Genomic DNA, 57,671 nt, shown 5'->3' with positions numbered 1-57,671 from the left:
ATGTTTTTTTGGGTTTTGTATATGTACTTATTGCCAAAACAACATTTTTTATATGAAGATTCTTAATTTCGAACACTGCAGGATAAGAAGGTTAGCATTCTTGCAATGTACTCAGGTACTCACAGCCATACCAAGGTTTTTGGGGGCACTTGATGAGATTTTTGAGATCTTAGTGTACAAACAGAAGGATCCGTATCAAGATTGTAATATTGTTTTGAGGGGTTCAATTTTTTGGCTTGAGGTCTCAGAGTATCCTAGTTCTTTCGTTGGGCGTCAATTTCTTTTGTCGTAGGCTTCCATGTTATTTGTTGTTGGCTCTTGGAATGATCTTCATGGACTACTGTTAGCAAGGGGTTTCTTTTGAAAAAAGTGTCACTCCACGTTCGTGCTTGTACCTTAGCTACTGGCATATTGTGGTTTATTAGGGGATTTTATGTTTGGAAAGTATTCAATAATTTTTGGTTGAGTGCCTCTGTTTTCTTTTGCTTTTTTTTCTTTTTCATATCTATTACCCCTATAATAGGTCCGTTTTTGATTTTGTTTCTCCAGCCTTTTTATGCCATTTTGTTTATCATTTCATACGCACGCATGACATCTCCCAAGCCGTTTACGGTGAATTTAAGCTTATTTATTCAGTACTTCAAGTCTTCTGGTGATAAAATGAGCTATCTGGGCCTCATTCATACCTTGATAGCCAGTTCCTGGGCGTGGTTAGTGTTTTATGGTATCGCAAGAACCATAGAAAATCATTCTGACGGTGTAACGCTTTATCAGTTTCTATTGCTTTTCGCCAAAGTATCATTGTTTTTTGGAGTCAGTTATTTTTATCAGCAGGTACTCGTTCTCACAACATGCCTTTTAACTAACGTAAATATTTCACCATCACACGGCCATCTACTCAAGGCTATTTTCTTTGCCTGCTACGCCGTATTTAAAAACATTAAACCCCTTGCTCTGCAAGCCATGATATCTATCGTTCTGGCGTTAATGCCGGTACCACTTTTAGTACTCATTTCTCTAGTTGCTCAAGTATCTACACGATTTTTACAGTTACTTTATCTGATTTATTGCGCGTACTTCTTCTTTCCCGTGTATTTTGGTTCATTGTACGAAGCCTATGTAACTATATTTTACCATCAAGAGATAGAGTTATCTGATACTAACCCAACAGAGACAGAACATAAATCAGACGATAATTCCTCTAAATAATTCATTATGGTTGGTTTTATAGAGCCAGAATGGACCTTGTTTCAGATGATGCTATATCTAAGTGTAAACCTTACAATTTAAGATAAGGTTTTGTTATATTGGTTATGATGACATAATACTAGTTTTCTCGTCAATTTTATCGATGCAATTGGAAATACCCCGCCTACATGGAACAACTACCAAAGCTTGATTTTGACATACATGAAAATATGATAAGAAGCGCCACGAACAAACATGGTGCCATAACAATATACATAGTAATAGCTACTAATACATAACTATTGATATTAGTGCAAAATCTTTTATATATGCCAGTTTACTAGCCTCGTTGATTAATAGTTTATTGCTTTCAATCATTACTTTAGTTATTACTTTGCTTGTTACAGCATACATTGGTACTACCTCCTGTTATGGCAATAGTATATATTTCATATATGGCTTATATTTGATTGTACTTACTACATATACATATAATTTCCTATAATAATTACTACCTATAATGTATAAACGGCACTTCTACTGCTTATAAAGAAAGGCCTAGTAGTATTTCATAATTTACCGTCGTTACCGTAGTAGTTATTAATCAATCTGCGTAAGACATGGTTGAGTATCTAGATACACAAATTGTTTTTGTCGCTGTGTTTTTGTTTTCATTTCTATTATGGAGGCATCGTTTATGCGTACGACGTTGCATTTATTATAATATACAAGATAACAAGGTATTTATATTAACTAGAACTGGAATCAGAGATGATGATAGTTATTAAATTTTCTATTCTACTACCTACTGCCACAATTGCTGGTATTAGAGCAGTTAGTGTAGGTAGCGGCAAAAAACACTGGAATACATGACACATAAACTGTGCAGTATTTTTGGGAATTGTCCGACAATATAGACGTACCAACTTCATAAACTATGAGGAATAGTATGAATGTACATAGCAAAATCAGTAAAGTTGTTAAAATAGGATAAGGTGTAGTATTACTTTGTCGCAGAAATAGAACGCATTTTATGTGATTGATGGTACTCCAACACATTTGTCCTAACTACCACTGGTTAATATTTAACATTAGTTGAGCAACTAAAAAATACATTCAGTAGACTAGTAACAAACTAGATGTTCTTTTCTTAATTATTAAACAAATACAGACTAGTGTACCTTTCAGTACACTAATAAGTGCGTACTATTCTGATAATAAATCAACAAACGTGCTCATCCAAATAGTAGAGATTCCGCAGCTTCAAAAAGCTTATCTGAGCCAGGCAAAAAAATTGACAATATCGTAAGTGCAAAAAATGACGCCCCGACAGACATTAAAGCAATACCACACGTAGCTACAGAGCTTGATTGTTCCAAACCAATCTCCTGTGCCAAAAAGGATATAACGAACAGCGCTATAGCAGTAAGGAAAATTACTAGACTAAAATTTAGGCATGATGACAGTACTTTCGATCCGTCACCACTAGCTTTGTCTACCTGGCTTGTAAACGATTCCCTCATCACACACGGATTTTTGATTTTGTAAATAACCTCGGAAAGAGATGATAATGCGTGTGAGCTGATATCCTCTTCGGTGGAAACAGATTCGGTGGAAACAGACAACATTATTGGCTGGTCATCATCATACTCGCTACCATAACAAACTTCATCCCAATTAAATATAACCTCTTCTTTTGATACCGTATTCATGCAATCCAATCAGTTGTACATACATAGGACTCACTACACATAATACACAAATTTAGTATGTCATGTAAAAACATAGGATGCACAATACCACCAACCATACACATTTTACAATCTAGTAATTACAATACTAAAAAATTTAACTGTGAAATTACAATATGTAAGATTAGTATTAGTATATGAAATAAGTTGGGCAAGTAATTCATAGAAGGAAATATTACCAATAGCATGTATGACACATATATTAAGCAACTTTACCGATTATTGGACATAATCACCTCTATTTAGATTATTTGTATTTAATATAATTTAATCGGGAATGCTTGTTTGTAGGATCAATAACATTGATGCTACTATCATCGCAGGAACAGCATTAATGATAGCATCTATGTAGTTACACTTATGTCAAGTGATATGGTGGTTTTTTTTTATTGCCTATGTTATATAGCTCTACCACTAGTGTGCATACATCACTCACCTACAAGACACTACCAATGATACCAGAGGTATTTACATGTTCGTCATTATTAGTACTTGTTAGCAGTGTTTGTGCATAATATTCACTGTGGTGTACCAAATATTTTAGCTTGATTATGGGAATTATCTATAACTATCATCATGTAATGGTCTTAGCAAATAGTAAAGTTAGGTCGAATCTTGTTATTGGCATTACCAATCGTTATATGAAAATGGAGTAGATATGACTGAGTGCAAGTTGCAATAATGATATAAACATACAGGTAGAATTTTTAGCACCAGAAGATTATTATAGCTACCATTCAATCGATGTTTATATGACATAAAGTGGTGACCAGGGCAGTTAATTTTTCTTGTATTGACTTGTTTGGATATTTATGTTGGCGCTTTTGGCTAAAATTACCAACACAAAGCAATGTCTATAACGGCAGATATAACATTTAATGTCAATATTGTCATGTTTATTAAATTATTTTGTATAATAAACCATTGGCGGTTTCTTGTTCAAAAACAAGCTCCCATGATTAATATATATTACTCATAAGACTAGCATCAACTGCAAATGCCACTAACACTAAAAGCAACCATGAATAGGGATATCAGAAATAATAAAAACGGCCATAGCCAAAAACCATCCTACATATGGCTATGAGTAAATATCAAAATAGGAGGAGCACAAAATAATAAAATTAATGTTAATGTTATGTCTATGCTAAATGTAGATATCACAAAAAAGACTATCCATACTCAATGCAAACATCATCAATATTAGTATCATCGAATGCTAATATTTAGATGGTTGATCAACTAAACAGAGTGCAAAGTCTATCACTTGATCAAATTTAACTATCCATTGACAACGTAAACCCAAACCATAATTACTAATTAATAAACATACAATACAACATTTAAGTAGCCACACAAATACGAAACACAAGGAGAGGGATAGCAAATTACGGAACTTGATCTTAAACAAAATGCTCATTAGATTACGGGTAAAATCATTCGGTCTTAGATACAAATACTAAAGCAGGGTTGGGTAAAAATAAATTGATTTGCCATAGCATATCAACGCATAATTCTATCTTTGGGCAGTGATTTTGCAAACAAAGTGTCATTAACGGTCTAACAAGAAGTTTCAGTGAACAAATACCAAATAAATTACAGTCTAGCATTTTATTTTACTTAGTCTGCCTGCATCTAAACAATTAAGGAAACTACGCTAAGCTATAAAAAACTAATCTGACATACAAACAAAGTATGTAGTTGTAATTATAGAAACTGAACATGTATTTGGTTAGAGATATTTCTAGTTGAAGAAGATCTTTTGCTAGATCAGCACGATAGCCGCTGTGCACAGATATGGATGGTTAGGTAGCTGTGCACGTACTGGTAAATACTATCTACTCACTTGATCCTTCGTAGTTAGAGCAAATTGCGTGTTTGCGTGCATATCATTGACAAGAACAAAAAAACAGGGGATCTGTAAATTATGAAACGTAGATTGAGTAGCTCAAGTAGCGGGCCGAGTAGCCCCAAAGATAGCATTGAACAGGGTAGTGTGGGCGAGTATGAATCTTCAAGCGAACTAGAACAGAGCTCGGAAGTGGGGTTCATATTAGAACCACATCTAGCACAAATACTTGGAATGGGTCCTGGTGAATCACTAGTGCGAGGTATGTTTTTCGGCTCCGAACGAACTGGTGATGTGTTGTGTTTAATAAATCAAATTTTGGAAGTTCATGAAGATATGGTTCATGGGGAATCAGAAGAAGGAGCTAGCGGTGGATATGATCCTTGTCTTGCGGAGTCTAACCAATTACTACTGGAAGCTCTGATGTCAAGTATAGAGGGGCCGGCAGAAGTAGAAGATAATGTAGATATTCAGAGCGGGGGACTGTCATCAAGCAACGCATCGAAACATGGAGAAGAAGAGAGAGCAGAAGGATTCGTACCGGATCCAAGTTTAGCGCAGATTCTTGGTATGAATCCTGGTGAATTGCTGGTACGAGGAATGTTTTTTGGCACTGAAAAGGCCAGTTTCGTATCAAATTTGGTAGATCAAATTTTAGACAATATGATTCGCCGTGAACTAGGAGAAGGAACTAGTTCTGCACGCCTGGAAACTGCCGGAGATCTCGAAAATGCTGTTGCTCTTGAAGTATCCAATTCACTGTTGGTACAAGCTCTTATGGATAGTATAGAAGCGCCAGGAGCAATAGCACCGAAACAGAAGTCGGTAATAGTAATAGAAGACTCAGAAGAATCAGGAGAGTCATCAGTAGTAGTAATAGGAGATTCAGAAGGATCAGGAGAATCATCCGTACTAGTAGTAGGAGATTCGGAAGAATCAGAAGGGTCAGTAGTAATAATAGAAGAGGATGTGGAACAGGCCAGAGCAAGAAGAATAGCAAAACATGAAGCAAGAATGAAAAGACAAGCTAGAGAGAGAGAGGAGGAGAAGAAAAAGAAAGAGGAGGAAAAAAAAGCAACAATAGAAGCTAAAGCGGAAGCGCGCATGCGCTCGATAGAGAGGGAGCATGCAGAGAGACTTGAAAAAGCTAGGAGAAAGAAGGAAGCGTTGGAAGAAACAAGAAGGATATTTGGAGAACACTCAAAGACAACAGAAAAGGTGGTAGAGTCGGCAGTTGATGTGGGAATAAAAGAAGTACTGGAAGAAATAGTAGAAGAGGTAGTATCAAGTGAATCAGCGGTAGTAGTAAGGGAAGTAGACGAGGAAATGAGAGAAACATTAGAAGGAGTAATAGTAGAAGCTGTAGAATTGATGGTTAGAGAAGAAGTGGTGGAAGAAGTTATGGAAGAAGTGGTAGCAGTAGTAGCAGCGGAAAAAACAACTACAGACTCACAATAAGTCTGTAGCGTTCTTGATAAAGGAGAGAAGAAATTTTAGGGTATGAAATGGAGAAACTAGAGATATTGCGTTTAATCGACCTTAGAAAAATAAATATTTCTGCACTAATGGGACGAAAGTCAAAAGCAATGCAAATATAAACCAGATAGTCCACAATAAAATAATAATAGAGATTGATGTAGGTATGCAAGGGGCAATCATCTCAGAATACGCTAAAGTGCTTAACACTGGAGCTCGGGTGCGTAGTCCACTATTGATTACGTGGGTGTTGAGTGCATGTTTATCACTGCTTCTGGAATAGACTTTGGTGAGATGAGAAACTGATAGAATGGATATTAATTATGGAAGAGTAGGTGCGTAAATTTTGATTCAATTCTTAAAAAAGATCGTACAAAAAAATAAGAATAATTTTCCATGTTTGCATGGACCTCTTTATTAGACAAATAATTGTTCTTTCTAAGAAATTAATGTTATTTATCAAACTAACTCCATTAAAAGATTTCATTTCGTACACATTGTAAATACCAAATAAATTATCATATTTTTCAATATTTAATAATTTAATAATTATATGTGGATTGGCATGAGGGTGGAGATATAAGAAGAATAATAAACGGTAAGGGGGCTGGATACATAAACTGCAGAAGCGTTACAATGAGCAATAGTAGAAGGAGTAGTAGCATCACAAAAATTCATACAGAACCATAATGGGTCACATTTGATGATAGTATGAAAAAATTGTGGAATGAATACCCAATCACTGTGTTGTATCAGCCGTAAAAAATAAATATTCCGCACTAATGTGACTAAAGTCAAAAAATGTAAGTGAGCCAAATTACCTGCAGTAAAATAATAATATAGATTAGGATCAGCATAGGTATATAATGGGGGCAATCATATTTATGCGCTGAAATGCCTGATGCTGGTTCGTGGTGTAGTGTGTACGGTATTTGGTGTGCATTTATATCACTGCTGCCGGAAATACTCCTTGATGAGAGATAGATATAGCAGGTATTAATTATAGAAGAGTGGGTGCATACATTTCGTATCAGTTCTTGAAAAAGAGCATGCAAAAATAAAACTGGTTTTCTACGGATATCTTATTCTTAAGTAAGTAATTGTTTTTACGAGAAATTCATATTTTATCAGAATAACCACATTAAAAAATTTCATCTCATACGTAACATAAATACCAAATAAATTACAATTTTCCTAATATTTAATAAGCAAACTTAAAAAATTATCTATAAACTTATAAAGTGCGGTGATTGATAGAGAATACCCAATTTGGCTATCATTAAGCCTACAACCGTAATTGCAATAACTAAACCTAATGTATGTAGATAAATGTTAGTTGAAATTGAGCTTCTACTAGCTCAGCATACTAAGTGTGTTCGCCTCGCTTGTATGTTGGTCAAGCGTAACCCATATGCTATGCCTCTATAGTTGATGAAACTATTTTTTTATATGTGCGTGTATTCTAAAAGGCATATTAAATTAAAAAAACAAGTTTAGTACCAACTGTAGGAAGCAAAGATGTTTGTCTACAGAATGTGTTATCAATAGAAAAAGCAATAAAATAAGGACTCTATACTGATGAAACGGAAATTAAGTAGCACAAGTAGTGAAGCGAGTAGTCCTGAGGGTAACTATTATAGGCAAGGTAGTGCAAATGAACAGATGCAAACATCAAGTGTACTAGATCTAGCACAAAATACAGAATCCGCTGATGCGGAAGGGTTTGTATTAGACCAGCATTTAGCACAAGCGTTGGGGATGCACCCTGGTGAAATGATATTTAGAAGTATGTTTTATGGCACCCCTCAGTCTTCTCGTATATCAAGTTTGGCAGCTCAACTTATAGATAAACATGAAGAACTAGTTCGTAGAGAAATAGGAGAGGGGACTAGTTCTACAGTCCGACCTAGCGATGGCGGTTATAATCTTGCTCTTATGGCCTCTAACGAGGCGACAATACGAGCGCTTCTGGATAGCATAGAAGCACCTCAACTTGCAGTAGTACCGTCAGTAGTAATAGAAGGTGAGGATACTATGCATGGGCAGCCAAGTGCATCAGAGATGGTGGTAATGGGAGATGCATATACTATGCATGGGCAGCCAAGTGCATCAGAGATGGTGGTAATGGAAGATGCGTATACTATGCATGGGCAAGTAACAAGTACAACGGGGCAGAGTACTAGGAGCTCTTATGAAGGGTTCATGTTGACACCAGATTTAGCAATAGAGCTGGGAATGCAACCTGGTGCAAGGCTATTTAGAAGCATGTTTTATGGTACTCCTCAATCTGATGTAGTTTTAGAACTAGTAAGCCAACTTTCAGAAATGCGAGAAAATTTATTGATAAGTCAAACACTAGAAATAGCTAGTGCAACCCAAAAAGGAATTAGCGTCGATTACGAAAATACGGCTGCTCTTATAGCTGCTAACGAAGAATTAATGCAGGCTCTGATGGGTAGCATAGAATCACCTTCGTTTACAGTATTACCGGGAGTAGCAGTAGAGGTTGTGGATACTACGCTTAGGCAAGTACCAAGTGCACCTGGACAAAGTACTATAGACCATGATGAAGGGTTCATGTTAACACCAGATTTAGCAATAGAGCTAGGAATGCAACCTGGTCAAGTGCTGCGTAGAAGTATGTTTTATGGCACTTCACAATCTAACATCGTTTTAAAAATAGTAAGTCAACTTTCAGCAATTAGAGAAGACTTATTGCACAATCAAGAACTAGAAATATCTGGTGCAATCCAAGATGAAACTAGTATTGGCTGCGAAAATATTGCTGCTCTTATGGCAACCAACGAGGAATTAATACGAGCTCTGGTGGGTAGCATAGAAGCACCTTCAGTTGTAGTACCTACAATAGCAGTGGGGGAGCAAAAAACAGAATCGAATAAAAAGTTGCTAACGAAATTTGAAGAAGAGAAAAATAAGCGATTAGAAAAATCTAGGATCAGACTGGAGATGGAAGCACAAGAAAAAAGAGAAAAACTGAAAAAGAGATATGATGCGGAAGAAGCGAAGAGGAGAGAAAAAGAAATAGAGGTAGATCTAGGTATAGCTAGACATAGAGAGGCAGAGCTAAAGAGAGTAAAAGAAAAGGTAAAAAAAATCATTGAAGGGATAGAGATAACAGGATCACTAAGCTCGAGAAAACAAGCGCTGGAGAAAGAGCTACGGGCGATAAAAACAACCGAAAGAGAACTAAGGAGAGTGTTGGTAAAACCGATATCAGAAAATCAGCAGGAAATGGAGAAAAAACTAGAGAAATCAAGAGCACGATATAAAGAACTAAAGGAAGCGGGAGCAGGAAAGATTGCAATGGAGATAGATTACTTAAAATCCAGAAAAATAACAGTAGAGAGAGAACTGGGAAAAGTAATAGAGAGCAAAATAAAAGTGAAAGAGCTAGAGCAGTATCTAAAGATACTAGTAAGTAACGAATTAGATCTGGAGAAAAGAGGGGCAAGAGAGGAAGAGATAGATAGAGTAACAATGAGAGAGATGAGGATAGAGACACGTTTAGCTGAATTAAGAGCAATAGTAGTAAATGAGAAAAATCTAGAGCTAGAGCTAAATGATCTGATAGCTAAAATAACAAATATAGAGCAATCAATAGACATGGGGAAAAGAAAAATAGAGATAGATAGATTAAAAAATGAATCAGGAGCGGAAGCAGGCGAGAGAGAGCTAGAACTAAAGCTGAGACTAGAGGGGGTGAACACAAAAGTGAGAGTCCTAGAGCTAAAGCTGTGGCTACGGCTAGGGAAACTGATAGCGAAAAAGATAGAGATAGAGAGGAAGATAACATATCTAGCTCTGGAAATCACAGAGATAATAAGAAAAGCCAGGGAAGAGGAAATAACGAGAGTAGCAAATCTAACTCTAGGGGAATCAGAAGGAGCAAAAGCAAAGAGAAAGTCGGACAAGGTAGTAGCATTTGAGGTATCAACAGAAGTGGTAGCAATGCAAGAATCGGAAGAAGAAGAGGGAACAAACGATAACAATACTGAAAACAAAAACGATAAAAAATAGGGGGCAAGAAATTATTTGTGGAATTCACAAAACTGGAGGTACATAAAAGAGAAAGAGAACGCTGCGGACAAAATCAAAAGTAATGGAGCATTAAACATAGTTGAAAAAGAGCTTTTGCTAACTCAGTATGCTAGGTGTATTCGCTTCTTATGTATGTTGATTAGGCATAAAGCATAGATGCTATGCATCTATCTCTGCAGTTGACGAAGTTATTTTTTGTATGTGCATTGGCATGTATGTTTTTGTTAAGAGTATTTTTTGTTAGCATAGATATACATGTGTTCTAGGAGGTGTATTGAGATAGTAGGAAGTATTACCTACAATATGTGGTATCAATAGAAAAAGCAAGAAAATAAGTATTCTAACTAATGAAACGAAAATTGAGTAGCTCAAGTAGTAATAACGGTGATTATGGAGAGAATAATGTAGATAAGTAGGTACGACAATAGAATTAGGAACAAAGTACAGGATCTGCCAAGTAAGGATGGTTCTTGTTAGCACCACGTTTGGCATAATCGTCGGAGATACAACCTAATGAAAGGACATTTAGAATTATGGCACCCCTCACGGCTTCTCACATACCATATTTGGCAGCTCAACTTTTAGATGAACAGTAAAATATGCTTCGCCGTAAGTTAGGAAAGATAACTAGTTCTGCAGCCCAATCCAGCGGCAGCGTTGATATTTTTTCTCTTGTTAAATCTAATGCAGCAACAATACAAGCTCTGCTGTATAACTAAGAAGCACCTCCATTTGCAGTGATACCGGGAGACGTGGATGCTATGTGTGGTCAAGGGCAAAATGCACCAGAGGTGATAGTAGTAGGTGGTATAGGTATTGCATTCGAGCAAGTGCCAAATGCACCAGAACAGAGTACAAGAAATTATGATGGAGAGTGGCACCAAATTTGGCGCAATAGCTGGTAATGCAATCTGGTCAGGCACTACATAGAAGTATGTTTTACGGTACTCCTAAATCTGATATTGTTTTAAACATAGTAAGTCAACTTTTATAAATTCGAGAAGATTTATTGCGCAATCAAGAATTAGAAATATTTAGTACAATCCAAAAGGAAATTAGTAGTGGTTGCGAAGATAATGTGCGACTGCACCAGAGCAACTAATTAAAAATTAATGCGAGCTCTGAGAAGCATCATAGAAGCACCGTAAGTAGCAGTACCTACAATGGCAGTAGGATAATACGAAACATAATTGAAAAAATTGCCAACGAAAATGGAGTAAGAGAAAAATGAAAGGCTGATGAGATTGGAAAAATCTAAGTCCATACTGAACGTGAGAAAGCAAGAAAAAAGGAAGAGAAGGGGCAGCAGCAAAGGAGTAGAAGTCAGTAAAGAAGGGTCGAGGAAAAGAGATGGAAACAAATAGATGAAATTAAGAGCAACAAACGGAAGAAGTCTAGAGCCAGGTAAATTTGTAACAAAAAAAGAAAGAGGTATAGGCAATGATGGATAGAGGGAAAAGGGAAATAGAGCTAAATGGATTAAAAAAGGAAGCAAAAGCGAAATTAGGGGAGGGAGAACTAAAAGTTAATGCTTATTTATACTAGAGTAGAGGAGATAAACGTGAGAGTAAGAGCGCTAGAACTGGGGCTAGGGGGGACTATGGTTAGGGAAAACTGATAGCGAAAAAGATAGAGAAAAGAATAGCCAAACTAGAGTTAGAGCGGAGGCTGGTTGCAGTAAGAGAACGTGAGAACCAGATCTAGGAATAGAGTTAAATAGAGTGAAAACACACACGGCAAGTCTGGATAGAGAAATATTTGACAGGTAGAATGATATCGGGAGTAGCAGCGTCAGAGATAGAGGAGAAAAAAATAAACTGAAAGAACTAAGTAGGAATAGATCTCTAGAAAGAATGAAGGCTCTAAAACTGAAGATAGAGTTATCAAAAACAAGATTAAGAGCTAGGATACTAGTTCTAGAGTTAGAAGTACTGTGGGGCAGAAAGCAGGGCCAGGATTGGAAGTAGTAGAGGAGATAGGAAGATTGGTGATAAAAATGATAGATACAGTAGTAGGAACAGTAATAGAAGAAAGAAGAAGTATTAAATTTGTAGTGAGAGTGAGGTTAGGTATAGTCTTTACTGTATTAGGCCATATAAATGATAAGGACGCTACTATCGCGATACGAATATTAAGTCACTTATGTAAGTTAGGTATCCAATTGTAAAACAACGACATGAGAGTGGTTACATCCAGGGATAATGTACTCTCCGACGGCACCCGAATGAGCTACGTAACCCTGGGGTGAGGTTGTAATTGAGTGCAGATCTAGCCCTAATAGAACAAATTCGGCATTGTAAATGACACTATCTCGTAGATTATAAACTAACAGTTGGTCTTTTACCCCTCGTGATCTAGATGCTACTCCGTTTTCATTAACAAGAGTCAAAGCTGTACTAATAAGAAATATGCCATCAACTCAATCTGATCAAAATACCAGACCTGGATAGCTACAGGTCGGGATTTATATATTAGAAGCAGTACAAAAATTCTCAGTAAAGTAAAAACATACAACTGTTAGTTGGGCGTAGTTTATCTGGTATAGAATGGTATACTGACCGTTATTTTTTTCTTGTATTAACCTGAGGTACGGAAAGCTGGGAGTAACCACGTACATTTGCTGTAAAGAAGCAGAAAGATATCACAGGAGCAAGACAATTAATAATCAATAGAGTTTAATTATTAACCTACATACTGACAATCGCATACACTAATAAAACTGTATTGGTAGTTAGTGGTGTTCGACTAGCCAACAGTTGCATTATGGGAGCAATAAACCAGAGTATAAAGCCATATGTATTAAAGTGTAGATACAGTAATTCTGCTTTAGATACTGAAATAAGATTAGTTAAAAGTTAACTAATTTGCTGCTGATGCTGTTAAATGTAGATATATTTAAACAACAACTATTCTTTTAGTATTGATGATAATTACATGAAAAATCTTTATAAGTACACATAGAAATATCAAATAAATTACAGTCCTTATATCGCGTTTTTCTTTTATAAATTAGATTCAAAAAATTGAGAAAACTACACTAATTAATAAAGACTCATAATTTCTTCGTAGGTAATCCTGCAAAGATAGTTGCAATGACTGAATCTAATGTATGCGGGGCAATACTAGTTGAAAAATAGCTTTCACTAACTCAGCATGGCAGGTCTGTGCTTCTTAGATGTAGTTAAATCTAATTTATGGTTACTGGTCTCTGTTAGTTTGATAAAGTTGTTTCTTATCTCATATATGCGCGAGTCTGTGTTGTTGGGGGTATTTCATTAATGTGGTCGAGTATGTTCTAAGGGGCATATTAAATAAAAAAAACAAATTCGGTATTACATGTCATGTGGACGGTCTGCTTACAGCGAGTAACGTAGGCATCAATAGAAGAAGGAAAAAAACAAGAAAATAAGGGCTATATTAATGAAAAGAAAGTTAACTAGTAGTGAAGCGAATAACCCTGAGGGTGGTTACGGGCAAAGTAGTGTGGATAAGCAAGCACAACCATCAGGTTCGTTGGAATTAGAACAAAGTGCAGTGTCTGTTGATGCTGGAGGATTTATATTAGATTCACATTTAGCACAATCATTGGGAATGCGTCCTGGTGACAGGATATTTCGAAGTATGTTTTATGGTACATCGCAAGCCCCTCTTGTATCGGGTTTGGCAGCTCAACTTTTAGAAGAACATGAAGCACTGATTAGTCGTGCATCAGGAGAGGGAACTAGTTCTGCCGTCCAGCTTAGCGATCGTGATTCTGCTCTTATGGCCTCTAACGAGATGACGATACGAGCGCTTCTGGATAGCGTAGAAGCATCTCGATTTAGTGGTATAGAAGCACCTCTTCAAGTAGTACCGGCAGAGGTGGTAGAAGAAAATACTGCGTGTTGGCAAGCACCAGGAACAGTAGAAACTGCAGGTGCTAGTACGTATTGGCAAGCACCGGGAGCAGTAGAAACTGCAGGTGCTAGTACGCATTGGCAAGCACCGGGAGCAGTAGAAACTGCAGGTGCTAGTACGTATTGGCAAGCACCGGGAGCAGTAGAAACTGCAGGTGCTAGTACGCATTGGCAAGCACCGGGAGCAGTAGAAACTGCAGGTGCTAGTACGTATTGGCAAGCACCGGGAGCAGTAGAAACTGCAGGTGCTAATACATATTGGCAAGCACCGGGAGCAGTAGAAACTGCAGGTGCTAGTACGTATTGGCAAGCACCGGGAGCAGTAGAAACTGCAGGTGCTAGTACGCATTGGCAAGCACCGGGAGCAGTAGAAACTGCAGGTGCTAGTACGTATTGGCAAGCACCGGGAGCAGTAGAAACTGCAGGTGCTAATGCATATTGGCAAGCACCGGGAGCAGTAGAGACTGCAGGTGCTAATGCATATTGGCAAGCACCGGGAGCAGTAGAGACTGCAGGTGCTAGTGCGTATTGGCAAGCACCGGGAGCAGTAGAGACTGCAGGTGCTAGTGCGCAGAGTGCTAGAGGCCATGAGAAGGGGGTCATATCGGCAAAAGATGTAGCATTAGAGCTAGGAATGCGCCCCGGTCAAGCACTACGTCGAAGCATGTTTTACAATACTCCACAGTATGATACCGTTTTAAACATAATAAATCGACTTTCTGTAATTAGAGAAGGTTTATTACGCAATCTAGAACTAGAAAGAGCCGGTTTAATTCAGGAAGAAATTAGAGAAGAAGTTGGTTACAAAGATACTACTGTCCTTATAAGATCCAATGCAGCATTAATGCAGTCTCTGATAGGTAGCATAGAAACACCAACAGCGGTCATAAAAGAACAAGAAAAAAAAGAAAAACAGAGAAAGAGGGAAGAGGAAGCTGTTAAGAGAAGAGAAAATCTGCTAGCTAAAGAGCGAGAAAGAGAAGAAAAGCTGCTTGCTAAAGAGCAAGAAAAAAAGGAAAGATTGATAAAAAAAGAGGAAGAGGCAGCTGCTAAGAGAAGAGAAAAAATGCTCGCCAAAGAGCAAGAAAAGAAAGATAAACCGAGTGATAAAGGTGAGGAGGAAGCAAAGAAGAAAAGAAGAAAAGTAAAGTTGGTTACGAAAGAGCAAGAAAAAACAGAAAAACTGAGAAGAAAAGAGGAAGAGGAAGAAACGAAAGATCGAGAAAGAGAGGTGGAGGTAGCTATAAGGATAGCTATATGTAGAAAAGCAGAGCTAGAAAGAGTAAAGGGGGAAGTAGAAGAAAGTGTGAAAGAGCTGGAAGTAACGGCGTCATCAAGCTCGGGGGAAAAAGATGCGGAGAACAAATTAGGAATCATTAAAGCAATCAGAAGAGAAATAGGGAAAGTGATAGCAGGACCGAGATCAAAAGATCTCCAAGAAATAGAGAAAGAGCTAAATAGAATGGTGTCAAGGTATGAAGAACTGAAGCGAGCGGGAGCAGATTCAATAATACTAATGGGTCAAATAAGAACTAAAGAGACAAGAGCAAGGAAAGATCTGAAAAAAACAATAGAAAGAGAAACAAAAGTAAAAGATCTAGAGCAAGAGTTGGGGATACTAGTAGCAAAAGAATTAGATCTAGAAAAAACAGGAACAAACAAGGAAGAGCTAGATGAAGTAAGAAAAAGGGAGATAAAGGTAGAGATAGATCTAGCCGAATTGAGAGCAATGATAGCAGTACCCGGGGGAAGTATAGAGATAGAGCTAGAGCTGGGTAGGCTGGTAGCAGAAAGGACAGCAATAGAGGCAGGGATAGATATTGGGAAGAAGAAAATGGAGCTAAATAGATTGAGAAAGGAAGCAGGAGCGCAATCAAGCGAGAAAGAGCTGGAACTAATGCTTAGGCTAGAGGAAATAAACACGAAAGTAAGAGTAATAGAACTGGAGCTAGAACTATGGCTAGGTAAGTATGGGCAAGACCCAAGTGCACCCACCGCATGAGCAAGACCCAAGTGCATCGCACGGGCAAAACCAAGGCGCGCAGCGTGGGCAAAGCCAAAGTGCGCTGCATGGGCAAGACCCAGTTACAACAGGGCAGAGTGCTATAGACTCTTGGGGTTCGTGTGTTGGCACCACATTTGGCATCAGCTCTGGGAATGCAGCATGGAGAGGGGCTATTTCGAGGTATGTTCCATAGCACACAACGGTTTCGTGTAGTATCAGAAATGGCAAGTCAACTTTCAGAAATTCAGAGAGATTTATTGCGCAATCAAGAATTAGAAAGAGCCGATGTTGTAACCCAAGGAGAGGTTAGTCTTAGTTTCGAAGACACTGCTCTGCCCTTGTAGTAACTAACGAAGAATTATTGCAAGCTCTAATAGCTAGATAGAAGCACCTGCAGAGACAGTACCTTCTACATTAGAAGAAGAGAGAAGTCGTAGATTGGCTAGATCTAAAGAGAGACTAGAAAGGGAAGAGCGAGAACAAGAAATAGTGGTAGTTCTACGTATGCCTAAACTTATAGAAACAGATCTAAGGGAAGTAAAAAATAGGGTAGGAGCAAGTACGAGAGGACCAGAGGTAGCGGTACCGTAGAGCCAGAAAAAAATTGATGAAGAGTTAAAAGCAGTTCTAGAGAAAAAAAGAAATAAGCGCAATTCTGGAAACGGTACCATTAAGAAGCGTGCAAGAGATAAAAAAAGAACTAGAGAAAGTTAGAGCGAGAAAGAAGGAATTAGATAGAGTGGGGGTTGGAAAAAATGCAGTAGAGCTAGAAGGAGTGAGAGTAAGACAGGAAATGATAGAGGTGGAGCTGAAAAGAGTAAGAGATAGAGTGACAGAAGTAGAAGATCTATAACGAGAGCTAGATGCACTATTAGCAAAATAGGTAGAACTAGAGGTAACAGGAGCACGCGAGGAGGAGGTAGAAAAAGTAAGAGCAAGGCAGATTGAGATAGATTCAAGGCTAATAGAATCAAGAGCGATGGTAACAAACGCTTGAGAACTAGGAATAGAGCTAGAGCAGTTGGTAGAGAAAGAATGGTGGACATAGAGGAAAGAGATTTAGAGCTAGATAGATTGAGAATGGAAGCAAGAGTTGGAGCAAACAAAGAGGATGTAGGGCTAGCATTATAACTAGAGGGAGTAAGAGTAAGAAAGCTAGAGCTGGAGCTATTGGTGTAACTAGGGCCACTGATGGCTGTGGAGCTAGAGCTTAAAAAAACTAGAGGGATGGAGAGAAAAGCTAAAGGTTAAAGCAGAAGTTAGAAGGATGCTAGCGGAGAAATTTCGCAGGTAGCATGGATATCAAGAGAAAGCAAGAAAGGAAAAAATAGCGGAGAAAAAACGGAAAGCTAGAGGAGAGAAAAAGATAGGGAGGGAGAAAGAAAGCAGGAGAGAGAGGCAAAAGAGAGGACAGTACTAGAAGAAAGAGTGGCCAGCCATAGAAAAATTAGTGAGGGGGAGAGGCGAAGAAAATGAGAGGTGTAAATAAAGACTAGAGATCTCGAGCTAGGGCTAGAATGGCTATGGGATTAGAGAGAAATATATATAGGTGGAAACCAGGAAATGCTAGAGTTAGAACTAGACGGAGTGAGAGCACAAGGGTTAGGCCTAGGTATCATTAGATCTGGTGGGAATATGCTCTGTAAGTCTAAGAGAGCTAAATAGTAAATAGGAGTAGATCTCTAGAAGAATGAAGGCTCTAAAACTGAAGATAGAGTTATCAAAAACAAGATTAAGAGCTAGAATACTAGTCCTAGAGTTAGAAGTACTAAGGGGCAGAAAGCAGGGCCAGGATTAGAAATAGTAGAGGAGATAGGAAGATTGGTGATAAAAATGATAGATACAGTGGTAGGAACAGTAATAGAAGAAAGAAGAAGTATTAAATTTGTAGTGAGAGTGAGTGTTAGGTATAGTCTTTACTGTATTAGGCTATATAAATGATAAGGACGCTACTATCGCGATACGAATATTAAGTCACTTATGTAAGTTAGGTATCCAATTGTAAAACAACGACATGAGAGTGGTTACATCTAGGGATAATGTACTCTCCGACGGCACCCGAATGAGTTACATAACCCTGGGGTGAGGTTGTAATTGAGTGCAAATTTAGCCCTAATTCTAGGAATTTAATTTGGTAAAGTTGTTGCTTAAAATTAGCTTCAGCACCCTCCAGACTAAGGAGGTAAATAATATACCTGCAAGGAAGTGGATTACGTACTTGAAACTGAGAATAGACCAACAAAGTTCAAAATGCCGGCTGCTACAATCCTGGGTTAGTATGTACCTTGTTAAGGAGAGTATTGTTTCAACAATAATTTACGTAAGTAACAAAGGTCCAGCAACGGGGCAGTATAATAAAGCATCATGAATAAGTAAGAGTGTGAATGAAAGATTTGTTTTAGGTAGATAATTGTAGCAAAGTTCAAAATTAATTTATGTAGAACCCCCGTTGTCTGGGGAAGTGGTGTGCCCTATAAAATATGAAAACATAAATTACAAGAACGGTATTTATTGTTCTTCCTTGGTAATATATAGCTATCTGGTATCGTATACTGAGGATGCGTTACAGACGCAAACGCGATTAATTTGGGAAAACGACTTCAATTTATGTATATAGTTTGTACTGACACAAGAGATGCATACAGCTAAAAGCAAGTACGGGGGAAACTAGATCATAGAATTTATTTATATGGTTAAGGTTCTTACGTGCAGTAATCTTTTAGAAAAAGTTTTACCTAGATCACTATTATTCTGTATGTGACAAAAAAACTATTTATATTAGATATAGTAAGTGCAAAAATGGTTGTAGGTTGCAATGCGATCAGGATTATTAGTTATATGTGAAGGTTACAGCTTTAATTCAAATATAAAGAGCACAAAAATTTATTCTTAATCGAAAGCAAGGCAAAACTAAATTATGGAATGTCGCTTTACCAAAGCTATTACAATATATCATTACTATTTACTTTCATCGATGCTCAAAAAGGTTAGCTTTGGAAAAACAAGTTAGGCATTGCAAATGGCACTCTCTTTCTTATATATCATAAACCAACAGCGAATCTCTTACCCCTCGTGATCTAGGCACCACACTCTTTCTTTATTGACAATAGGCAAGGCTGTACTAACAAGCCACATAGCTACCAACTTCATATGATCAAAATGCTAGATCTGGATAATAACAGGTCAGGATTGACATATTAGAAGCAGCACAAAAATTCTTAGCAGAGCAAAAACATACGTCTATTAGTTAGACAGAGTTTATTTGGCATAAAATAGTATATCTATCATTAATTTTTTGTATTAATTTTAGATATTGTTTCTTTAATATTTTGGTCGTAGTACACTAATGTAAGGAAATTCCTATATCGACAAATACGTTATTAAAACAATATTGTTGTATTTGTTAAGTTATTTTATAGAGTTATATATCATAGTGTCGAGGTCCTGCTTATGCAAAAGCAGGTGTGTTCACGCATAACTGCTTTATTAATAAATTATTAGAGGCTACCGCAATTATCCTAGAAGCAACACTCTAACAAGTAATTCTAGAGCAATAACAGCAGCTAGCAGATAATCCCATTATCTGAATGAGCAGAATAATATCACAGAAACTAGTCAATTAATAGACAATGGTGTTTTATTATTAAACGCCATACCAACAATTACATATACCAATGAAACTGGAAACTGCATTGGTAGTTAACAATGTTCTGGTGAACCAATAAGAGTACAAAACCATGTGCATTAGAGTGTAGATACGGCCATTCAGCTTTATGTATTGAAAGTGAAACAAAATTAATTGAAAATTGGTTAGTTTGTTGTTGGTGCTATTAGATTTAGATTGCATAAACAATAATTACTTGTAATATTTAAAATGATTACATTAAAAATCTTTAATAGTACACATAAAAGTATCAAATAAATTACAGTTTTTATATTATTGTATTCTTTACTAGTCTAGATTTTAAAAAATCGAGAAAACTGCACTGATATAACAAAGATTCGTAATTTGGCTCTATAAGTAAGCCTATAAAGGATAACTGTAATAACAGAATCTAATGTATTACGGGGCAATACTAGTTGAAAGTGAGCTTTTACTGATTCAGCATAGTGTGTGCCGCTTATATGAAGTTAAAGCTAGCTTATAGAAGCTATGTCTTTGTAGTTGATAAAGTTATTCTTTTATATATGTGCGGACCGTATGTCTTTATTGAAATAATTTTTTATTAGCGTAGGTCAAGTATGTTCTGAAAGGCATATTATAAAAAATAAGCTTGACCTAACCGAGGAGGAACCGCCTACAGCGTATGGCATCAACAACAGAAGAAAAAACAAGAAAATAAGGACTCCATGCCAATGAAACGAAAATTAAGTAGTACAGATAGTGCAGCAAGTAGCCCTGAGGATGGCTGTAGGCAAGGTAGTGTGGATAGACAAGCACAGCAATCAAGTGCATTATCACTAGAACAAAGCACAATATCTGCTGAGGCAGGAGGATTTTTATTAGATCAACATTTAGCGCAAGCGTTGGGAATGCAACCTGGTGAAATGATATTTAGAAGTATGTTTTATGGCTCCCCACAGGCTTACTATATATCAGCTTTAGTAGCTCAACTTTTAGAAAAACAGGAAGAGCTGCTTCGCCGCGGGTCGGGAGAGGGAACTAGTTCTGCCATTCAACTCAACACCACCCTTATGACTCTTAATCTTATTGAATCTAATGCAATGACGATACAAGCGCTGATGGATAGCGTAGAAGCACCTCCTTTTGCGTTAGTACCGGGATTAGTAGAAGGTGAAGATATCACTGGTAGTAAAGAATCAAGCGCACCAGAACAGAGTATGAAAGATTCTGATGAAGGGTTCATATTGGCACCAGATTTAGCACAATCGTTGGGTATGCAACCTGGTCAAGTGCTACGTCGAGGCATGTTTTATGGCTCTCCACAATCTAATGTCGTTTTAGAAATGATAGATCAATTTTCGGCAATTAGAGAAAGTTTATTGCACAATCAAGAATTAGAAAGGTCTAGTGCAATTCAAGATGGAGCTGGCGTTAATTACGAAGATACTAACTCTCTTATAGCAACTAGTGAAGAATTAATACAAGCTCTTATGGGTAGTATAAAATCACCCACAGCAGCAATGCCTTCTGCAACAATAATAATAGACTCAGAAACAACAGAATCGGAAACAGAATCGGAAACAGAATCGGAAACAGAATCGGAAAAAGAGAGAAGTCAGAGATTGGCTAGATCAAAAGCAAGACTAGAAAGGAGAGAGCTGGAAGAAGGAATAACAGTAGCTCTAAGTACGGCTAAACTCAGAGAGACAAATCTAAGGAAAGTAAAGAATAGGGTAGGAACAAGTACAAGAGAACCAGAGACAGCAATACAGTCAAGCTGGGAAGAAATTGATAAAGAGTTAAGAGCAATCACAGAGAAAAAGAGAGAAATAAGCTCAATTCTGGGAACGACACCATCATCAAGCTTGCGAAGGATGAAAAGGGAGCTAAGGAAAGTTAGAGCGAGAAAGAAAGAACTAGATAGAGTGGGAGCTGGAGAAAGTGCAGTAAAGCTAGAAGAAGTAAGGATAAGACAACGAAGTATAGAGATGGAGCTGAGAAGAGCAAGAGAGAGAGTAGCGGAAGTGGAAAGCCTAGAACGAGAGCTAGATGAACTATTAGCAAAAGATATAGATCTAGAAGCAACGGGAGCAAGCAAGAAGGAGGCAGAGAAAGTAAAAACAAGGCAGATGGAGATAAATTCAAGACTAGCAGAATCGAGGACAATAATAGCAAGCGCTCGCGAGCTAGGAGTAGAGATGGAGAGATTGGTAGAGAGAGAGAGAGATCTAGAGAGAGTGGTAAACATAGTGGAAAAAAATCTAGAATTAGATAGATTGAGAAGGGAAGCATCAACTGAAGTAAATGAAGAAGAGGTAGAGCTAACATTAGAACTAGAAAGAGTGAGAGTTAGAGTAAGGGAGCTAGAGCTGGAGCTGTCGATAGAACTAAAACTGCTGATACCCATAGAACTAAAGCTTAAGCGGGCTATAGGGATAGCGAGAATTGGAAACGAAGAACTAATTAGGAAGTTAAAAAAAGAGCAAGAGACAGCAAGGAAGGAAAAAATAGAAAAAGAAAGACAGGAAACTATATCAGAGAGAAAGAGAAAAAAAGCGGAGAAAAAAAGAGCAAAAGCAGAAAAAGTAGAGAGGGAGAGAGAGGAAAGAGAGAGGTTGGCTCTAGAAGAAAAAGCGGCAAGAGAGAGATTAGCACTAGAAAAAAGAGCGGCAAGAGGAAGATTAAGGAGAGAAAATGCGGAAAGATTAAGGAGAGAAAATGCGGAAAGAACAAGGGCTCTACTGGAGGAGAGATCAGCAAGAATGAGAAGAGAGCTAGCGGAAGAAAGAGAGATGGAAATGAATATTAGAGTGCTAGAACTAGAACTAGAGAGAGCTATAGGATTAGAGAGATCTAGAGAGGTGGGAGAGGAAACAAGAACAGCAGCAACCAGGGAAGAGCTAGAGTTAGAACTAAGATTAGTAAGAACACAAGAGCAAAACCTAGGTCTAGAGTTGGATCGGGTGAGAGTATGCTCGATGAATCTAGATAGAGAGATAATGGCAGGTAGAATGATATCGGGAGCAACAGCGTCAGAGATAGAGGAGAAAAAAAATAAACTGAAAGAGCTAAATAGGAATAAATCTCTAGAAAGAATAAAAGAGATAAAACTGAGGATAGAGTTATCGAAAGCAAGATTAAGAGCGAGGATACTAGTTCTAGAGTTAGATAGACTAAGGACCGGAGAGCAAGATCAGGATTAGAAATAGTGCAGGAGATAGTGAATAGAAAAATTAGCGATGAAAATGATAGATACAGTAGAAGGAACAGTAATATAAGAAATATTAAATTTGTAGTGAGAGTAAGTGTTAGATGAAGTCTTTACTGTATTAGGCTACATAAAATATAAGGACGCTACCCTCGCGATACACAAATATCAAGTCACTTATGTAAGTTAGGTAGTCAGTTGTAAAATAACACTAGGATAGTGGTTGCATCCAAGGGCAATGCACTTTCCAGTAGCACTAAGATGGGTCACGTAATCCTAAGGCAGTGGAATTGCAATTGAGTGTAAACTTATCTCTAGTGCTAATAATGTAACTTGGCAAAGTGTTGCTTGATAATTGTCCTCATTAGAGCAAGTCCCCGGACGTAGTGATAATACACTTATATGTAGTCTCGGCAAGGGTAGATTGCGTACTTGCGATTGATTTTGGGCACATAAAAATGTCGTTTAGTACAGTTCTATATGGGCTGGTGTATATTCTGTTATGAAGCTTGTCAGTTTAATAATAGTTAACGTATAAAAAAAACATATCTAGCAACAAAACAGCATAGTAAAACATCACGAATAATACAGGTGTATGGATGGGAAATTTGTTTTAGATAGATAATTGGAGCAAAGTTCAAGACTAATTTCTGGAGGGCATTTGTTGTCTGGTTGGTTGATGTATCCCATAAAATATAAAAATAGGCACTACAAGAGCGATGTTGTTTATTCTTACCTAGTGATCTATTACAATCTGGTCAATAGGACTTGTGTGGTTAAGATTTTTACGTGCGGTAACCTCGTTGTTAAGGAGCTTCCAACCTAGATCACTATTATTCTGTATGTGACAAAAAAACTATTTATATTGGATATAGTAAGTACAAAGACGATTGCAGGTTGCAATACGATATTGGTTATTATTTATATGTAAATAAAAAATCACAGCTTCAATTCAAATATAACGAGCACAAAAATTCATTCTGAATTGAAAGCATGGCAAAAATGAATTAGCTTCACAAAAGCCATTACAATATATCATTACTATTTACTCTCATCGATGCTCAAAAGAGGTTAGTTTTTGGAATAACGAGTTCGGTACTGTAACCGACATCATATCGTACGTTGTAGACTAATAGTGAGTCTTTTATCCCCCCTACTGGATATCTAGATGACATTACATATTCGTAATGGGAAAAACTCTGCTAATAAGAAATATGCCGACAACTTAATCTAGTAAAAATACAGGACATAGATAACAACAGATCGGGATTGGCATATTAGAAAACAGTACGAAAATTATTAGCAGAGTAAAAACACACAACTATTAGTTAGGATGAGTTTATCTGGTGTAGAGTAGTGTATCTACTGTTATTTTTTCTTGTTATCAACTTAAGTGGTTGTCCTACTTTAGGATTTTTTTCATGGCACCCAGAAAGGGTAATTTCCATATCGACAATTACATTATTAAAACAGTATTGCTGTATTTGTTAAATTATTTAATAAAGCACAGTTTTGGGTGATTACTTGTTCAAAATCATGTACGTCGGCGCGTAGCTGTTTCATTAACAATGATCCGTGACGATTGTAGTTATCCTAAGAGCAATACCTGAACAAGAGGCTATAGAATAAGGAAAGCTAGAAGTAATCACATGCATTTGCTGTAAATTAGCAGAAAAATATCACAAGGGTGATGCAATTAATAATCAACGGAGTTTAATCATTACACGCCATACTGACAATCGAGCACACCAATGAAACTATGTTGGTAGCTAGTGGTGTTCGGCTGGACCATAGTTGCATTATGGGAGCAACAAACAATTGCGGAGTATAAAGCCATATGTATTAAAGTGTAGGCACAGTAATTCTACTTTAGATACTGAATACTTTAGATACCGAAGTAAGATTAGTTAATAAGTTAACTAATTTGCTGCTGATGCTGTTAGATGTAGATATATTTAAATAACAATTGCTCTTTTAGTATCGATGATAATTACATGAAAAATCTTTAGAAGTACGCATAAAAATATCAAATAAATTACAGTCTTTATATCGCGTTTTTCTTTTATAAATTAGATTCAAAAAATTGAGAAAACTACACTAATTAATAAAGACTCATAATCTCTCAGTAGGTAATCCTGCAAAGATAGTTGCAATGACTGAATCTAATGTATGCGGGGCAATACTAGTTGAAAAATAGCTTTCACTAACTCAGCATGGCAGGTCTGTGCTTCTTAGATGTGGTTAAATCTAATTCATGGTTACTGGTCTCTCTCTGTTAGTTGATAAAGTTGTTTCTTTCATATGTGCGTGAATCTTTTTTGGGAATATTTTCATTTAGTGTGGTCAAATGTGTTCTAAAAGGCATATTAAATTTAAAAAAACAAGCTCGACATTACATGTAGGCGGCAGGTCTGTTCACAGCGTGTGGCATCAATAGAAGAAGAGAAAAAAAGAAAATAGGGGCTTTTGTACCAATGAAAAGAAAATTAAGTAGTAGTGAAGCAAGTAACACTGAGGGTAATTACACGCAAGGTAGTGTGGATGAGCAAGCACAATCATCAAGTTTGTTAGAATTAGAACAAAGTGCAATGTCTGTTGATGCTGGAGGATTTGTATTACCTCCACATTTAGCACAATCGTTGGGAATGCGTCCTGGTGACAGTATATTTCGAAGTATGTTTTATGGTACATCGCAAGCCCCTCTTGTATCGGGTTTGGCAGCTCAACTTTTAGAAGAACATGAAGCACTGATTAGTCGTGCATCAGGAGAGGGAACTAGTTCTGCCGCCCAATCTAGCGATCGTGATTCTGCTCTTATGGCCTCTAACGAGGTGACGATACGAGCGCTTCTGGATAGCATAGAAGCACCTCGACTTTATGGTATAGAAGCACCTCAACTTCAAGTAGTACCGTCAGTTGTAGTGGGGGGGAATACTACGTATTGGCAAGCACCAGGACCAAGTGCATCAGAGACAGCACAAATTACAGATACTATGATGCATTGGCAAGCACCAGGAACAATAGGAACTGCAAGTACTTCTGAGCATTGGCAAGCATCAGGAGCAGTAGAAAATGCAAGTACTACTGCATACTGGCAAGGATCGGGAGCAGTGGAAACTGCAGGTGCTGATGCATATTGGCAAGCATCAGGAGCAGTAGAAAATGCAGGTACTGCCGCATACTGGCAAGGATCAGAACCGTGGGCAATAGAAACTGCAGGTACTACTGCGCATTGGCAAGAATCAGAGCCATGGCCAATAGAAACTGCAGGTACTACTGCGCATTGGAAAGCACAAAGACAAAGTACGATAGTACGTAGGGAATGGTTCATCTCGGCAGCAGATGTAGCACTAGAGCTAGGGATACACCCTGGTCAGGCACTAAGTCGAAGCATGTTTTACAGTACTCCACAACATAATGTCGTTTTAGGGATAGTAAATCGACTTTCTGCAATCCGGGAATATTTATTGCGCAATCAGGGACTAGAAAGATCTGGTGTAGCCCAAGAAGGAACTATAGAAATTAGCTACGAAGACACCACTACCCTTATAAAAACTAACGAAGCATTAATACGAGCTCTTATGGGTAGCGTAGAAACACCAACAGCGATAATAAAAGAACGAGAAAAAAAAGAAAAGATGCTTGCTAAAGAACGAGAAAAAAGAGAAAAGATGCTCGCTAAAGAGCAAGAAAAAAGAAATAATCTTCTCGCTAAGGAACAAGAAAAAAAAGAAAAAGTGAGAAAGAAAAAGGAAGAGGGAGAAACGAAGAGTCGAGAAAGAGAGATGGAGGCAGCTATAAGAATAGCTAGATGTAGAAAGTCAGAACTAGAGAGAGTAGAAGATAAAGTAGAAGAAAGTATGAAAGAGCTGGAGGCTACCACGGCATCAGGCTCGGGAAGAAGATATGTGGGAAACGATATAGAGATCATTAAAGCAAACAAAAAAGCAATAAGGGAAGTAATATCGGAACCGAGATCGGAAGATCTACAAGAAATGGAGAAAGAGCTAGCCATAGTGGAGGCAAGATATGAAGAACTAAAGCAAGCAGGAGCAGATGTAGTAGGGGTGTGTCAAATAAAAATTAAGGAGACAAGAGTAAGGAAAGATCTAGAAAAAACAATGGAAAGAGAAATAAAAGTGAAAGATCTAAGGCAAAAGCTAGAGATATTAGTGGCAAAAGAGTTAGATCTGGAAAAAATAGGGGCGAGCGGGGAAGAGTTAGATAAAGTAAGAAAAAAAGAGATAAAGGTAGAAATGGATCCAGCCGAATTAAGAGCAATGATAGCAGCAACCGGGGAAAGTATAGAGCTAGAGTTAGAGCTAAGTAAGCTGATAGCAGAAAGGACGGAGATAGAGGCGAAGATAGATATTGGTAGAAGAGAAATAGAGCTAAATAAATTGAGAAAGGAAGCAAGAGCGAAGCCAAGCGAGATAGAACTGGAACTAATGCTGAGGCTAGAGGAAATAAACACGAGAATAAGAATACTAGAAATGAAGCTAGAGATATGGCTAGTGAAGTATGAGCAAAACCCAACAGAATTGGAAGAAAGAACTCCAGTGGAATTGGAAGAGGAGAGAAGTTATAGATTGGCTAGATCGAAAGCGAGACTAGAAAGGGAAGAGCAAGAACAAGAAATAATGGTAGTTCTACGTATGGCTAAACTTAGGGAAACAGATCTAAGGGAAGTAAAAAATAGGGTGGGAGCGAGTACAAGAGGACCAGAGGTAGCAATACCGTCAAGACAGAAAAAAAATGATGAAGAGTTAAAGGCAATTCTAGAGAAAAAGAAAGAAATAAGTGCAGTTCTGGGAACGGTAACATTAAAAAACTTGCAAGGAATGAAACAGGAACTAGAGAAAGTTAGAGCGAGAAAGAAGGAATTAGATAGAGTGGGAGTTGGAGGAAATGCAGTAGAGCTAGAAGGAGTGAGAGTAAGACAGGGAATGATAGAGGTGGAGCTGAGAAGGGCAAGAGATAGAGTGGCAGAAGTGGAAAATCTAGAACGAGAGCTAGATACACTATTAGCAAAAGAGGTAGAACTAGAGGTAACAGGAGCAAGCGAGGAAGAGGTAGAGAGAGTAAGAGCTAGGCAGATGGAGATAGATTCAAGGCTAATAGAATCGAAAGCGATGGTAGCAAACGCTCGCGAACTAGGAATAGAGCTAGAGCGGTTGGTGGAGAGAGAAAGAGATCTAGAGAGAATGGTGGACATAGAAGAAAGAGGTTTAGAACTAGATAGATTGAGAATGGAAGCAAGAGCTGGAACGAGCGAAGAGGATATAGGGATAGCACTAGAACTAGAGGGAGTAAGAGTAAGAGTAAGAGAGCTAGAGCTGGAGCTATCTATGGAGCTAGAGCTACTGATGGCTGTGGAGCTAGAGATTAAAGAAACTAGAATGATGGAGGAAAAAACCGAAAAGATGGAAAGAGAAGCTAGAGACAAAGATATCAAGGAGGCCAAAAGGATACTAGCAGAGAAGTTACGCAGAGAGCGTGACGAACGGGAGAAAGCAAGAAAGGAAAAAATAGCAGAGGCAAAAAGGGAAGCTAGAGAAGAGAGAGAGAGAAAGAAGGAGAAAGAGATAAAGAAAGCAGAGGAAAAAAAAGCAAAAGCAGAAGAGAATGAGAAAAAGAAAGCGGCAAAAGAGAGGGTGGCCATGGAAAAATTAGAGAAGGGGAAAGGAGGAGAGGATAAGAAATGGAAATAAAGACTAGAGAGATATAGTATTTGGGGGATATGTAGAGAGTTGGAGAGAGCGAGAATAGCAGTAACCAGGAAAGAGTAAGATATATAAGAGAAAAAAAGTGTACTAAGTGTACTGAGAGAACTAAGCAGAAATAGATCTTGATAAGTAATAAAAGAGCTAAAATTGGAGATAGAGTATCGAAAATCAAGAGTGGGATACTAGTTCTGCAGTTAGAGAGACTAAGGGCCAGAAAGTAAGGTCGGGATTAGAAATAGTAGGGGAAATACGAGTGCATGATTGGACTCTCAGTAAAGATAAGTGTTGGAAACAGCTATATTATTGGATTATATAAAATAAGGGCAAGGGCTCTGTTCTAGTTATAAAAATAATTAAGTAATTTGCATAAGCCAAGTAGTACATCGTAAAATGGAGATAGACGAGGTGGTTAAGTCCGTGATCAATAAACCTACGATAGTACTTGCGGATGGGGTGTATGGTAAAACATCACAGATAAATACTGGTAGTGTATATAGAGGATTTGTTTTAGACAATAATTAGGTCAAAGTTCAAGACTAATTTATTGGGAACCTTGTTCTCTGTATGGTTGGTGTAGCCTATAAAATGCAAAAACAGTAATTACAAGGGCGGGCTATTGCTTGTTTTCCTTGCTAATCTATAAATATAACAACCTGGTTGATGGGACTTGTAGGGTTAAGATTTTTACTCACAGCAACCTTATTGTCAGGTGGGATTTCGCCTAGATCACATTTATTATTACTTCTTGTGAAACTAGAGACCATTTATATTAGACATAGTAAAGGTAAATGCAAAAAATAGTCGTAGATTGTAGTGTGATCAGGATTATTATTTATGAGTAAAGAAAAATATTGCAGCTTCAATATGGTGAACTCGAAAATTTGTGCTGCATTAAAAGAAAGTAGAACCATGTTTTGTGTGATATTGTTGGCTTTGTTGTAATACGTCACGTCACTAAATGTATTACGGAGTTTAATTACATTGACAGCCAAAAAAGCCAGTTATTTGGAATATCATATATTGTAGACTGAGGGTAAGTCTTTTGCCCCTGTGGTCTAGGGCAACACCTCATCTTTATTGACAATAGTCAAAACTGCACCAATAAGCAATATTATACCAACTTCATCTAGTAGGAATACTAGAGGTATATAATAACAGGTAAGTATTTACGCACTAGAAGCAGTACAAAAATTCTTAGTACTTAGTAGAGTAAAAACAGACGTCTATTGGTTATATCGAGTTTATCTGGAATAAAGTAGTGTACCGATCATTGGTTTTTTGTATTAATTTGAGTTACTGTTCCTTTGCTATTCCAGTCATAGTACACAAATAAGATAATTCCTGTATCGACCGATACATCATTAAAACAATATTGCAATATTGTTGTGTTTGTTAAATTATTTCATAGAGTTATAGAGAACAGTGTTTAGGCATTTCCTATTCAGAGACAAATATATTCACGCATTACTGCTTCATTGATAACTATTAGTGGCAACTGTAATTATCTTAAAATTAATACCTGAATAAGAGGCTCTCGAAGAAAAGCGGTTAGCAGTAGTCACACGATTCTGATGTCAAAAAAAAATCAGAATAATATCACAGTAACGAGGTAATTAATAATATTTAATTATTATCCACCATACTAACAATTACGTGTATTGATGAAACTGTATTGGCAGTTAATATGTTCTGCTGAATTTAATTTCATTAAAGGAGCAATAAACAATTAGTTAGAGTATAAAGACACTGCACATTAGAGTGTAAATGAAACCATTACACTTTAGATACTGAAGCAAGATTAGTTGAAAGTGAACTAATTTATTGTTGGTGCTGTTAGATACAGGTATATATTATGCGTAAACAATAATCGCTCCTTGGAGTAATTACGTAAAGAATCTTTAAAATTACATACGAAAGTATCGAATAAATTACGATTTTTATATTGTATCTTTTCTTTATCAATTAGATTAAAAAGCTGGCTTGATATTAACTGTAGAAAGATTTGTATGCAGCATGTGTTATCAATAAATAGAAGAAAAAAACAATAAAATAAGGACTTTGTACCAATGAAACGAAAATTAAGTAACACAAGTGGTGAAACAAGTGGTCATGAGAGTGACTATGGGCAAGGTAGTGTGGATGAGCGGGTACAACCGTCAAGTGCATTAGAATTAGAACAAAACCCATTATCTTCTGAGGCAGGGGGGTTATTGTTAGCGCCACATTTAGCACTATCGTTGGGAATGCAACCTGGCGAAATGTTATTTCGAAGTATGTTTTATGGCACCCCACAGGCTTCTCGTGTATCAAGTTTAGCAGCGCAACTTTTAAGCAAGCATGAAGAGCTGCTTCGCCATGAACTAGGAGAGGGAACTAGTTCTGCCGTCCAATCTAGCAGCAACTATAATACTATTGCCTCCAGCGAGGCGACAATACGAGCTCTTCTGGATAGTGTAGAAGCACCTCCATTTGCAGCAGTACCGGAGGTGGTAGTAGAAGAAAGTGATGCTACATATTGGCAAGCTCCAGGTGCATCAGAAGCAGTGGTAATGGGGGATGTAGGTACTGCGTATTGGCAAGCTCCAGGTGCACCAGAAGCAGTGGTAATGGGAAATGTAGATACTACGTATTATCAAGCTCCAGGTGCATCAGAAGCAGTGGTAATGAGGAATGTAGATACTACGTATTATCAAGCTCCAGGTGCATCAGAAGCAGTGGTAATGAGGAATGTAGATACTGCGTATTGGCAAGCTCCGGGCGCACCAGAAGCAGTAGTAATGAGGAATGTGGATGATACTGCGTATTGGCAAGCTCCGGGCGCACCAGAAGCAGTGGCAATGGGAAATGTAGATACTGCGTATTGTCAAGCCCCAGGTGCACCAGAAGCAGTAGTAATGGGGGATGTAGGTGCCGCATATTGGCAAGTGCCAAATGCACCAGGGTATGATACCGAAGACTCTAATGGGGGGTTCATGTTGGCACCAGATTTAGCATTGAAGCTGGGAATGCAACCTAATCAGGTGCTACGTCGAGGTATGTTTTGTAATACTCCTCAATCCAATGTCATTTTAGATATGGTAGGTCAACTTTACGAAATTAGAGAAGATTTATTGCGTAATCAAGAATCAGAAAGATCTGGTGCAATCCAAGAGGAACTTAGCGCTGGTTGCGGAGATACTGCTGATCTTATAGCAACTAACGAAGAGTTAATAGGAGCTCTGATGGGTAGCATAGAAGTACCCACAGTGGGAGCAATAGTAAAAATTCTAGAGTTAGAGAAGAAACAAAATATAGAGAAAGTGAGATCGCGAAGGGAGAAAGAATTAAAGAAGAAACAAAATAGAGAGCAAACGAGATTACGAAGGGAAATAAAGGCACAGTTAATGAGTGCAATAAAAAAGAAATTGAAAGCGGAAAAACAAAGACAGAAGTGGAAAGAAGCGGCAATGAAAAATCTAGAAAAAGAACAAAAAAGAAAAGAAAAACTTAGAAAGAAAGAGGAAGAGGCAGCAATGAAGAGTCTAGAAAAAGAAAAAGAAAAACTTAGAAAGAAAGAGAGGGAGGCAGCAACAAGGGAGAAAGAGGCAGCAGCAAGGAAGAAAGAGGCAGCAGCAAGGAAGGAAGAAGCAGCAGCAAGGAAGAAAGAGGCAGCAGCAAGGAAGAAAGAGGCAGCAGCAAGGGAGAAAGAGGCAATAGTGAAGAGTCGAGAAGAAGAGATAGAGACGGCTCTAGGTGTGGCTGTATGCAGAGAGGCAGAGCTAGAGAGAGTGAAAAACAAAGTAAGAGAAAGTATAAGAAAGTTAGAGACAATAGGATCATTAGGCTCAGGAGGAAGAGATATAGAGGTGATGAACAAAAAGGAGGAAGAACTAAGAAGAGTAGTGCCAGAAACAATGCCAAAAAACCGGCAAGAAATGGAGGAAGAGCTAAATAAAGCAAGAAAGAGATATAAGGAACTAGAACAAGCCGGAGCAAGAGAGGCCTCAGTAGAAATGGATTACCTAGTAACTAGGGAGACAAAAGTAAGGAGAGATCTGCAAGAAGCAAGGGCAAGAGAAATGAGAGTGAAAAATCTGGAGGAAGAGCTGCGATTAGTAACGATAGAACTAGATACAGAGAAAGGGACAAGTGAGAAAGAGATAGATAGAGTAAGAATGAAAAAGACTAGGATAGAGAAAGATATAGTGAGATTAAGAGCCACAACTGGGGGAAGTCTAGAACTGCAGCTGGAGCTGGATAAACTTATAATGAAAAAGAAAGAGATAGATAAAAAGATAGATAGAGAGAAAAAAGAAATAGAGCTAAATGAATTTAAAAAGGAGGCAAAAGCGGAATTAGGCGAGAGAGAGTTAGGGCTAATGCTGAGATTAGAGGGGATAAAAGCGAGTGTAAAAATGTTAGAACTAGAGTTAGGAATATGGTTGAGTAAAATTACAGCGGAAAAGATAAGGGCAGAGAAGAAAATGGCATCTCGAGTGCTAGGAAAAGAGACAGAGACAGAGACAGAGACAGAGACAGAGACAAAGACAAAAAAGACAAAGACAGAGACAAAGACAAAAACAAAGACAGATACAGAGACAAATCTAAATATAGCTATGTGTAGGAAGGCAGATCTAGAGAAAGTGAAAAATAAAGTGAAAGAAAGTATGGAAAAGTTAGAGGCGATGGGGTCATTAAGCTCAAAAAGAATAGATGAGATGATGAAAACAAAAGAGAGAGAACTAAGGAGAGTAGTGGCAGAACCGAGGTTAGAAAAACTGCAAGAAATGGAGAAAGAGCTAAATAAAGCAAAAGCGAGATATAAAGAACTAGAACAAGCTGGGGTAGGAGAGATCTCAGTAGCGATGGATTACCTAGTGATTAAAGAGAGAAAAATGAGGAGAAATCTAAAAGGAGCAATGGCAAGAGAAACAAAAGTGATAAATCTAGAAAAATGGCTGAAGTTATTAGAAATGAGAGAAATAAATTTGGAGAAAGGCAAAAGTGAGAAAGAGCTAGGTGAAGTAAGAACTAAAAAAGCTAATATAGAGGCAAATCTAGTGAAATTAAGAGCAACGACTGAAAGTGATCTAGAGATAGAACTAGGTAAAATTATAGCAAAGAAGGAAGAGATAGAGGCAAGTATAGATAAGGGAAAAAAGAAAATGGAGCTAGATAGATTAAAAAAGGAAGCAGGAGCGGAGTTGGAAGAGGAAGAGCTAGAGCTAATGCTAAGATTAGAAGGAGTAAGCACGAGAATAAAAGTACTAGAGCTGGAACTAGGACTATGGCTGGGTAAAATTATAGCTAAAAAGCTAGATATAGCAAGAGCAGAGAAAGAAGCGAGCGACACAGCAACACCTGAGATATCAACCAAAAGTGGCAGCAATATAAGATCAGGAGAAGAAGGAGAAAAACAGTGATGATATTGGAAGCAAAAGCGATATATGATATGAGAGGAGTAGAGAATTACTTATTAGATTCGACGATACCAGAGTCGCCTGAAAGGACGCTGCAATCGAAATCGTAAGTGATAGCAGCATTAGCAAGAAAGAGTAATAATAAAAAAAGAAAACACAGGAAATAGCAACAGCAAGATAATTGGCAGAAGAAAAGGAAAGGACAATGAGAAGATCATAGCAAATGTTCTTTTCTTTGCATACCAGATATGTGCTAACACGAAGTAATAATGGAAGAAGATTATAGGTACAAAAAAAGTATACAAAAGCAACAATATCCGGGCACAGCACACTGCTAGTGGTGCGTTTTGTATAAACGCATAGTGCACTGTTAACGTATTAGAGGAGCAAATTGGAAATTCATGAGATCCATGCCATAAGCACGGTGGGACAATGAATGCAGTACTGAATCATAAAACAGCTATGGTAATCCTCCTATAGGGTTTAATAAATCATTATTGGCGAACAACTTCCATGTGAAGCATAGAAAATCATCAATGACATAAGCATTACCAGCAGAAGTAATAAAAAAAGTAATGGATTAATGGATATAAAGGGTAACAGAAACAGTAGTTCAATCAGTAAACCCAATATCAACGATTTAATATAAATCAGTAGAAGAAACAAGCAATATTCTTGCTAATTAAAATAGAACAAAACTGTTAAATGCAGCTTTATTAGTTCTGTCACAATAACCTCAGTCTTTTGGAATAATAAATTCGACATTGTAGATATAGATTATCTAGTATTTTATTTACAATAGGTAAAGCTGTGGCAATAAGTAATATGCCGCCAGCTTCATCTAGTCAAAATACTAGACGGACGTGGATGAGATAGATCATGATTGGCAAATTAGAAGCAACACAAAAATTATTAGCAGAGTAAAAACATACCATTACTACTTAGTAAGTTTATCTGGTATAAAGTATAATGCTGATGATTGGTTTTTTTGTATTGATTTGAGTTGCTTTCTGCCTAAGTACACAGATGGGGTTGTTCATGTATTAACAAATACATTGTTAAAACAGTATTGTAATATTGTTGTGTCTGTTAAATTATTCTATCAAGAACAGTATTGAGTGGTTGCTTATTCAAAAACTGGCATATTCACTCACAACTACTCCATTAATAATGTTCGGTATAGGCCGCAGTTGTCCTATAAAAAGACACCTAAACAAGGGAGTATAGAAGAATAGTAACTGGTGGTAATCTCATGCATTTGCCATAGGAAAGCAGGATGATATCACTTAAAAGAGGAAATTAATAATCACTGGGGTTTTAATTATTATCAATCATACTAACAATTACATACTCCGGTTAGACTTCGTCGGTAGTTAGTAATTTTGTGATGAACCTAGTTGCATTATAGAATCAATAGACAATTAGTCAGAGTGTAAGTCCATATGCTTTGAGTAGGTACAGTCATTTCGCTTTAGATACTGAAGCAAAATTAGCTGAAAATGAACTAACTTGCTGTTGATGCTATTAGACACAGATATATTACATAAATAAATAATAATTTACTTACTACTTACTCATACTTAAAACTTACATAAAAAATTTTCAAAATTACACAAAATATCAAATGAATTACATTTTTGGCTGTTGTATTTATTAATTGGATTTAAAAATCGAGGAAACCACACTAGTTAATAAAGACTCTAAATATTACCATCAGTAAGAGTTTGTAAAAATAATTGCAGTAACTGACAACCTAATGTAGGTGTCAATACTAGTTGAAAGAGAGCTTGTACCAGCCCGCACAGCAAGTGTATACGCTTAGGTGTGATTAAAGTTGCCTAATAGGCGCTATGCATATGTAATTTACAAAATTATTTTTTGTGGACTCGGATTTTTGTTGTGGATGTTGTGGATATTTTTATAAGGTATATCAGATCAAAAAAACAGGCTTGATATTGACTGTAGGACGGTTTGTGTACATCGTGTATATAAGTAGAAGAAGAAAGACAAGGAACCTATAACAATGAAACGAAAATTAGGTAGCGCAAGCAGCCATGAGAAGGATAACTACGGTCAAGGTGGTGCGGATGAGCGGACACAACAGTTGGGTGCATTAGCGTTAGAACAAAGTACAGACTCCTCTGGTGTAGGAGGGTTTATATTAACTTCACATTTAGCACAATCACTGGGAATGCGTCCCGGTGACGTGATATTTCGAAGTATGTTCTACGGTACCCCGCAAGCTACTCTTGTATCGAGTTTAGCAGCTCAACTTTTAGAAAAACATGAAGTACTAGTTAGTCGTGCATCAGGAGAGGGAACTAGTTCTGCCACACAATCTAGCAATAGCTATCATGATTCTTCTCTTATGGCCGCTAATGAGAGAATGATACGAGCGCTTCTGGACAGCATAGAAGCTCCTCGATTTCATAGCATAGAAGCATCTCAGCTTCAAGTGGCACCGACAGTGGTAGTGGAAGTTGGGGATACTACACATTGGCAAGCACCGGGACCAAGTGCACCAGAGGCAGCACAAGTTACAGATGCTATCTATTGGCAAGAACCAGGACCAAGTGCACCAGAGGCAGAACAGGTTGCAGATGCTATCTATTGGCAAGAACCAGGACAGAGTAGGATAGAACCTGACGAGGGGTTCATGTTGGCACCATGTCTAGCACAATCTCTGGGAATGCAACCTGGTCAAACACTACGTAAGGGTATGTTTCATGGTACTCCACAGTCTGCTGTTGTTTCGGGAATAGTAAGTCAATTTTCAGAAATTCGGGGAGATTTGTTGCGCAATCAAGAACTGAAAAGAGCTGGTTTAATCCCAGAAGGAACTTACATTGATTGCGAAGATAATGATTCTCTTATAGCAACTAATGAAGAATTAATACTAGCTCTGATGAGTAGCATAGAAGCACCTTCATCTACAACAGAACCGGCAGTGGTAACAGAAGATGTAGGTATCTCGCACGAACAAGCGCCAAGTGCACCAGTACAGAGTAAGATAGGACCTGATGAGGGGTTCATGTTGGCACCATATCTAGCACAATCTCTGGGAATGCAACCTGGTCAAATACTACGTAAAGGTATGTTTTATGGCTCTTCACAATCTAGTCTTGTTTTAGAAATGATAAGTCAACTTTCAGCAATCCAGGAAGATTTGTTGCGCAATCATGAACTAGGAAGGACTGATGCTACAGCCCAAGGAGGGATTGGACTTACTTTAGAAGATACCGATTCTCTTATAGAAACTAACAGAGAATTATTACAAGCTCTCATAGCTAGCATAGAAATGCCTTCAGTGACAGCGCCTACAACAGTAGAAGAATCTGAAACAGAATCGGAAGAGGAAGAAAAATCACTAGCGGAATTGGAAGAAGCAAGAAGTAGGAGATTGGCGAGATCGGAAGCCAGAATAAAAATGATGGAGCAAGAAAAAAGAGAAGAACTGAGAAAAAAAGGGGAAGTGGCAGCGGCGAAGAGACGAGAAAGAGAGATAGGAGCGGCTATAAGTGCAGCTACACGCAGAGAGTCAGTGCTAGAGATAGCAAAAAGGAAAGTAGAAAAAGGTATAGAAAGTATGGGGGCAACGGGATCATTAAGATCGGTAAAAACAGATATGGCGAAAGAGCTAAGGATGGTGAAAGCAACCGAGCTAGAATTAAGTAGAGTAGTAGCAGAACCGAGATTAGAAGAACTGCAAGAAATGGAGAAAGAGCTAGATGAAGCGAGAAGGAGATTTAAAGAATTGGAGCAAGCGGGAGCAAGAAAGGCTGCAGCAGAGATAGAGTGTCTAAGAATTAAGGAGGCAAGAGTAAGGGGAAGTCTAAAAACAGCAATAGAAAGAGAAGTAAAGATTAAAGATCTAGAAAAAGAGCTAGAGGCGACAGTAAAAAAAGAGCTAAATCTAGAAAAAACAGGTGCAAATAAGGAAGAACTAGATAAAGTGAGAAAGAGAGAAGTAAAAATAGAGATGGATCTAGCTGAATTAAAGGTAAAGATAGCATCAACCGGGAGAAGTACAGATATAGAGCTAGAGCTGAGAGAATTGATAGAGGGAAGGGTAACAGTAGAGGCAACTATAGATAGAGAGAGGAGAGGAATAGAGATGAATAGATTAAAAAGGGAAGCAAAAACGGAATTAGGCAATAGAGAACTAGAGCTAATGCTGAGATTAGAGGGGTTAAGGGCGAGAGTGCGAGAGCTAGAACTGGAGTTAAGGCTATGGTTAGGAAAAATGATATTAAAAAAGATAGAGATAGAGAAGAGAATGCTATCTCTAGTGTCCGAAATCACGGAGATGGCTGCAAGGGAGGCAGGGAAGAGGAAATGAAAATGGCAAGAGCCGAGTACTAGGAGGATCAGAGATGGCGAGAGAAGAGAGAGAATCGGGCAACTAACTTACCTGGAGCAGCAAAAGAGAGGTGGTAATACAAGAATCAGAAAAAGAAGAGGAGAGCGGTGGCAATATTGAAGGCAAAAGAGATAGGTGAGAGGAGTAAATAATTACTTATGGAATTCACGAGGTCTGAGGTGTCTGAAAGAAGAATGCTGCAAGCAAAATCAGAAGTGATAGTAGCATTAAGTAGCAAGAAGAGTGATAACAAAAAAAAGAAAACAGATGAAGTAGTAGCAGCGAAAGAATTGGTAGGGTAGGTTGCATTAAATGAATCAAGTAGCACCTACCACAACACGGTAAGTGGGATAATAACTGCAGTACTAAAGCTAGCTATAACGATCTTTCTATAGAATCCAATGATCATTATTGGGAGAAGTACTAAAAAAGTAATAGATATGAAGAGTGATAGAAACATTAGTTTAATCAGTGCAACTAGTATCGACAAATTAGTAGAGAGTTTATCTCACCTACCTCCTACAATAGCTAGCAAGGAATATTAATCTTTCTTATGGGTGCTTTCTATTCCCAGTAAAACTAAGAAGTTTTGTACGCGGTAGATACTATGTTTAGCATACAGATAAAGTTCTTAATTTATACGCTAGCATATATTATATTATCTAGGCAGCGTTTATCTAGCATAAAATAGTGTATCGATAATTAGTTTTTTATATTATTTTGGGCTGCCGTTTCTTTGGTATTCTAATCATAGCACGCAAATGGGGTAACTCACACATCAACAAAAACACTATTAAAACAATACTTCTGTGTTTGTTAAATTTACTTTTAGAGTGCAGTATTGGGGCATTGCCTATTAAAGAATGGGTACGTTCACACACTCTTGCTTCACTAATAATGATTAGTGTCAATTGTAATTATTTTGAAAGTAATACCTGAGCAGGAGATTATAGAATAAGAGATACGAGCAGCTAGCAATAACTACATTAGTTGATGCAAAAGATAGAATAATATCACTAAAAAGAGGCAATTAATGGTGTTTAATTATTATCCACCGTACCAACAGTTACATATACCAGTGAAACTGCACTAGTAGTTAGTGGAGTTCTACCGACCTATTTGCATTACAGGAGCAACAAACAACTAATCAGAGTACAAAGCCATATTCATTAGAGTGTAGGTACAATCGTTCAACTTTAGATACTGAAGCAAAGATTAGTTAAAGATGGATTAATTTACTGTTGGTACTATTAGATATAGGTATATTTTATGTATTAAAATATTATGAACAAAAGGTGCAATTACTTTTCTTAAAATAATTACATGAAAAATATGCTACATAAGTATCAAATAAATTACAGTTTTTAGTTTTAATTAGATTTGTAAGATTGAGAATACTACGCAAATTAATAAAATCTCGTAATACTACTATCAGCAAGCCTGAAGAGGTAATTGCAACAACTCAACCTAATGTATAGGTGACAGTGCTAGTTAGGTGACAGTGCTAGTTGAAAAAAGAAATACCAACTCAGCATGCTAAGTATATGCTGCTTAGGCATTGTCAAAACCAGCTGATGTAGACCATGCCTTTGTAGTTAACAAAGTTATTTTTTTATATGTACGTGAGCTTGCATTTTTGTTGAGAATATTTTTCATTAGCGTAGGTCACATGTGTTCCAAAAAAGTATCTTAAATTAAAAATAAGGACTGCGTAGCAATGAAACGGAAATTAAGTAGTAGCGAGTCAAGTAATCTGAGTGGTAACGATGTACAAGATGATGTAGCTAAACAGGTACAATCATCAAGTTCGTTAGAACAAATTACAGATTCCTCTGAGGAATGTGTAAGATTGACGCCGAGCTTAGCACTGGCATTGGGGATGAATCCTGGTGAAGCACTGGTAAGGGGTATGTTTCACAACACTCCTATGGCTAGTGTTGTATCAGATTTAGTAGATAAAATGTTAAAAGCTCATGGGGATCTAGTCCTTGGAGGAGTAACTATACCTGGATTGGGAGATGATTTAGATGAAGATGATTTTATAAGATCTAACGAAAGGTTGATAGAAGCACTGATGGACAGTGCGGAAGCACCTGACGTTGTGCAGATGGATGGTGCAGATACGAGAGGACAGTCATCAAGTGCACAAGGACATGGTAGTGCAACACTCGGTGCTGAGGTTGGTTTTGTATTGGAGCCACATTTAGCGCTATCGTTGGGGATGAATCCTGGTGAAGCTCTATTTCGGGGTATGTTTCATGGCACCCCACAGGTTTCTCGGGTATCAGCCTTGGTGGCTCAACTTTTAAATAGACAGGAAGTACTGCTTCGCCATGGAACAGGAGAGGGAACTAGTTCTGCCACTCAACGTAGCGCCACTGAGGTTGCTGATCTTATTGAATCTAACGCAATAACGATACGAGCGCTAATGGATAGCACAGAAGAACCTACATTTACGGCAGCGCCGGAATTGCATGGTCATGTGCAGGATTCAACAGAGGCAGTGGTAGAAGTGTCTACAAATAATCAAGTACCAATCAGTGCACCGGAACAGAGTTTTACAAGCTCTGAGGAAGGGTTTATGTTGTTGGCACCAGATTTAGCATCAGCTCTAGGAATGACGCCCGGAGAAAGGCTATTACGAGGTATGTTTTACGGCACCCAACAATCTAATGTAGTGTTAGAAATAGTAGGTCAACTTTTGGCACTTAGGGAAGATTTATTGCGCAGTCAAGCACTAGAAGAAGCTAATGTTGCAATCCAAGAAGGAATTGGCCTTGATTGCGAAACTACTGCCGTTCTTATAGCAACTAACGAAAAGTTATTACAAGCTCTGGTGGCCAGCATAGAAGAACCTTCATTTACGGCATTATCGACAGTGACAGTAATAGATTCGGAGGAAGAGTCAGTAAAGAGATTGGAAGAAGAGAGATCGGTAAAGACAGGGAACGAGAATATATTGATAATGGCAGAGGAAGAGTTGGCTAATGTAGAAAGGAGGAGACAGAAAGATAAAAAGATTAAAGAAGCTGGAAAGATAAAGAAGAAGAGAGCAAAAGCGGAAGAGAAGTCAGAAATAATGAGAAAAGAGCCAGCGGAAGAAATAAAGGCTCTAATGGATCGTGTAGGAGCACCTACAGCAACAATAGTATCTTCCACATTAGTACCAATAGCCTCAGAAACAGAATCGGTAACAGAATCAGAAGAAGGGGGAAATCAGAGATTGACTAGATCAGAATCTATACCAGAAAGAGAAGAGCAAAAAGAAGAAACAGAAATGGATCTAAGTACGGCTAAACTTAGAGCGGCAAATCTAAAGGAAGTAAAAAATGTGGTAAGGGTAGGTACGATAAAACCAAAGGTAGCTACACTGTCAAACTTGCGAGAAATTAATAGAGAGTTAAGAGCAGTAGAAGATAAAAAGAAAAAAATACGTTCAGTGCTGGAAACTGGATCATCAAACGCGCAAGAAATGAGGATAGAGCTGGAGAAAGTTAGATCAAGAAAGAGAAAAATAGGCATAATAAGAGCTGGGGAAAATGCAGTAGACATAGAAGAAGTAAGAGCAAAACAGCTAGAGATAGAGTTGGAGCTAGAAAGGGTAAGAAAGAAAGCAGGAGAAGTTGGAAGTCTGGAACAAAAGCTAGATACACTATTGGCAAAAAAAGTAGAGCTAGAGATAAAGGGAGCAAGCGTAAAAGAAATAAATAAAGTAAAAACAAGTCAGATGAAGGTAGATGCGAGACTGGTGGACTCGAGGGCGATGGTAGAAAGAGCTCGCGAGCTAGGAATAGAGTTGGATCGCTTAATAGAGAGAGAGCTATTTCTAGAGAGAAGGGTTAGCACAGGAGAAGAAGTAAATCCAGAGCTAAGTAGATTGAGTGGGATAGCAGAAGCTGAGGAAAGTGAAGAGAAGATAGATCTAGAATTAGAATTAGCAAGGGTAAGAGTAAGAGAGATAGAGCTGGAGTTGTCGATAGAACTAGAGTCACTAGTGGCTATGGAGATAGAGCTCAAGGAAGCTAGAAGGATTGTGAAAAATAGAGAAAAAGCACTAAAGAAGAAGTTATGTAAAGATCCAGAGAAACTAAAAAGGAAAGAAATAGCAAAGAAAATACGGGAAACTAGAGCAGAGATAGAGGCGGCAGAAGAAAAAAAAGCTAAAGCGGAAAAGAGACAGAGAGAGATAGAAACAAAACAGAGGAAAAAACTAGAAGAGGGAGCGGCCAGAAAAAAATCAAAGATGGAAGAGGCAAAAAGAATGAAAGCGCTACTGGGAGAAAGATCAGCAAAAATGAGAAGAGAACTAGCAGAAGAAAAAGAGATAGAAATGAAGATTAGATTGCTAGAACTAGAGCTAGAAGAAGCTAGAAAATCAGAAAAATCTGGAAAGATAGAAGAAGAGAAAGTGGAAGGAATAACCGAACTAGAGCTAGAACTAGCTGGAGTAATAACACGAGAGCAAGATCTGAGCACAGAGTTAAATAGAGTGAGAACACGAGCAACAAATCTATGTAGAGAGATACGGGCAGGCAGAGTTATATCGGGAGCAACAGCGTCAGAGATAGAGGAGAAAAAAAGTAAACTGAAAGGGCTAAGTAGGAGTAGATCTCTAGAGAGAATAACAGAGATAAAACTGGAGATAGAGCTATCTAAAGCAAGAGTAAGAGCGAGGAGACTAGTTCTAAAGTTAGATAAACTGAGGGCCAGAGAGCAAGGTCAGGATTAGAAATAGTAGAGGAGATAGTAAATGAGGAGATTGGTGATGAAAATAATAGATACAGTAGAAGAAACATCCATGAAGAAGTATTAAACTCATAGTGAGAGTGAGTACTAGGTACAATCTTTATTATATTAGGTTGTGGAATATAAGGAATAAGGTTGATACTCCCGTGATACAAATGTTAATTCACTTGCGTAAATTAAGTAGTCAGTTGTAAAGTGATAATAGGCATGTCGGTGCATCCAGGAGCGATACAATCCCCTGTGGTGCTGGGATGAGGTACGAATCTCGAGGTAGTAGGATCACAGCTGAGTACAAATTTGGCTCTGATGTTAGTAATACAATTTGGTAAAGCTGTTGCTTCAGATTAGCTTCGGTAGGGCAATTTTTTAGACAAAGTGGTAATGTACTCAATATAGTCAAATGAATGCAGATTGATTACTTGCGACTGAGGTTAGGCAAATAAAATATCAAATTGACGTTTGTTACAGTTCCCGGTTAGGGTGTACCTCTGTTGTAGGCGTGTTAGTCTAACAACAATTTACGTAAGTAACAGATCACAGCAACAAAGTAGTATGGTGAGAAATCATGAATAAATACAGATAGTGTGGGTAGAAGATTCGTCTTAGAAAATGACTAGGTCAAAGTTCTCAAGACTAGTTTCCGTAGAATCTATGTTGCCCAAGGCACCCCAGTAAAAACAGATGAATTATAATAACTGAGAGCGGTATAGCTCGTTCTTACTTGGTGATCTATGACAATCTGGTATTGTATATTAGGATGAGTCACAGTAATAAAGACGATTAATTTTAGAAAATTACAATTTCAATTTCTGTTGGGTGGCACAGTTTGTATTGGCATAAAATATGTGTATAGATAAAAGCAAAGATGTCGGGAACTAGATAATGTAATTTTTAGTTATTCCTCCGGCGGTAGTCTTTTGTTAAGAAGTATTTAACCTAGATAATCGTTGAGTTCTGCATGATATGCGACAAAAAACTATTTATTTAGATATAAAATGTAGTAAGTGCAAAAATGGTTGTGGGTTGCAGTGTAGTCAGAATTATTACTTACACGCAAAGAGAAAATTACAGCTTCAATTCAAACATAATGAACGCGAAAAATAGTTAATCTTTTGCCACTAGTGCTCTAGATTCCCTATGCTTTGTTAACAGTAGGCAGTACTGTAATAATAAGCCACGTGGATCCAGCTTAATATAATCGAAATATTGGATGTGAATAGCGTCAAATCAGGGTTGACATATTAGAAGCAGCACAAAGATTCTTAGTAGAGTAAAAACATACGTCTATCAATTAGAAGGGGCTTGTCTGGCATAGAATATTTGTACCAATCATCAATTTTTTGTATTAATTTGAGTCATTGTTTATTTAGTGCTTTGGCCATGACACACAGATGTGGTAATTCACATATTGACAAGTACCATTGTCAAAACAACACTACTGCATTTGTCACATAATTATAAAGCACGATGTTTGGGTGTTGCCTATTCATCCATTCAAAAGCATTTATGTACGCCCATGACTGCTTTGTTAGTGACATAAAGGAGATTGCAGTTATCCTAAAAGCAACACCTGAGAGAGGAATTCTAGAACAACGGCAGCTATTAGTAACCACATGCACTTGCCGTGTAGAGGTGAAAAATTATCACGTAAACAATGCAATTAATAGTCGATGTTGTTTAGTTATTAAGCATAGTATCCAACGTATCAGCGTACTTAAAACTATATGTACTGATAAAACTGGAAACCGCATTGGTAGTTAGTAATTTTCTAATGAACCAATCATAGTACAAAATTATATGCGTTATAATGTAGGCACAGTAACTGAATTTTATATAAAATTAGTTGAAAATGAACTAATTTGCTGTGGTGATATTAGGTGTAGTTTTATGCATGAACAATTACTACTTATTATAAGAATAACATTAGAAAATATTTGGAAGTGCATGCAAACGTATCAAATAAATTACAGTTTTTATATTGTATTTTTTCTTTGCTACTTAGATTTAAAATTATCTAATTGATAAAGACTCGTAATATGTACCCATGAGTAAGTATATAAAAAAAAATTGCAATAACCAAACCTAACATATAGGGTACGTACTAGTTGAAAGAGAACTTTTGCTAATTGAGCATAATAAATGTGTCTACTTAGACGCAGTTAGGGCTAGCATAGTAGACGCTATGCCTCTGTAGTGGATAAAGTATGTATATATCGACCTGTATATCTTTATTTAGGTCATTTTTTATTAGCGTAGGTCAAGTGTATTCTTGAGGTACATTATTAAAAACCCAGCTTGATATAACTGTGGAAAGAATTGTCTACGTCATACGGTATCGATAGAAGAAAAAAACAATAAAATAAGGACTATATTATACTAATGAAACGAAAATTAAGTAGCTCAAGTAGTGAGGAAGAAGTTCTGCATGGTAACGCTGAACAGGTAGATGTAGAAAAACAGGCACAACAGTCAGGTTCATTAGAATTAGAACAAAGCACAGAATATTATGGGACAGGAGGTTTTGTATTAGCACCACATTTAGCACTAAAGTTGGGAATGAGTCCTGGTGAAATATTATTTCGAAGTATGTTTTATGGCACTCCACAGACTTCTATTGTATCGAGTTTAGCAGCTCAACTTTTAGACGAACATGAAGCACTAGTTAGTAATGAAGCAGGAGAGGGAAGCAGTTCCACCCAATATAGAGGTGGCGGCTGTAATTCTGCTCTTATGGACTATAACGAGAGAACAATACAGGCACTTCTAGATAGTATAGAAGAACCTCGATTTGCAGTGGTACCGCCAGTGGTAGCAGAAAGTATATATACTGTGCATAAGCAAGTGCCATGTGCGGCACTGAAAAAGAGCACAGTAAATTCCGATGGGGAATTCATGTTGACACCAGATTTGGCAATGGATCTGGGAATGCAACCTGGTCAAGCGCTACGTAGAGGTATGTTTCATGGTACTCCTCAATCTCATATCGTTTTGAGCATGGTAAATCAATTTTTAGAAATTCAGAGCGGTTTATTGCGTAATCAAGAACTAGAAAGAGCTAATTCTGAAACCCAAGACGTAATTAGCTTTGGTTCCGAGTATACTGCTCATCTTATAGCAACTAACGAAGAATTAATTAAAGCTCTAATGAGTAGCATAGAAGCACCTACAGTTATAGTACCTTCTACAATAGTAGCAGACTCAGAAACAGAATCGGAAAAAATACTACTAGCGAAATTGGAAGAAGAGAGAAATCAGAGATTGGCTAGATCGAAAGCGAGACTAGAAAGGGAGGCGCAAGAAATAGGAATAGTAAAAGTTATACATATGGCTAAACTTAGAGAAGCAAATCTGATTAGAGCAAAAAATAAGCTAGGAGATAGTACTGGAAAAACAAATGTAGCAGTACTATCAAGCGCGGAAGAAATTGATGAAAAGTTAGAAACAGTTATAAAGAAAAGGAAAGCAATAAGTGCAGTGCTGGGAACAAGATTATCAACTGTGCAAGAAATGGAGAGAGAGCTAGAGGAAGTTAGAAATAGAAAGAGAGAATTAGATAGAGTGGGAGCTAAAAAAAGTACAATAGAGCTAGAGGAGATAAAAATAAGAGTAAAAGAGATAGAGATAGAGCTGTCGATAAAACTAGATCTACTGATAGCTGCGGAGCTAGAGCTTAAAGAAAGAGTAATGCCGTATAGAAAAACAAAAAAAGTACTAGCAATGAGGTTAGATAAAGAGCTGAAAAGAGCGGCAAAGGAAAAAACAGCAGAGGCAAACCAGAAAGCTAGAGCAGCGGAGGAAGACCGGAAAGCTAGAGCAGCGGAGAAAGACCGCAAAACTAGAGCAGCGGAGGAAGACCGGAAAGCTAGGGCAGCGGAGAAAGACCGGAAAACTAGAGTAGCGGAGGAAGACCGGAAAGCTAGGGCAGAGAGCACGGAAAAAAGAAGGAGAGCAACACTAGAAAAGAAAGCGACCAGAGAAAAATCAAGGATAGAAGAGGAGAAAAGAATGAAAGCGCTAGTGGAAGAGAGAAAAGAAAGAATGAGAAGAGAGCTAATGGAAAAAAGAGAAATGGAAGTAAGTATTAGAGCGCTAGAGCTAGAACTAGAGAGAGTTATAGGATTAGATAAATCTGGAGAGGTGTGGGAGGAAAGGGCAATAACAGTAGCAACTAGGGAAGAGCTAGAGTTAGAACTAGATGTAACGAGAGCGCAAGAACAAAAACTAGGTCCAGAATTAGATCGATTGAGAGTATACGCGATGAATTTAGATATAGAGATACGGGTAGGTAGAATAATATCGGGAGCAACAGCGTCAGAGATAGAGGCAAAGAAAGATAGACTGAAAGAGATGAATAGAAATAGATCCCTAGCAAGAGTAAGAGAGTTAGAGCTGATGGTAGGGTTATCGAAAGCAAAATTAAGGGCGAGAGGACTAGTTCTAGCATTAGAGAAATTAGAAGTTGCAGAGCAAGATCAGGATTAGGATAGTAGAAGTATAAATGGGAAGAAAGGATATGGAAATGATAGAAGTAGTATATGGGCAGTAATAGAAGAAGTATTGAACCCTTAGTACGGATGAGTATTAGGAGATGCAGGAGGTGCGCCTTTATTGTATTGCTCTATATCAAATGTGGTATGGTAAGGCCTGTATCCTCGTGATGCAAATAACTAAGTGGTACGTTGTAAAATAACGATAGACAGGTAGTTTGATCTAAGATCAATGTACTCTTCTTGTATGTAGTACTCGAACAATGTACGTGATCCTTAGGTAGGGTTCAAATGAGTACAAATTTATCTCTAATGCTAAGAACGTGTTCTGGTGAAGTATTGCTTAAGAATTGGCTTCAGTAGAGCAAGTTTTCAGACGGAGTGGTTAATGTATTTAATATGATCGGCAAGGAAGTAGATTACGTACTTGCGATTGATATTAGGCAGATAAAATATCGAAGTGCCATTTAGTACGGTTCTGGGCCGGTGTGTGTTTTGTTAAGAGGCTTATATCAGTTTAGCGGTAGCTCATGTGTATAGTATATCTAGCAACAAAGCAGCATAGTAGAACATCGCATACAAGTACAGGTAGTGTGAATATGAGGCTTGTCTTGGTGAGTAATTGGAACACAAAGTTCAAGAGCAATTTTTAGAGAGCCTGTGTTGCCTTGGAGGTCGGTACACTGTAAAATATAAAATCAGGATTACGAAAACGGCATTGCTTATTTCTTATTCTTCCTTGCTAGTAGTATAACCGTATGGTTAGTACTTATAAGATTAAAATTTCCTTGCAGTATCATTATTGTTAAGAAGCATTTTACCTAGGTTACCCTTATTGCTACGTGTGGGATGGGGGACCGTCCGTATTAGATATACGTAAATGCAGAAATGGTTGTGAGCTGCAGTGTGATCAGAATTATTACTTATATGCGTAAAGGGGTAATCACAGCTTACGATTCGTAATGTAATGAACGCAGAAAACCTGTTCTAAATTAAAAAATGTAAAACATAATTATAGGGTGTGGCTTTATCGTATCGCAATATAGCACTACTATTTTACTTTCATAAATATTCACAAAAAGTTAGTTTTTGGAAGAACAAATTCGGCACTGTCTCATATATCATGAACCAGCGGTGAATTTTTACCACTAATTATCCCGTCACTACTCTGTCTTTATTGAAAATAGGCAAAACTGTACTAATAAGCCACGTGCCGCCTACTTCATCTGATCAAAATACCAGACATGGATAACAGATCGGATTAACACGTTAGAGGCAGCACAAAAATTCCCTCTTAGCAGAGTAAAAACGTATGGTCATTAGTTAGACAGATTTTGTCTGATATAGAATATGTGTACTGATAATTGGTTTTTTTGTATTAACTTTAGTTACCGTTTGCCTTAGCATTTTGGTCATAGTACACAAATGGGGTAATTACTATACCATCGAATACATTATTAAAAGTATTATTTATTGTTGTTAAATTATTTCACAGTACAGAACACGACTCTGGGATGTTGCCTGTTGAAAAGCTGGTGTGTTCACACATAATTGCTTCATTAATATGATTAGAGTCAATTGCAATCATTCTAAAAGCAATACCTGGATAATGGATTCTAGAATAGGGTCAGCCAACACTAACTCCATGCACTTACTGTAGAAAATCAGAAGAATATCACAGAAGTGGGGGAAATAATAATGAACAGAATTTATTTATTGTACGCCATACTGACAATTACGTATACCGACGAGACTGCACTGATAGTTTGGCAGTGTTCTACTGAACCTAGTTTCATTATGGGAACAACAAACAATTAATCGAGATATAAGGTCATTATAAGGTCATATTCATTAGAGTGTAGGTACAACCATTCAACTTTAGATGCTAAAGCAATATTAGTTGAAGATGAAAATTTGCTGTCGGTGCTGTTGGGTGTAGTTGTATTTCATGTACAAAAAATTACGCATGATTATTAATAATAATTACATGAGAAATCTTTAAAAATACAAGAAAAATACCAAATAAATTACAGAGTTTTAATTATATTTAGAAAATTGAGAAGATACCTGCCAATTAATTTACGCTAAAGTCTCGTAATATTACTATCAGCAAGCCCGCAAAGATAGTTTCAACAGCTGAGCCTAATGTGTAGGTAGCAATACCAATTGAAAGAGAGCCTTTACTAACTCAGCATGATAGACGTGTACTTGTATGTGCTTAGATATAGTTAAAGCCGGCTCGCGTAGAGGCTGCGCCTTCTTCAAAGTTATTTTTTATAATATGTGCATGAGCAGTATTTTTGTTGAGAATGAATGTTTTTTCATTAGTGTAGATCAATCTTGACCTGAAAAAAAGTATATTAAGTCAAAAAGCAATCTTTGGTATTGATTGTAAAAGGGTTTGTATACAGCTCGTGGTATCAACAGAGTGAAAATAGAGATAAAAAAAACAATGAAATAATAAGGACTCCATGCCAATGAAACGGAAATTAAGTAGCTCAAATAGTAAAGCGAGTAGTCTTAATGGTAGTGACGATGGATTAGGTGGTCTAGGTGGGCAAGCACAGCCGTCAAGTGCATTATCATTAGAGCAAAGCACAGGATCTACTGAGGCAGGAGGGTTCTTATTAGATCCACATTTATCACGAATATTGGGAATGAAGCCTGGTGAAAGGATATTTCGGAGTATGTTTCATGGCTCCCCACTTGCTCCTTGTGTATCAGCTTTGGTGGCTCAACTTTTAACTAGACAAGAAGCGCTGCTTAGCCGTGGATCAGGAGAGGGAAGTAGTTCCGTCGGTCAAGCTGGTGTCATGGAGTCCATGGATCTTGCGGAACGTAACGCGTTAGTGATACAAGCGCTGATGGATAGCGTAGAAATACCTGCACCTGCAGCAGCACCGGCAGTGGTGACAGAAGGGAGTGTGGGTTATATGCATTGGCAAGACCCAGGTGCACCGTACCCGCAAGACCCAGGTGCATCGCATTGGCAAGATCCAGGTGTACCGTACCCGCAAGACCCAGGTGCATCGCATTGGCAAGACCCAGGTGTACCGTACCCGCAAAACCCAGGTGCATCGCATTGGCAAGACCCAGGTGTACCGTACCCGCAAAACCCAGGTGCATCGCATTGGCAAGACCCAGGTGTACCGTACCCGCAAAACCCAGGTACATCGCATTGGCAAGACCCAGGTGCACCGTACCCGCAAGACCCAGGTACATCGCATTGGCAAGACCCAAGTGTACCGTACCCGCAAGACCCAGGTGCATCGCTTTGGCAAGATCCAGGTGCACCGTACCCACAAGACCCAGGTGCATCGCTTTGGCAAGATCCAGGTGCACCGTACCCACAAGACCCAGGTGCATCGCTTTGGCAAGATCCAGGTGCGCCGTATGCGCAGCAAACCCCAATTGTAGCAAAGCAAAGTGGCAGAGGTTCCCCTTCTCATGGAGGATTAATTTTGCCCGCAGATTTAGCACAATCGCTGGGAATGCAACCTGATCAGATGCTATTTCGAGGTATGTTTTATAATACTCCTCAATCCAATACCGTTTTGGGCGTGATAAATCAACTTTCAGAAATTCAGCTAGATTTATTGCGCAATCTAGAACTGGAAATAGCTGGTGTAGCGCGCCAGGAAGTAATTGGCCCCGGTTGCGAAAATACTGCTTCTCTTATAACAACTAACGAAGAATTATTAAAAGCTCTGAAGGCCAGCATAGAAGCACCTACAGCGTTAGTACCTACAATGATAATAGAAGAATCTGCAACAGGACCAGAAGAAAAATTGTTACCAGAATTAGAAGAAGAGAGAAATAGGAAATTGGTGAAATCGAGGACCAAACTATACACGAAAGAGCAAGAAGAAAGAAAAAAAAGGAAAGAGGAAGAAAGAGCAGAAAAACTGAGGAAGAAAGAGGAAGAAAAAGAAGAAAAACTGAGAAAGAAAGAGGAAGAACTGAGGAAGAAAGAGGAAGAGGCAGCAAAAAGGAGGGAAAAGTCAGCAGCTAAGAAACGAGAAGAAGAGCTAAGGGTATCTATAGATGTAGCTGTAAGTAGGGGGGTAAAGCTAGAAAGGGTAAAAAGTACAGCAAGAGAAATTACAGAAAGAATGATAGGAAATTTAGAGGTGGCGAGACCATTAAGCTTAGGAAGAACAGATATAGAAGATACAAATATAACGGAAGTAAAGAGAGAACTAATGGAGGTGCTAGTAGGACCGAGAACAGAAAACTTGCAAGAAATGGAGAAAGAACTAGAGAAAGTAAGAGAGAGATGTAAAGAACTAAAGCAAGCCGGAGAGGGATGTGCTACAACAGAGATGGATGAAGTAGTAACTAGAGAGAAAAATTTAATGCGAGATATAAACAGCGCAATATCAAGAGAAAAAAGACGGAACTCTCTAGAGAAAGAGCTAGAAATACTAGTGGCACAAGAACTTATGTATGAAATGTGGACAAGCAAGGAAGAGCTAGATAAAGTTAGAATGAAAAAGACTGTGATAGAGGAGGAGCTAGCAAAAGTAAGAGCAACAGTGGCGGCGAAAGGTAAAAGTCTAGATCTAAAAATAAAGCTAGATAGGTTGACGGTGAAAAAGAAAGAGATAGAGGCAAGAATAGACAGAAATAGAAGAAAAATAGAGCTAAATAGATTGAGAGAGGAGGGAAAAGAGGAATCAAGAAGTGATGTAGAACTAAATCTAATGCTTAGACTGGAGGGAATAAGAGCGAGAGTAAGAAAGTTAGAACTGGAGCTAGAGTTATGGTTAGGGAAAATGGAAGCGAAAAAGACAGAGACAATGAATATGATAACCACCTCTCTAGTGTCAGATAGAACAGAGACAATTAGAAGGGCCAGGGAAGAGGAAGTGGAAATGCTGAAAACTCTACTAGTACTAGTTCTAGGGGTATAGCAAGAGCAAGAAGAAAAGCGAGCAACATATCAACCCTAGATGGCATCGGAAATGGTAGTAATACAAGAATCAAGAGGAAGAGAAATCAATAAAAGACTAGAGGGCTAGAATAGTGGTAGCTACATAGGACTGTAACAGCAACCGAGGAAGAGTTAGAATTAGATGAGGTAATAGTGCAAGAGCAAAGTATAGGACTGTAATTAGATAGAGTAAGGGCGTGCGCGATGAATATAGGTAGGTGGATATGGAAGGGTGGAGTGTACCTGGAGCAACCGCAACATAGGTAGAGGCTAAGAAAAATAGACTGAAAGAGCTAAATAGAAATGGAACTATAGTAAGAGTAAGGGATTAGTTCCAGCGTCAGAGGGATTAATAGTTGTAGAGCAAGATCTGGATTAGTAGTAGTAATATAGTATAAGAAATAGTAAATGGGAAGAAGAGATATGGAAATTTTAGTGGGGGTAGTATTAGATGCGTTGCCTTTGTTGTATTGATCTATATTAAATATAAAGTTAAGTCATCTACTATCGTAGTGAAAATAATTAAGTAATTTATATAGGCCAAGCATTATGTTGTGAAATAACGATAGACAGGTAGTCACATCCAGGGTCAATACACCTCCGATAGTACTTTCGACTGGGTACATAGTCTTGGGTATCGTTGCAATAAGTGCAAATTTATCTCTAGTGTTAAAGATGTAACTTAGTTAAGTTTTGCTTAAGAATCGGCTTCATTAGAGGGCAAGTTTTTATTAACGAAATCGGCAAAGAAGTAGATTGCGTACTTGAAATTGAGGTAAATAAAATGTGTCAAAATGTCGTTTAGTACAGTTCTAAGTTGGTGTGTTTTGTTAAGAAGCGTATCAGTTTAACAATAGTTTACGCATAAAACAGATCTAGAAACAGAACAGCACAGTAAAACATCACAGATAAATACAGATAGTATGAATAAAAAGTTTATCTTGGTGAGTAGTTGGAGCACAGGGTTCAAAATCAATTTCAGGAATTTAAGAAAAGATTATGCGTGTAATCGTTGGTTCTGTGCAATATCAATACATCATGATGTGCTTTTGTCTACGAAAAGTCAATTTTTAAAAGAAATCCAACATTATAAACGGCACCATTCCATATATTATAAACTAATAGTTAATCTTTTACCCCTTGTGATCTAGGCACCACCTCTGCATTTGTTACCAGTGAGCAATTATTTGATGATAAGCCATATACCGCCAACTACTATATACGGATAATGAGAGTCCGGGGTAACATGTTAGAAGCAGTACAAAAATCCTTGGCAAAGCAAAAACGTACATCTCACGTCCATTGGTTGGGCAGGGTTTAACTGAAATAGAATACGTATAGCAATCATTAATTTTTAATTTGAGCCACTTACTGTCACTTTAGTGCTTCGGTCATGGTACACAAATGAGGTAATTACTATATCGACAAATACACTGTCAAAACAATATTGTCATATGTTTGTTAAATTAGTTTGTAGATGCATAGAGCTCAGTGTTGAGTCATTGCTCATCCAAAGACGGGTGCGCTAACGCGTGACTGCTTCATTAATAATGATTAGTGGTGGCAATTGCAATTATCCTAGAAGTAATACCTGAGCGCCTGAGCGAGAAATGTTAATGATGTTCTAGTGAGACTACTACCATATACAAAACATATCAACTGGAGTACAGGTTCGGTCATTCAGCTTTGTATATTGAAGCAAAATTAGTTAAAAATGAATTTACTGTTGTTGCTATTAGGTGCAGTTTTTTTTATGCTCAAACAATGATTACTTATTTTAACGTGAAAAATATTTAAAAATACACGTAATGGAATCAAATAAATTACAGTTTTGGAATTAGATTTAGAAAATTTAGAAAACTACTCTAATTGATAAGGACTAGTGATATGGCTATCAGTAAACCTACGAAGATGATTACAACAACTGAACCTAATGTATAGGTGGCTGTGCTAATTATTGAAAAGAGTTACTAGACTCAGCATGATAAGTGTACGCTACTCAGTGTGTAATTAAGGTCAATTTATTTTTTATATGTGTGGACCTGTATTTGTTTAGGGTACTTTTGTTAGTGTGGTCAGGTACGTTCTAACGGGTATATTAAATTATAAAAATAAGCTTGATATCAACTACAGTAAGGATCATCTGCGGTATGTTTCAACAGAAGAAAAAAAACAAGAAATAAGTAATCTATGCCAATGAAAAGTAAATTAAGTAACACAAGTAATGCAGAAAGTGGTCTGTGTGGCAAGGATGAACAAAGTGGTGTAGGTAAGCAGTCACAATCGTCGGACTCATTAGAATTAGAACAAGGCACAGGATATTTTTAGGCAGGAGGTTTTATATTAGTGCCACATTTAGCACTATCGTTGGGGATACGTCCTGGTGAAATGATATTTCGAAGCATGTTTTATGGCACCCCTCAGGCTTCTCATATATCAAGTTTGGCAGCTCAACTTATAGATACGCATGAAGCACTTGTTCGTAGAGAAATAGGAGAGAGAGGACTAGCTCTACAGTCCGATTTAGCGGTGGCGGTTATAATCTTGCTCTTATGGTCTCTAACAAGAGAGAACAATACGAGCGCTTCTGGATAGCATAGAAGAACCTCAACTTGAGGTAGTACTGTCAGCAGTAGTAGAAGTTGTAGATACTACGGATAGTACCGAAATAAGTGCACCAAAGGCAGTAGCAGTGAAAGGTTTATATACTGACTGTGCATGAGCAAGTGCCAAATACGCCAGAACGGGGCACAATAAACTCCGATGAAGGGCTCATGTTAACACCAGATTTAGCTTAATAGAGGTGGGAATGAAATCTAGTTAAGTGCTGCTTAGAAGTATGTTTCATGGCACTCCACGGTCTCATATCGTTTTAGGCATAGTAAATCAACTTTCTAAAATTCAGAAAGATTTATTGTGCAATCAAGAACTAGAAAGGGAGGCGCAAGAAATGGGAATAAAAGCAGCTTTACACATGGCTAAACTTATGAAAATGAATCTAGAGAAAGTAAAAAAACAAGGTGGGAGAGAGTACGAGAGAAACAAAGGCAGCGGCACCTTCAAGCATGGAAGAAATTGATAAAGAGTTAGAAGTAATTATGGGGCAAAAGAAAACAATAAGTACAATTCTGGGAGCGATACCATCAAACTTGCAAGAAATAAAAAGAGAGCTGGAGGAAGTTAGAGCGAGAAAGAGAGAATTAGATAAAGTGGTAGTTGGAGAAAGTGCAATAGAGCCAGAAGTAGTAAGAGTAAGAGCAAGAAAGCTAGAGCTGAAGCTCTCGATAGAACTAGAGCTACTGATGGCTGTGGAGCTTGAAGAAGCTCACGGCCAGGGCTTAAAGAAGCTAAAAAGATGGAGAAAATAAGAAACAAAGAACTAACGAGGAAAACCAACGGGGAAGTTAGATGAAGGGCAATAGCAAGCAAGGGAAAAAGCAAAACGAAGCTATAGCAGAGAAAGGGAAGCCAGAAAAGACAAATAGGGAGAGAAAGGCAAGAAAAAGATCAGAACTAGAAGAAACAACAGTCAGAGAAAAATCAAAGAAGTAAGAGGCGGAAAGAGTTAGAGAGCGTTAGTGAAAAATAGATCAGCAAGAATGAGAAGAGAGCTAGCGAAGAAAGAGAGATGGGGGAGAAAACAAGAACAGCCAGCAGATATGGAAAGGCTAGAATTAGAGCTAAATGGAGTAAGGACGCAAGACAAAACCTAGATCTAGAATTGTATAGGGTGAAAGTATACGAGATGAGTCTAGGTGGAGAGAAAGGTACGGGAAGGTAGAATAATGTCGGGAGCAACAGCGTCATAGATAGAGGCGAAAAAAGATATACTGAAAGAGCTAAATATAAATAGAGCTCTAGCAAAAGTAAGAGCGAGGAGATTAGATAGTAGAACTTGGACAAGATCCCTACGTGCAACAACCCTACACTCAGGAGTTATTCTAACTAGATCTTTATTATTATGCATATGATAAAAAACTACTTACATTGGATATAGCAAGTATAAAAATGGTTGTAGATTGCAGTGCAATCATAATTATTATTTACATGTAAAGAAAAAATTATAGCTTCAATTCAAATATAATGAACACGAAAATTAATTTATTCTGAATTAGAAGAAAGGTAAGGCGAAATTATGTAACATAGCTTTACCGAAGCTATCGCAGCATATCACTGATACTTAATTGCATCTATGATCACGAATGTTAGTCCCTGGAGAAACAAATTCAGCACCACTCTGTAAATGACACTTCTTATTTATTAGTAATATTACAAACTAATAGTTAATCTCTTTTATTCTACCCCTCGTGATCTAGATGCCACTACGTCTTTATTGACTATCGGCAAAGCTGTACTAATAGGCAATATGCCATCAATTTTATACACTCAGAACACTAGACGGGGTCAACAACAGATCGGGATTAACAGATTAGAAGCGATATGAAAATTATCAGCAGAGTAAGAACTCACAACTATCAGTTAGGTGGGGTTTATCTGGTACAGAATGGTATACCTACTGTTATTTTTTTGTGTCAACCTGAGTAATTGATTTTAGCATTTTTATCATAGCACACAAATATGTGTGATTAGCATATAGACAAATACATTATTCATTATTAATAACAAAATAACATTGCCACGTCTATCACATTTAATATAAGCACTGTGGGCGATTGCTTATTCAAAAACATGTATGTCCTTACATAACTGCTTCATTAATCATTAATTTGCTGTAAAGAAGCAGAAAAATATAACAAGAGCAAAGCAATTAATAATTATGTTTAACTATTATCCGCCATACTAAAAATTGCGCACACACTAGTTAAATTATCGGTAGTTAGTAATTCTATGCTGAACCCGGCTGCATTATGGGGGCAATAAACAACTAGTCAAAGTATAAAGCCCGATATATATTATACTGGAGTGTGGGTACGGTCATTCTACTTTAGATACTGAAGTTAGT

Annotated in this window: 27 protein-coding genes (1 of these 27 running past the window's edge); 25 read left to right on the top strand and 2 right to left on the bottom strand. The window is 37.8% G+C overall.

The features are described 5' to 3' along the window. Together A6733_RS09495 and A6733_RS07825 are read left to right on the top strand one after the other, a co-directional pair. Positions 1-66 carry the final stretch of a hypothetical protein gene (locus A6733_RS09495; RefSeq protein WP_092403432.1) on the top strand. It extends 126 nt beyond the left edge of the window, so the window shows 66 of its 192 coding nt (coding positions 127-192); its start codon lies off the left edge, out of view; its stop codon occupies positions 64-66. Between the two features lie 294 nt (positions 67-360). Next, the gene (locus A6733_RS07825) at positions 361-1,209 is read left to right on the top strand and encodes a hypothetical protein (protein ID WP_092411361.1); all 849 of its coding nucleotides are present in this window, start codon (positions 361-363) and stop codon (positions 1,207-1,209) included. A gap of 1,214 nt (positions 1,210-2,423) precedes the next feature. Here the strand turns inward: A6733_RS07825 and A6733_RS07820 are convergent. After that, positions 2,424-2,900: a hypothetical protein gene (locus A6733_RS07820; RefSeq protein WP_092460774.1), complete on the bottom strand. Its 477-nt coding sequence runs from the start codon at positions 2,898-2,900 to the stop codon at positions 2,424-2,426. A 1,966-nt stretch (positions 2,901-4,866) separates the two neighbouring features. Between A6733_RS07820 and A6733_RS08505 the strand changes: the two genes are divergently transcribed. The 7 genes from A6733_RS08505 (at position 4,867) to A6733_RS07790 (ending at position 16,568) form a co-directional block, all read left to right on the top strand. Beyond that, a complete protein-coding gene (locus tag A6733_RS08505) occupies positions 4,867-6,246 on the top strand; it encodes a hypothetical protein (protein ID WP_139057548.1) in 1,380 nt (459 codons plus the stop codon). A gap of 1,596 nt (positions 6,247-7,842) precedes the next feature. Next, positions 7,843-10,302, top strand: a complete 2,460-nt coding sequence (locus A6733_RS07805; RefSeq protein ID WP_092403378.1) for a coiled-coil domain-containing protein — start codon at positions 7,843-7,845, stop codon at positions 10,300-10,302. Positions 10,303-11,084: 782 nt separating this feature from the next. After that, positions 11,085-11,228: a hypothetical protein gene (locus A6733_RS09190; protein WP_175330582.1), complete on the top strand. Its 144-nt coding sequence runs from the start codon at positions 11,085-11,087 to the stop codon at positions 11,226-11,228. 333 nt (positions 11,229-11,561) lie between these two features. After that, the gene (locus A6733_RS09750) at positions 11,562-11,687 is read left to right on the top strand and encodes a hypothetical protein (RefSeq protein WP_278183845.1); all 126 of its coding nucleotides are present in this window, start codon (positions 11,562-11,564) and stop codon (positions 11,685-11,687) included. A gap of 569 nt (positions 11,688-12,256) precedes the next feature. Next, positions 12,257-12,490 (top strand): hypothetical protein, encoded by a 234-nt coding sequence (locus A6733_RS07800; protein WP_092411359.1) that lies wholly within the window; start codon positions 12,257-12,259, stop codon positions 12,488-12,490. A 1,253-nt stretch (positions 12,491-13,743) separates the two neighbouring features. Continuing rightward, positions 13,744-16,221, top strand: a complete 2,478-nt coding sequence (locus A6733_RS07795; RefSeq protein ID WP_092460773.1) for a hypothetical protein — start codon at positions 13,744-13,746, stop codon at positions 16,219-16,221. A gap of 122 nt (positions 16,222-16,343) precedes the next feature. Further along, positions 16,344-16,568 (top strand): hypothetical protein, encoded by a 225-nt coding sequence (locus tag A6733_RS07790; RefSeq protein ID WP_092403563.1) that lies wholly within the window; start codon positions 16,344-16,346, stop codon positions 16,566-16,568. Positions 16,569-16,601: 33 nt separating this feature from the next. Here A6733_RS07790 and A6733_RS07785 read toward each other — a convergent pair whose 3' ends face one another. Beyond that, the gene (locus A6733_RS07785) at positions 16,602-16,895 is read right to left on the bottom strand and encodes a hypothetical protein (RefSeq protein WP_092411357.1); all 294 of its coding nucleotides are present in this window, start codon (positions 16,893-16,895) and stop codon (positions 16,602-16,604) included. 8 nt (positions 16,896-16,903) lie between these two features. On the opposite strand from A6733_RS07785, the gene A6733_RS09185 reads away from it, so the two are divergent. The 16 genes from A6733_RS09185 to A6733_RS09740 all read left to right on the top strand — a co-directional run bounded on the left by A6733_RS09185 (position 16,904) and on the right by A6733_RS09740 (position 56,421). Then, positions 16,904-17,077 carry a hypothetical protein gene (locus A6733_RS09185; RefSeq protein ID WP_175330576.1) on the top strand — a complete coding sequence of 58 codons (174 nt, stop codon included), beginning with the start codon at positions 16,904-16,906 and terminating at the stop codon, positions 17,075-17,077. A 140-nt stretch (positions 17,078-17,217) separates the two neighbouring features. Further along, a complete protein-coding gene (locus A6733_RS09180; RefSeq protein WP_175330575.1) occupies positions 17,218-17,355 on the top strand; it encodes a hypothetical protein in 138 nt (45 codons plus the stop codon). Positions 17,356-20,580: 3,225 nt separating this feature from the next. Then, complete coding sequence (locus A6733_RS07780) at positions 20,581-23,052, top strand: coiled-coil domain-containing protein (RefSeq protein WP_092460771.1); 2,472 nt, start codon at positions 20,581-20,583, stop codon at positions 23,050-23,052. A gap of 2,479 nt (positions 23,053-25,531) precedes the next feature. Further along, complete coding sequence (locus tag A6733_RS07775; protein WP_092460769.1) at positions 25,532-28,768, top strand: coiled-coil domain-containing protein; 3,237 nt, start codon at positions 25,532-25,534, stop codon at positions 28,766-28,768. Positions 28,769-30,849: 2,081 nt separating this feature from the next. Continuing rightward, positions 30,850-34,185 carry a hypothetical protein gene (locus A6733_RS07770; RefSeq protein ID WP_092415362.1) on the top strand — a complete coding sequence of 1,112 codons (3,336 nt, stop codon included), beginning with the start codon at positions 30,850-30,852 and terminating at the stop codon, positions 34,183-34,185. A 2,020-nt stretch (positions 34,186-36,205) separates the two neighbouring features. Next, a complete protein-coding gene (locus A6733_RS07760) occupies positions 36,206-38,521 on the top strand; it encodes a hypothetical protein (RefSeq protein WP_092411587.1) in 2,316 nt (771 codons plus the stop codon). Between the two features lie 179 nt (positions 38,522-38,700). After that, the gene (locus A6733_RS09175) at positions 38,701-38,844 is read left to right on the top strand and encodes a hypothetical protein (RefSeq protein ID WP_175330600.1); all 144 of its coding nucleotides are present in this window, start codon (positions 38,701-38,703) and stop codon (positions 38,842-38,844) included. 1,415 nt (positions 38,845-40,259) lie between these two features. After that, entirely contained in the window at positions 40,260-43,271 is a 3,012-nt protein-coding gene (locus A6733_RS07755; protein WP_092460767.1) for a hypothetical protein, read from the top strand. A gap of 2,396 nt (positions 43,272-45,667) precedes the next feature. Beyond that, positions 45,668-47,770, top strand: a complete 2,103-nt coding sequence (locus A6733_RS07750; RefSeq protein ID WP_092415358.1) for a hypothetical protein — start codon at positions 45,668-45,670, stop codon at positions 47,768-47,770. Positions 47,771-50,252: 2,482 nt separating this feature from the next. Beyond that, positions 50,253-52,688: a coiled-coil domain-containing protein gene (locus A6733_RS09490; protein WP_242641611.1), complete on the top strand. Its 2,436-nt coding sequence runs from the start codon at positions 50,253-50,255 to the stop codon at positions 52,686-52,688. 2,216 nt (positions 52,689-54,904) lie between these two features. Further along, positions 54,905-55,036 carry a hypothetical protein gene (locus tag A6733_RS09745; RefSeq protein ID WP_278183871.1) on the top strand — a complete coding sequence of 44 codons (132 nt, stop codon included), beginning with the start codon at positions 54,905-54,907 and terminating at the stop codon, positions 55,034-55,036. Between the two features lie 18 nt (positions 55,037-55,054). Then, positions 55,055-55,303: a hypothetical protein gene (locus A6733_RS07740; protein ID WP_092403506.1), complete on the top strand. Its 249-nt coding sequence runs from the start codon at positions 55,055-55,057 to the stop codon at positions 55,301-55,303. A gap of 229 nt (positions 55,304-55,532) precedes the next feature. Beyond that, entirely contained in the window at positions 55,533-55,787 is a 255-nt protein-coding gene (locus A6733_RS07735) for a hypothetical protein (protein ID WP_139057501.1), read from the top strand. Beyond that, complete coding sequence (locus A6733_RS07730; RefSeq protein ID WP_141663119.1) at positions 55,729-56,076, top strand: hypothetical protein; 348 nt, start codon at positions 55,729-55,731, stop codon at positions 56,074-56,076. The genes A6733_RS07735 and A6733_RS07730 overlap by 59 nt, the downstream gene beginning before the upstream one ends. Before the next feature lie 40 nt (positions 56,077-56,116). Continuing rightward, on the top strand, positions 56,117-56,260 hold the full coding sequence (locus tag A6733_RS09170) for a hypothetical protein (RefSeq protein ID WP_175330579.1): 144 nt from the start codon (positions 56,117-56,119) through the stop codon (positions 56,258-56,260). A 26-nt stretch (positions 56,261-56,286) separates the two neighbouring features. Next, positions 56,287-56,421 carry a hypothetical protein gene (locus A6733_RS09740; protein ID WP_278183870.1) on the top strand — a complete coding sequence of 45 codons (135 nt, stop codon included), beginning with the start codon at positions 56,287-56,289 and terminating at the stop codon, positions 56,419-56,421. Positions 56,422-57,671: the final 1,250 nt, after the last annotated feature.

The organism is Candidatus Ichthyocystis sparus, assembly GCF_900078745.1.
GTDB classification, from domain to species: domain Bacteria; phylum Pseudomonadota; class Gammaproteobacteria; order Burkholderiales; family 2013Ark19i; genus Ichthyocystis; species Ichthyocystis sparus.
This window is presented reverse-complemented; position numbering and strand designations above follow the sequence as displayed.

What these genes read in the sequence shown, in the direction of transcription:
- A6733_RS07820 (WP_092460774.1), bottom strand. Translation starts at nt 2,900, where the DNA reads ATGAATACGGTATCAAAAGAAGAGGTTATATTTAATTGGGATGAAGTT.
- A6733_RS08505 (WP_139057548.1), top strand. Translation starts at nt 4,867, where the DNA reads ATGAAACGTAGATTGAGTAGCTCAAGTAGCGGGCCGAGTAGCCCCAAA.
- A6733_RS07805 (WP_092403378.1), top strand. Translation starts at nt 7,843, where the DNA reads ATGAAACGGAAATTAAGTAGCACAAGTAGTGAAGCGAGTAGTCCTGAG.
- A6733_RS09190 (WP_175330582.1), top strand. Translation starts at nt 11,085, where the DNA reads ATGTGTGGTCAAGGGCAAAATGCACCAGAGGTGATAGTAGTAGGTGGT.
- A6733_RS09750 (WP_278183845.1), top strand. Translation starts at nt 11,562, where the DNA reads ATGAGATTGGAAAAATCTAAGTCCATACTGAACGTGAGAAAGCAAGAA.
- A6733_RS07795 (WP_092460773.1), top strand. Translation starts at nt 13,744, where the DNA reads ATGAAAAGAAAGTTAACTAGTAGTGAAGCGAATAACCCTGAGGGTGGT.
- A6733_RS07785 (WP_092411357.1), bottom strand. Translation starts at nt 16,895, where the DNA reads ATGGTACCGTTTCCAGAATTGCGCTTATTTCTTTTTTTCTCTAGAACT.
- A6733_RS07780 (WP_092460771.1), top strand. Translation starts at nt 20,581, where the DNA reads ATGAAACGAAAATTAAGTAGTACAGATAGTGCAGCAAGTAGCCCTGAG.
- A6733_RS07775 (WP_092460769.1), top strand. Translation starts at nt 25,532, where the DNA reads ATGAAAAGAAAATTAAGTAGTAGTGAAGCAAGTAACACTGAGGGTAAT.
- A6733_RS07770 (WP_092415362.1), top strand. Translation starts at nt 30,850, where the DNA reads ATGAAACGAAAATTAAGTAACACAAGTGGTGAAACAAGTGGTCATGAG.
- A6733_RS07760 (WP_092411587.1), top strand. Translation starts at nt 36,206, where the DNA reads ATGAAACGAAAATTAGGTAGCGCAAGCAGCCATGAGAAGGATAACTAC.
- A6733_RS09175 (WP_175330600.1), top strand. Translation starts at nt 38,701, where the DNA reads ATGGAATTCACGAGGTCTGAGGTGTCTGAAAGAAGAATGCTGCAAGCA.
- A6733_RS07755 (WP_092460767.1), top strand. Translation starts at nt 40,260, where the DNA reads ATGAAACGGAAATTAAGTAGTAGCGAGTCAAGTAATCTGAGTGGTAAC.
- A6733_RS07750 (WP_092415358.1), top strand. Translation starts at nt 45,668, where the DNA reads ATGAAACGAAAATTAAGTAGCTCAAGTAGTGAGGAAGAAGTTCTGCAT.
- A6733_RS09490 (WP_242641611.1), top strand. Translation starts at nt 50,253, where the DNA reads ATGAAACGGAAATTAAGTAGCTCAAATAGTAAAGCGAGTAGTCTTAAT.
- A6733_RS09745 (WP_278183871.1), top strand. Translation starts at nt 54,905, where the DNA reads ATGAAAAGTAAATTAAGTAACACAAGTAATGCAGAAAGTGGTCTGTGT.
- A6733_RS09170 (WP_175330579.1), top strand. Translation starts at nt 56,117, where the DNA reads ATGAAGGGCAATAGCAAGCAAGGGAAAAAGCAAAACGAAGCTATAGCA.